Origin of the sequence: Frigoribacterium sp. Leaf164 (assembly GCF_001423665.1) — a bacterium.
Taxonomy (GTDB): domain Bacteria; phylum Actinomycetota; class Actinomycetes; order Actinomycetales; family Microbacteriaceae; genus Frigoribacterium; species Frigoribacterium endophyticum.
Window position 1 is genome coordinate 973657 of sequence record NZ_LMOX01000003.1, and the last position, 55599, is coordinate 1029255.

Consider the following 55599-nt stretch of genomic DNA (forward strand, 5'->3'; position numbering starts at 1 on the left):
GAGGTCGATGTCGGGCATCCGGACGTAGCCCTCGGCGTCGGCCAGGGGGTGGTCGGGGAGGTACGTGACGCGGCCGGCCTCGCTGCCGTAGCGGTCGGCACGGACGAAGACGCCGGAGGTGCCGGCGCCCTCCTGCACCTCGACGTAGCGGGCCTGGAAGGCGGTGTCGTCCATCGACTTGACGGTGTTGACGTTGGCGATGTTGTCGGAGACGGCGTCGAGCCACTTGCGGTGGACGGTGAGGCCGGTGCTCGCGATGCCGATCGCGTCGAAGGCGGGCATCAGTTGGTCCGGAACGCGGCGCGGACGGCCGTCAGCTCGGAGTTCATCGCCTGCGTGGCGAACTGGTACCGGAGCACCGTGTCGACGTTCGAGAGCGTCTCGGTGTCGAGGTTGACGTTGTTGCCGTCGAGCCGCGTCGGCTCGAGCGACCGGCTCGTGGTCGCGCCGACGGCCCCGCTGCCCTGCGAGACGGAACGGCCGAGGGCCTCCTCGAACGCCACCCGCTTGGCCTGGTAGCCGGGGGTGTTCACGTTCGCGATGTTGGCGGCGATGGTCTTCTGGCGCAGCGAGAGGCCGTCGAGGGCGCTCTGCAGGGCGGCCTGGGTCACGGATTCGAGGGGCATGCACGTTCCAGGGGTCTCGTGTCTCCGTGTCAGGGAGACGAGGGGCCGATCCGTGGCCGGGGTGTCGAGCGATCCGTGCTCAGGGCGCTCTATCGGCGGTGCACGGGGGTGCGTAAGCTCACGCCCCCGGAGTGGGGGCTCCGCGTCGACGCACCACGTCCTCGCACGCGAACCACGCCGCGGCGTGGTTCGTCTGCGAGGACGTGGTTCTCCTCGACGGTCGGGAGGCGAGCAGCGCGGGAGGCGCGGGTCGGGTCAGGCGCGGAGGTAGCGGTGCTCGGGCCGGCCGGCCGACCCGTAGCGGAGCTGCATGGCGAGGTGGCCGTCGGCGGCGAGCGAGGCCAGGTACCGCTGGGCGGTCGCCCGGCTGACCCCGACCTGGTCGGCGACCTCGGCGGCGCTGAGCTCGGCGGCGGACGCGACCACCGCCTCCAGCACGGCCTGCTCCGTCGCCGAGCGCGACCGCGACGACGCCCGCGCGTCGCCGGAGTGCAGGATGCGCTGCGCGCGCTCGACCGCCTCCTGGTCGACGCCGCCGCGCTCGCCGGCGCCCCGGCCAGCCGCGCCGCCGCCCTGCTCGGGCCCGTGGTCGTCGAGCACGTGCTCGAAGCGCCGGTAGGCCCGCAGCCGCTCGTCGAGCAGCTCGGCCGCGAAGGGCTTGATCAGGTAGGCGAGCGCCCCGCGGCGGAGGGCGGTGCGCACCGTCGTCGGGTCGGAGGCGGCGCTGAGCACGAAGGCGTCGACGTCGAGCTCGCGCAGCAGGTCGAGGCCGCTGCCGTCGGGCAGGTAGAGGTCGAGCAGCACGAGGTCGACCGGCTGCTCGGCCAGCGCCCGGCGGGCGGCCGCGACCGTGCCGACCGGGGGCAGGGCCCGGAAGCCGTCCTGCGCGTCGACCCTCGCGCGGTGCACGTCGGCGACCCAGAAGTCGTCGTCGACGACGAGCACGGTCAGCGGGGAGGCGGGCGTGGCGGTCACGAGGTGCTCCTGGAGGGGTCGGGGCGGCCGGGGGCGGAGGCGGGGGCGGGCGGCACCGCGCCGGCGGGCTGCACCGCCCCGACGAGCCGGGCGCAGAACACGGCGCCGTGGCCGTCGCCGCCGGGCGAGCCGAGCCAGACGTCGCCGCCGCGGCGACGGGCGGTGTCGCGCGACAGGGGCAGCCCGAAGCCGAGGCCGTGCACGGGGTCGTGCCCCGCGCCTCCCTCGGGTCCACCGTCGTCGGCCTCAGAGCGGCCGGGCACCTCGCGGCGGCGCTCGAAGAGCCGCTCGGGCCGAGCGACCCCGTCGCCCGAGTCCATCACCGAGAGGTGAAGGTCGGGGCCGTCGTCGAGCAGCTCGACCTCCACCCAGGCCGGCGTCGTGCGGCCCGCGACGGCGGCGCGCACCGCGTTGTCGATCAGGTTGCCGAGCACCGTCGTCACGTCTCCCGCCTCGACCACCTGCCCCGCGACGAGCGTCTCGGGGCCGAGCTGCAGCAGCACGCCGCGCTCCGCCGCCTCGACGCCCTTGGCGCCGACGAAGGCCTGGAGGTACGGCTCGGCGAGCCGGTCGGCGTGCTTCACCGGGTAGCGCAGCGGCCCGTGCTCGAGCACGTCGGCGAGGTAGCCCTTCGCCTGCTCCACCCGCCCGATCTCGAGCAGGCCGGCGACGGCGTGCAGCCGGTTCGCGAACTCGTGGCGCTGCGCGCGCAGCGCCGTCGTCATCGCGCCCACCGCGTCGAGCCGCCGGGTCAGCGCCTCGACGGCCGTGCGGTCGCGCAGCACGGCGACGCGGCCCAGGTCGACGCCCTCGCGGGCCACCGGACGCACGTCGACGATGAGCACCCGGGGGCCGACGACCAGCGTCGTGCCCGCGGGCCCGGCCGGCCCCGCCGACGGCGACCCCGAGGAGGCGCGGGCCGGGTCGAGCAGGTCGGCCAGCTCCCCCGGCAGCTCCAGCTCCGCGAGCGCGCGCCCCACGACGTCGTCGCCCGCCGAGCCGAGCGCCAGCAGCTGCGCCGCCTGCTCGTTGCAGACGCTGACGCGGCCCTCCCGGTCGACCGCGAGCACCCCCTCCCCCACGCCGCCGAGCACGGCCTGCTGGTTCTGCACCAGGGTCGCGAGGTCGTCGGGCTGGAGGCCCAGCGTCAGGCGGTCGAGGCGGCGGCGGATGAGCACCGACGCGACCACGCCGAGCAGGAGCGCGAGGGCCGCGACGCCGACCACCGGCAGGGAGTCGCGCGCGACGGTGTCGTACACGCGGGCGGGGGCGTAGCCGACGCTGACCTCGCCGACGACGACCGGGCGCTCACCGGAGGCCGCGTCGGGGGCGAAGACCGGCACCTTCGCGCGGGCGGAGTCGCCGAGCGTGCCGCGCTCCCACGACACCGTCTCCTCGCCGCGGAGCGCCGCGTCGGGGCTCGTGCTGACGCGCTCGCCGATGCGGTCGGGCTCGGGGTGGGCGAGGCGGACGCCGCGGTCGTCGGTGACGACGACGAAGAGGGCGCCGGTGCGCTGCTGCACCGACGAGGCCGTGAGCTGCAGCGGGCCCTCGGCGAGCGCCTCCTCGTCCAGGGCGGTGCCGTCGACGCTGAGGGCGGCGACCTCGCGGCGCACGTCGCCGTCGGCCGCGACACTCTGCGCGACGGCGAGGGCGGTCGACTCGGCCTCGTGGGCCAGGCGCTGCACGGCGACGCCGACGAACACGGCGGTGGTGAGCAGCACGACGGCGGTGACGACGGCCAGCTGCAGCAGCAGCACCTCGGTCGCGAACCGGCGCCGCGGCCGCGGCGGTCGGGCGCGGGCGCTCCGGGGTGAGCTGTCGTCGGTCACGAGCGTCAGCGTAACCGGGGCCGGGGAGGCGCGTGAGCAGAACGAGCAGAACGCCGACAACGTGCGGAACGGCTCCAACGCGCAGAAGCGCGACGCGCCTCCGACCTGGCCGCTAGCGTGCCCGGACGCGCCGCGCACCCGACCGGCCTGCCCCCTCGGGGGCGGTGACGAGGGGCCGGCCCACCGACACGCTCACGGACGAAGGAGTCCCGATGCTCGTACTGCTCGGCTATCTGATGATCCTCACCTTCATGGTGCTGATCATGACGAAGCGGCTCTCGCCGATGCTCGCGCTGATCATGGTCCCGACGATCTTCGGCCTCTTCGCCGGCGCGGGGCTCGGCATCGGCGACATGGTGATCGAGGCGGTCGGCGACCTCGCCCCGACCGCGGCCCTGCTGATGTTCGCGATCATGTACTTCGGGCTGATGATCGACGTCGGCCTGTTCGACCCGCTGGTGCGGCTCATCCTCCGCGCGACCGGCAACGACCCCGCGAAGGTCGTGCTCGGCACCGCCCTGCTGGCCGGCGCCGTCTCGCTCGACGGCGACGGCTCGACCACCTTCATCGTGACGACGGCGGCCATGCTGCCGATCTACCTGCGGCTCGGGATGAGCCCGGTGGTGCTGACCTGCGTCGCCGGCCTGATCAACGGCACGCTGAACATCGTGCCCTGGGGCGGGCCGACCGTCCGCGCCGCGGCGGCGCTCAACGTCTCGCCGTCGGAGATCTTCGTGCCCCTGGTGCCGTCGCTCGTCGCCGGCCTCGTCATCGCGTTCGCCTTCGCCTGGCTGCTCGGGCTGCGTGAGCGGAAGCGCCTCGGCGGAAGCGTCTCGCTCGACACCGCGGCCGTCGCCGTGCCCCTCTCGAAGGCGATGGCGAACGCCGGGGCCGGCGTCGCCGAGGGCCGCGGCGTGTCGATGTTCACCAGCCCGACCGTGGCCCTCGGGCTGCGCGGCGGCCGCGCCGACGGGTCACGGGCCGACGCCCCCGGCGAGCGCGCCGTCGACAACCCCGGCACGGGTCTGTCGGAGAACGGCACCCCCGGCGTCGGCACGATGGCCGACACCATGCTCGACCCGACCCGCGACACGCTGCGCCCGGGGCTGATCTGGTTCAACCTCGTGCTGACGGTCGCCGTGATGGTGCTGCTCGTGCTCGACCTCTTCCCGCTCGCCTACGTCTTCATGGTCGGCTCCGCGATCGCGCTGCTCGTCAACTTCCCGAAGGTGAAGCAGCAGACGGCCGAGATCGTCGCCCACGCGCCGAGCATCGTCGGAGTCGTCTCGATGGTCTTCGCCGCGGCCGTGCTGATCGGCGTGCTGAACGGCACCGGCATGGTCAGCGCCATGGCCGACTGGCTCGTCGACGTCATCCCCGACGCGATGGGGCCGTACCTCGCCGTCATCACGGGACTGCTGAGCCTGCCGCTCACCTTCTTCATGAGCAACGACGCCTTCTACTTCGGCATCCTCCCCGTGCTCGCCGAGAGCGCCTCCGCGTTCGGCATCGAGCCCGTCGAGATGGCCCGCGCGTCGGTGATCGGCCAGCCGGTGCACCTGCAGAGCCCGCTCGTGCCGGCCATCCTGCTGCTCGTCAGCCTCGCGAACGTCAACCTCGGAGACCACCACAAGAAGGTGCTCTGGCGGGCGGCCGTGGTGTCGGTCGTGATGCTCGTCGTCGCGGTCGTCGTCGGCGTCATCCCCTGGGGCTGACGCGCCGGCACCCGACACGAGTGGTCACGGACTGCTGCTCCCCGCGACGAGAGGGGCAGTTCGTGACCATTCGGCCGTGTCGAGGAGCATCATTCCTCCGCCCAGATGTCGTGCTGGCGGTGGATGAAACCTGCCATGCCTGGGACAGTGAAGGCGACGCGCCCTCGCTCGGGCGCGTAGATGATGCCCTTCTCGATCAATTTGGCACGAGCCGGTGTGAGCGACGACGGGCGGCTGCCCAACCTGCCCGCGATCTCTGACGTGGCTGATCCGGACTCTCCGTCGAGGGCCATCCCCCGGAGATAGTTCCTCTCCGCTGGCGTCGCACGGTCCCATCGGGCAGGGAAGAATCCCACGTCGAGGGAGTAGGTGCCCTCGGTCACGGCGTTCTCAGCGGCCTCGACGGAGATGACGCGCCCCTCGCCCGCCTCCCACGCTGCCTTGCCGAAGGTCTGGATGAAGTACGGGTAACCCCCTGACGCCGACAGGAGCACCTGCACGGCGCCCTCGGAGTAGCTGGCTCCCAAGCGAGTAGCGGGGACCTCGAGAGCTGCGCGGGCCGCGACGACGTCGAGTGCACCGATGTGGCGATAATCGAAGAGGCGTTCCGCGTACGAACGGGCCTCACTCAGGCTCGAGGGCAGCGAGGGCAGGCCGGCCCCCACGACGTAGAAGGGCCACGATTCTTGCCCGGCCTTGTGCTGCACGGCGAGGAGCGCCGACAGCAGCTCACTGTCGAGGTCCTGCATCTCATCGATGAAGACTCCGAAGACGCCACCTTGCTCACGAAGAGCAGGAGCGAGGTCCTCCATCAGCTCCTCGAAGTCGATGTCGATGTTCCCCGAGTCGGCGCGGCCCTTGAAGGGCTCCACTCCCAGCTCGAGCGCCGCGCCACCGAAGGAGACCGAGAAGGACGTGACAGAGCGGAGGGCGTCGACGACCCGCTGGGTCCTCGATGCCGTACCGGCGAACCTCCTCGCCGCCATGCCCAGGGACCGGACGAGCTTCTGGCGGGCAGCCAGGTGCCCCGCCTTGGTCGCACGACCCTCGACGGGCACGATGAACCAGCCGTGGGCATCGGCGTGACGAGCGAACGCGTTGAGGAGGACGGTCTTGCCGACACCTCGCAGTCCGTGGAGGACCATGCCTCGACCCGGGGCGCCAGCATGCGATCTAGCGACCAGCAAGTCGAAGGCGTCGATCTCGGCTCCTCGGCCCTCGAGAGCCGGTGGCGTCAGCCCGGAGCCAGGATTGTAGGGATTGAGGTCACGAAGCACATTGCAGACCATACAGCTCTATCGCAGATTGGCGATAGAGCTGTATGGAAGACGATCGATCGTGAGGCGTCAGCCCGTCGCGTCGAGGTAGACCGGGCGCTCGGGCTGGTGCGAGGCCTCGACGGTGCGCACGACCTCGAGGTGCCGCAGCACGACGAGGCGCGCGTCGTCGACCTGGGCCAGGGCGTCGCGCTGGGCCGCGGCGACGACGGCCGCGCGGTCGGCGAGCTCCGCCGGCAGCGGCCCGAGGCCCGTCGGCGGCGTCCACGAGAGGAGGCGCGGGGCCGAGTCGTCGAGGCCCGCCCCGCCGGTCGCGTCGACGGTCAGCGCGAGGGCCTCGAGCTCGTCGAGGGCGGCGGCCCACCCGGCGTGCGCGAGCACGTCGGTGTCGGCGACGGCCGCCGGCGCCTCAGCGGGGAGAGCGGTGGCGTCAGGCGACACCGAGCGCTCCGCCGAGCGACGACGAGGAGGCGATGGTGGCGCCGTAGCCGGAGGTGGCGCTGCCGAACGCGGCGACCCCCGCCGGCTGCGGCAGGCCAGCCCCGGGCACCGCGGCGCCCGGCGAGGCGGGAGCCGGCAGCGGGACGCCCGCCGCGCCTCCGGCCTGCAGCGACGCCGCGGCGTCGTGCCAGGCCTGGCGGAGCGGGTCGAGCAGGCCGACGACCTCGCGGGTCAGCTCGACGTCGTGGTGCACGTTCGCGTTGACGAGCGCGGTCGAGGTGTAGCCGTAGAGCGCGAGCAGCCCCTCGCCGCCGTCCCAGACGTCGACCTTGAGCGACGACGACAGCTCGGCGACGATCGCCTGCGCGTGCAGCAGCTGCTCGGCGGCGGTGCCCCAGTCGGCGACGAGCTGCGCCGCCTCGGCGCGGCCGAGGTCGAGCATGAGGCGGTCGTAGAGCATCGTGACGAGCTGCACGGGCGTCGCCGAGAGCACCGCCTCGGCGTTGTACTGGGCGCGCTGGCGCTGCGCGACGGCGGTGGGCCGGGGGGCGGCGGCGAAGGCCGCGAAGGAGGAGGCGTCCATGGTCACTTCGTCTGGGCGGTGAGGGAGGCGACCTGGCTGCTGAGCCAGGTCGACTGCGAGTTGAGGTTGCTGAGCGTGACCTCGAGGTTCGAGTACACCGTCTGCAGGGTCGCGCGGCGGGTGGCGAGCCGGAGGTCCCAGTCGGCGATGCGGCCGCCGAGGTCCTTGACGACCGACTGCTGGCCGGTGATCACGGTCGTGAGCGTGCCCGAGGCCTTGTCGGAGGCGCTGCTCGCGGCCTTCGCGATGCGGTCGGCCAGGGTGCTCAGCATCGACTGGGTGCCGACGGGGTCGGCGGCGAGCGCCGCGGCGAACTTGTCGGCGTCGTACGAGAACGAGCCGTCCTTCTGGATCACGACGCCGATCGTCGAGGGCGACTTGCCGCCGATCGGCTGCGAGGCCGCCGACTGGAGCGCCTGCTGAACGGCCCGCACCGACGACTCGCCGGTGTAGGCCCCGCCCTTGACGGTCGTGTTGCCGGTCGCGCCCGTCGTCGACGTGGTGGCCTGGCCGGCGGTGATCGCGCCGAGCACGGCCGTGAGGCTCGAGACGAGCCCCGAGGCGACCTTGCCGGCGGCGGTCGCGTCGCGTCCGATCATGATCGTGACCGGGGCGGTGGCCCCGACGGCGGCGGCGGTCACGTCGACGGAGACGCCGGGCAGCAGATCCGTGAACGTGTTGGAGGCGCTGGTCACCACCTGCTCGGCGGCGGTGCCCGCGTAGAGGGTCAGCGAGGCGTCGCGCGCCGTCTTGACGACGGCGGCGCCGGGCTCGGCGAGGAGGTCGGGGGCGGTGCCGGCCGTCGTCTCGGCCGCGGTGCCGCGGTGCACGGCGAAGTCGCCGGTCGCGCCCGAGGTGGCCGAGGTGAGCTGCAGCCGATAGACGGCGGCGCCGGACGCGTCCTTGCCGACGGGCACCTTCACGGCCTTGACGCCGGCGGCGGAGTCGTTGACGGCCTTCACGACGTCGTCGAGGGACGAGGAGGCGGCGGTCACCTCGGTCTGCGTCCCGGCGCTCGAGGTGAAGGTCAGGGTCGCCGGGCTCGTGGGCCAGGCGGTCATCGCGGCCGTGACCGCGGTCTTCGCCTGCGCCGTGGCGCCGACGGTGAACTCGATGCTGCCCGAGGCGGCGCCGGCCGCGGCCTTCGCGGTGACGGCGGTCGAGCTGCTCGTGGCGGTGAAGAGGTCGATCGAGCCGGGCTTCGCGGCGGTCGTGGCCGTGGTCGCGAGGGCGGCGACCTGGGCGTTCAGCGTCTGCATCGACGTGACGAACGAGTTGGCCGCGGTGACCTTGTTCTTCAGGAGCGTCTGGGGCGTCGCCTCGATCGACATCAGCGAGTTGATCAGCGACGTGGTGTCGAGGCCGCTCGCGAGGCCGTCGATGCCGAGGTTCGCCATGGTGGTGCCTCTCGCGGTGGGGATCGGGCGGGTGGGGCGGGGTGGAGAGCGTCGGGTGCGTGATCGGCGCGCTCGGGGGGAGAGGATCAGCTGCTCCCCCGTCGCGCACCGGTCACGCACCCGACCAGGGTGGTGCTCGGCGCCCGCTGGGATCAGGCGTCGGGCCGGTCGCCGACGAGTCGGTGACCGTGTCGCCCGCCGACTAGCGGAGGAGCGACAGGACGCCCTGGGTGCTCTGGTTCGCCTGCGCGAGCATCGCGGTGCCGGCCTGGCTCAGGATGTTCGAGCGGGTGTACTTGACCATCTCCTGCGCCATGTCGGTGTCGCGGATGCGCGACTCGGCCGCCGTCAGGTTCTCCTTCGCCACGTTCGTCACGTTGATGGCGTGCTCGAAGCGGTTCTGCACGGCACCGAGCTCCGAGCGAGCGGTCGAGACCGTCTTGATCTGCTCGTCGATCAGCTTGATCGACGCCTGGGCCTCGGAAGCAGTGCCGAACTTCAGGCCGCCCGTAACGGCTGCGGTGCCTTCGGTGCCACCCTTGACGTCGGTGCTGGCGTCGGTGGTGGTGGAGACGACCCCGCCGTTGTTCGCCGTGACGACGATCCCGGTCTCGTTGCCGTTGTCGTTCTTCGTGACGGTGGCCGAGAACTTCGAGCCGAACGCGGCGTCCCCGTTCAGGGCTGCCGCGAACTCGGTGACGCTCTTGTACGGGCCCGTGAGGGCAGCGGTCTTGATCGTCGTCGTCTCGCCCGCCTTGGTGGTGGCGGAGAAGGTCTGCACGCCGGAGACCTTCGAGATGTCGGCGATGTCGAAGCTGCTGCCCGTGGTTCCGGTGTCGGCTGTGGTCAGCTTGTCGGCGATCGAGGCGACGTTGGCCTTGGACAGGTTGACCGTGATCTGGCTGTCCTTGTCACCGTTGGCACCGACCTGGAACGTCATGTTGCCGTCCTTGGAGGTTCCGGCGGTGCCGTTGAGCAGGCTGGTCCCGTTGAAGTTCGTGGAGCTCGCGATGCGGCCCAGTTCCTTCTGCAGCGCCGAGACCTCGGTGCTGATCGCGGTGCGCGAGTCGGCGTTGTTCGAGTCGTTGCCGGCCTGCACCGCGAGGTCGCGCATGCGCTGCAGGATCGAGTGGGTCTCGGTGAGGCCACCCTCAGCGGTCTGGACGACGGAGATGCCGTCCTGGGCGTTGCGTGCGGCGACGGTCAGTCCGCCGACCTGCGAGCGCAGGCCCTCGGAGATCGCGAGGCCGGCCGCGTCGTCAGCGGCACGGTTGATGCGGAGGCCCGACGAGAGCTTCTCGAGGCTCTTCGACAGGTCGTTCTGCGTGGCGTTCAGGTTGCGGTACGTGTTGTTCGCAGCGATGTTGGTGTTGATCTGCATGCCCATGGTGTTTCCTCTTCCGTGACTGGGTGGTGTTCGTCAGCCCGTCCGTGGGCTGACACCGGCTACTGTCGGCCGGCTGCCGGTGGTCGTTAGCGACCTCCGGAAGTTTTCTGGGGCCCGCCTAGACGGCGGCGCTGAAGCCGTCCGCGGCGGGCTCGCGCATGGCGCGGGCGATGCCGACGGCGGCGTTGGTGGCGACGCGCGACAGGTAGGCGCTGCGGCGCGCCGGCGCGGTCTTCGAGACCGGCACGAACTCGGCCGCCTCGTCGTCGGCGTAGTGCGCCGCCAGGGCGTCGCGCAGCAGGCGGACGGCCTCGGTGCGCTGCTGCGAGACGGCGCTGTGGGTGATGCCGAGCTCGTCGGCGATCTCGGTGACCGTGCGGTCGCCGAAGTAGACGCCCTCGACGATGAGGCGCATGCGCTCGGGCAGCGCCTCGACGGCGGCGCGCACGTACCGGCTGCGCTCAGCGGCGAGCAGCTGCTCGCCGGGCAGGGGCACGTCGGCGGCGAGGTGGTCGGCGACGGTGTCGTCGAGGCTCGAGACGGTCCGCGCCGCGTCGGTGAGGGCCGCGGTCGCGGTCTGGCGGTCGACCCCGAGGGCACCGGCGATCTCGTCGACCGAGGGGGCGCGCCCCAGCGACGCGCTCAGCGCCTCCTGCACGGCCAGGGTCTCCTTGATGCGCTTGCGGGTGCCCCGGCTCGCCCAGTCGCCCGAGCGCATGTCGTCGGCGAACGCGCCGACGACGCGGGTGCGGGCGTAGGCGCCGAACGGGATGCCGAGCGTGGGGTCGAAGGCCTCGGCGGCCTGGACCAGGGCGACGGCGCCGACGCTGGCGAGGTCGTCGCGCGAGAGGTGCGTGGCCCGTGAGCAGACCTCGGAGACGAGGTAGCCGACGAGGGGCAGGTTCTCGACGACGAGGGCGTCGCGGGTGGCGCGGTCGGTGCGGTTCATTCACTTGCTCCCAGCAAGAGGGGCCTGCGGGGGCAGGCACGTCCGAGGTGTTCCAGGGCGCGACGAACAGCCCTCTGATCAGGGCTGTCTCGATCCGTCACGCTGCCGGCCCCGTGAGGGGCGCGGCGGTGGTGGTACGAGGTGGGGCGGGCGGTGCTGCAGGCCCCGGATCGAGTCCGTGGCCCGGCGTGTCGATGTGGCCCGCCGTGCACCAGCAACGCTATCGACGCGCGGGGGGCGGGTGGGGGCCGCGCTGTCCCCAGAGCGGGGGCGCGCCTGTCACGTCTCCGGGGGGGCCTCGCCGGAGGTGCCCCCCGGGCTGGGGTGGAACGCCCCTTCCGCCGACCCCCGCCGACCCTGTAGGGCCGACCGCACGACATCGTCCGGCCGGGCGCCTAACGCCCCGCCGGGGTGCGCCGATAGTCCCCGCTGAAGAGGACGTCACCGCTCCTCGACCACACCCGACCACAGGAGACCGACATGGGAGCGAACGAGCTGTCCGCTCTGCTCTGGCGAGAGCGCGAGCTCCTCGAGCTGCTCACCTTCAAGCTCGAGGAGGAGCAGCTGCTGCTCACCGCGGGCCGCACCCGCTGGGTCGACCACGCCACGCGCGAGGTCGAGCAGGTGCTCGACCGGCTCCGCGAGGCGGGGCTCGCCCGCAGCGTCGAGGTCTCGAGCGTCGCCCAGGAGTGGGGCACCGACGAGGAGGCGCCCCTGCGCGACATCATCGCCGCGGCTCCCGCAGGCCCCTGGGGCGAGATCTTCACGGCCCACCTCCGCTCCATGACCGACCTCACCGCGCGCATCGCGCAGCTGCGGGACGAGAACGAGCGCTTCCTCCGCGCCGCCGCCCGGGCCACGCAGGAGACCCTCGCCACGGCGGCCGACGCCGCCGCCGGCAGCATCTACGACGCGAGCGGCTCCGTCGGGGCCGGCGCCCCCGGTCGCCGCGGCGGTCCGGCCAGCGCGACCACCGCCTCCGGCGGGCACCTCTTCGACGGGAGGCTGTGACCGTGGCCAGCACCTTCGGCGGGCTCAGCACCGCCTACACCGGCCTCGTCGCCGCCCGCACCGGGCTCGACGTCACCGGCCAGAACATCGCCAACGTCAACACCGAGGGCTACACCCGCCAGCGCGTGGGGCAGTCATCGGTGGAGGCCCCGGCCCGCGTGGGGCTCTACAGCTCGGGCGTCGTCGCCGGCCAGGGCATCTCGGTCGACGCGATCGCCCGCCTCGGCGACCAGGTGGTCGACGGCCAGGTGCGCGGCACCGCCGCCGCCGCCGGCTACCAGTCGGTGCGCGCCTCCGCCCTGTCGACCCTCGAGGAGTCGCTCGGGGAGCCCAGCAAGACGGGCATCGCCGCTCAGCTCGGCCAGTTCTGGAACGCCTGGAGCGACCTCGGCAACCACCCCGGCGAGACCGGCCCCGCGGCCGTGCTGCTCGGGCAGGCGACCACCCTGGCCGGCAGCATCGCCAGCGGCTGGAAGGCCGTCGACGACCAGTGGACCGCTGTGCGCGGCCAGGCCGACTCGCTCGCCGGGCAGATCAACAGCGCCGCGACCCAGGTCGCCGACCTCAACGACCGGATCCGTACCGCGACCCAGCAGGGCGTCAGCGCGAACGAGATGATCGACGCCCGCTCGCGCCTCACCGAGAAGATCGCGTCGCTCGCCGGCGGCACCGTCCGCGACGCGGGCGACGGCACGGTCGACGTGCTCCTCGGCGGCAACGCGCTCGTCAGCGGCACGACCGCCCGCAGCATCGTCGTCACCGGGGAGCACTCGATGACGACGGCCGTGGGCGGCGCAGCCGTGGGCCTCGCCTGGAGCCACCGCCCCGACGACGCGATCGCCCTCGACGGCGGCAGCCTCGCCGGCGCCGTCTCGCTGCTCGCCCCGGCCACCGGCGACGGCCGCGGCGGGGCGATCGCCCAGGCCGCGGCGTCGTACGACGCCCTCGCCAGCCAGCTCGCGACCCAGGTCAACGCCGTGCACGCCACGGGCGTCACGGCCGACGGCTCGCCCGGCGGCGCCTTCTTCGGCCAGACCGCGGGCGTCTCCGCGGCGCGCGGCCTCACCGTGCTGCCGACCAGCGCCGCGACCATCGCCTCGCGCTCGGCCACCGGCGGCGCGCTCGACGGCTCGATCGCCCAGGCGGTCTCGCAGGTCGGCGTGGGCACCGGCTCGCCCGACCGCACCTGGTCGACGATCGTCGCCGGCGTCGGCGCCGCGTCGCAGACCGAGTCGGCACAGTCCACGCTGACCGACCTCGCCGCGACGTCGGCGAAGTCGCGCCAGCTCAGCGGCGCCGGCGTCAGCCTCGACGAGGAGAACGTGAACCTGCTCAGCTACCAGCACGCCTACCAGGGAGCCGCCCGAGTGATGACCGCCATCGACGAGATGCTCGACACGCTGATCAACGGCATGGGCCGGGTCGGGAGGTAGGGGCGATGCTGACCCGTGTGACGAACCAGATGACCGCGCTGCGGTCGCAGGAGCACCTGCAGGCCGGGGCCACCCGCCTCGCCCAGATGCAGGACAGGGCGTCGAGCCTCAAGGCGATCTCCGTGCCCTCCGACGACCCCACCGGCACCGCCGAGGCCCTGCGCGTCAAGGCCCTCCAGTCGGCCGCCGCCCAGCACAGCCGCAACGTCGACGACGGCTCCGGCTGGCTGAACACCGCCGACAGCGCCCTCACCGCCGCCGACTCCGTGCTCGCCAAGGTGCGGCAGCTGACCGTGCAGGGCGCCAACGAGGGGGCGCTCTCCCAGGACGCCCGGAACGCCATCGCGACCGAGATCAGCGGCCTCCGTGCCGACCTGCTCGCCGACGCCAACGCCAGCTACGCCGGCCGCAGCGTCTTCGCCGGCACCTCCGACGCGGGGGTCGCGTTCCGGCCCGACGCCACCTTCACCGGCGTCGCGGGCGCCGCGGTCACCCGCCGCGTCGGCCCCGAGACCACCGTCCGGGTCGACGCCGACGGCGCCGCCGCGTTCGGCTCCGGCGACGACTCGGTCTTCGCCCTCCTCGACCGCATCGCCACCGACCTCCGGGCCGGCACCACCGGCATCGCCGGCCACCTCACCGCCATCGACACCCGCGTCAGCGCGCTGCGCGGCGTCCAGTCGGACATCGGCGCCCGCCATTCCCAGCTGCTGAGAGCGCAGGACACACTCATGGACACCTCCGTCACGCTGGAGGCCCAGCGCTCCGGCCTCGAGGACCTCGACCTGGGGCGGGCCGTGCTCGACCTCAAGCTCCAGGACAACTCGTACCAGGCGGCCCTCGCGGTCACGGCCAAGGTGCTGCAGACGTCGCTGATGGACTTCCTCCGATGAGCGCCGTGACGACGACGGTGACCTTCACCGCGCCTCCCTTCGGGCTCGAGCCGGCCGTCGACTTCGTGCTCGACGAGATCGACGGGGCCGACGGGCTCTACGCCCTCCGCGCCGTCGACCCCGCGACGAGCGAGGTCGACGCCTCCGTGCGCCTGTTCGTGCTCGACGCGGCCGTGCACCTGCCCGACTACTCGCCGGTGCTGACCGACGAGCAGACGACCGCCCTCGACCTCCGCTCGGCCGACGAGGCCCTGCTGCTCGTCGTCGCGACGCCGGCCGAGACGGGCATGACCGTCAACCTGCTCGCCCCGGTCGTCGTCAACGGCCGCACGGGGTCGGGCACCCAGCTCATCCTCGAGGGCCAGGACTGGCCGCTGCGCGCGGAGCTCGCCGCACGCTGACGACGCCGCCGCCCGTGGGCGGGCCGTCGGCGGATGTCCGCCGGCTGTCCGCCGGCTGTCCGCGGGCGGAGGCGACGATCCCTCGCTCGTCACGGTCGTGCAACGATGCGCCCCACGTGTCGTCTCCGTCGTGTCTGATGGAGCGATGGAGGCGCGGAGCACGACGACGAGGCGCCCCCGGCCCCGACGCCTCGCGCTCGGCGCCGCGGGGCTGGCGATCGTCGTCGCCGCGGGCCTGGCCGCCTGCACGGGCGGCGACTCCGGGCCGGGCTCGGCCGACGCCTCCCGCTCGGCCTCCGGCATCGCCTCGGCCCCCGTCACGACCGACCGCGGGCCCGCACCGGCCGCGCGTGCCACGACCACCGGCGCGGTGCGCGTCGCGCCGGGCGCCGAGCCCACCGACGTCGTCACGGGCCTCGACTCCCCCTGGTCGGTCGTCCGGCTCGACAGCGGCTCGTCGTTCGTCAGCCTGCGCGACACCGGCCGCGTGGTCGAGCTGACCGCCGACGGCGACGTGCGCGACGTCGCCGAGATCGACGGGGTCGTGCACCAGGGCGAGGGCGGCCTGCTCGGCCTCGCGGTGCTCGCGGGCTCGCCGTCGTACCTCTACGCCTACGCGACCACCGACTCCGACAACCGCGTGCTGCGGGCCCCGATCACCGGCACGGCGGGCTCCTACGGGCTCGGCCCGGTCGAGGAGGTGCTCACGGGCGTGCCGAAGGCGTCGAACCACGACGGCGGCCGCCTGGCCTTCGGGCCCGACGGCATGCTGTACGTCACGACCGGCGACGCGAACCGCGGCGACGAGGCCCGCGACCCCGACTCGCTCGCGGGCAAGATCCTGCGCCTGTCGCCCACCGGCGACGTGCCCACCGACAACCCGATGCCCGGGTCGCCCGTCTACACGCTCGGCCACCGCAACCCGCAGGGCATCGCCTGGGACGGCTGGGGCTCGATGTGGGCCGCCGAGTTCGGGCAGGACCGCTGGGACGAGCTCAACGCCGTCAGCCCCGGCGGCGACTACGGCTGGCCCGACGTCGAGGGCACGTCGCCGTCGTCCGACACGCTCGCGCCCGTGCTGCAGTGGGGCACCGACGACGCGAGCCCGAGCGGCCTGACCGCGGTCGGCTCGACCCTCTTCCTCGCCGGGCTCGGCGGCGAGCGCCTGTTCGAGATCCAGGTGCCCGAGGCGGGCGTGGCCACCGCGACCGAGCGGTTCGCCGGCGACGACTCGCTCGGGCGCGTGCGCGACGTGCTGCCGGGGCCCGACGGCACGCTCTGGCTGGTCACGAACAACACCGACGGCCGCGGCGACCCGCGCGGCGGCGACGACCGGATCGTCAGCGTGCCGCTCTCCGCGCTCGACTGAGCCGGGCGGGCGGTCTCGGACGGAGTCGCGTGTCGCGTGCGCGGCGGACGGCCAGTTCCGCGCACCGGCGGTTACCCTCGTACTCGATGAGCCAGCACGACCCCTCCCTCGGATCAGCCTCCGGCAGCGCCCGCCCCGGCAGCGCCTCGGAGGGCCGCGCGCGCCCGAGCAGCTCCGCCGCCGGATTCGACCCGGTCAGCCTGCGCACGGCCGTCGACGTCGGCGCCGCCGAGGCCCGGCTCGCCGCCCTCGGGCAGAGCCGCAGCACCTCCGCCCTCGGCGAGCGGGCCGACCTGCTGCGCACGCTGGGCCGCCTCGACGAGGCCCTCGCGATCGCGGAGGAGGCCTTCCGCCTCGCCCACTTCACCGGCGACCGTGCCGACTCGACCGCGGCGCGCATCCGCCGCGCCCACATCTTCCGCGAGCAGGGCAAGCTCGAGCGGGCCCTGAACGACCTGCACACCAGCCGCATCACCGCCTCGACGGAGGAGTGGCGCGACCTCGAGACCGCCGCCGCCGAGCTCGAGGGCTACACGCTGTTCGACCTGGGCCGTCACGACGAGGCGCAGGAGGCCCTGCAGCAGGCCGTCGTCGCCTTCGAGGCCACCGGCGCCCCGCGTGACCGCGTCGAGGCCCTCCGCCGCGCGATCGAGGGCGTCCTCCGGGCGTACCTGTCGGGCACGGGGCCGATCGAGCCGGTCAGCGCTCCCACACCCGCCGACGTCCCGGCCACGAGCGCGCCCGCCGAGGCGGCTCCCGCGCCGGCCCCCGCGCCGGACGCGGAGGCCCGCCCCGGCGACACGAACCCCGTCGACCTCTCCCGCCCCTCCGACGCCCTGGTGCCGACCACGGCGCCCGCCGACGACGAGCGCCCCGCCGCCGTGGCCCCGGGCTCGGCCCCGGCCGGCTCCTGGCGCCCCAGCCAGCCGGCCCCGGCGGGCGACCCGCAGCCGGAGCTGCCGCCGCGCGCCGACGCCGGCCTGTGGAGCAAGATCTCCGGCCTCGCCGCGAACGCCTCGGCGCACCGCGAGCGCACGGAGCGGGCCGAGCGCGCCGCCCGCGGCGACGGGCGGGCCGACGGCCCGCACGACGACGAGCCGCGTCGCGGAACCACCGGCGTGACCGGCGTGGTCGACGGGCTGCCCCGTGACGACCAGCCGACGACGTGGCCCTTCCCTCGCCGCTGACCCGCGCCTCCTGACCCTCCCGTGGCCGACCTCGACCGGGTGCGGCGCTGGGCCGACGCGCTCATCGCCCTGCACCTCGACCCCGCGGTGTGGAGCTTCGCCTTCGACGCAGCCAAGACGCGGGCCGGGCTCTGCAACTACACGGCGAAGCGCATCTCGGTCTCGCGGCACCTCGCCGGCCGGTACGAGGACGACGAGATCCACCAGGTGCTGCTGCACGAGGTCGCGCACGCGATCGCCGGGGCGCGGGCGGGCCACGGGCCCCGCTGGCGGGCCACCGCCGCCGAGCTCGGCTACGTCGGCGGGCGGCTGCACGACGGCGCCGTCGCCACCGAGCTGGCGCCCTGGGTGGGGGTCTGCCCCGCGGGCCACGAGCACCACCGCTACCGCCGGCCGACGAAGGTGCTGACCTGCGGCCGGTGCGCCCGGAGCTACGACCCCGCCCACGTGATCACCTGGACGAAGCGCGAGGTCTGAGCCGCGGCGGCGACACCGCCTAGGGTGGTCAGGTGACTGGTCAGTGGCTGCGTTCCGACACGGGCACCCCGTGGTTCTTCGACTCGGGGGCGCTCAGCCTCGACTTCGCGTACCTCGGCGGGTTCCGGGCCGGCTCGCGGCTGGGCCCCGAGTCGGGGTTCGCGCTGCCGGCCGACGGGTCGGTGCCGTGGGACGGCCTGCTGCTGCCCGCCGACCTCGACGACTGGGTCGCCGAGCGCTGGCCCGGCGTGGGGGCCGCCGCCTCCGACCGCGAGCTCGCCGACGCGCGCGCCCTGCGCGACGCCGTCGCCCGCCTGGCCGTCGCCGCCACCGACGCGACGTCGCCCGACCCCGACGACGTCGACACGCTCAACCTCTTCGCGGCCACCCCCGACGTGCCGCCGACCCTCGCGGGCGGCCGGCGCCAGGCGGGGGCGGGGCGGCTGCGGCTGGGTCAGGCCCTGGCCTCCGTCGCGCGCGACGCCGTCCGCCTCCTCGACGAGGTGGGGTTCGGCGGCGGTGACGACTCGCGCCTCCGGCGCTGCTCGAACCCCGAGTGCGGCCTCGTCTACCGCGACGAGTCGCGGGGGCGCAGCCGGCGGTGGTGCTCGATGCAGCGCTGCGGCAACCGCGCCAAGGTCCGGGCGCACCGGGCCCGTCTCGCCGCGGGCTGACGCCGCCGGGAGACAGCAGTGCGGCGGGTCACCGTCCTCCCGGGCGGGCCGTCGCCGACCCGCCGAGGAGGGCGGCGACCCGCCGCACCCGTCAGACCGTCTACTCGACGACCTGCACGTCCTTCCAGAACGCGACGTAGCCCGAGTAGTCCTGGCCCACGCGCTCGAACGACGTGGGGATCGGGGTCGGGTAGCTCCACGCGCGGTCCTGCAGCAGGGTGTCGCCCGACTTCACGCTGAAGTACTGGGTGTCGCCCTTCCACGGGCAGTGGTACTGCGTCGGGCTCTCGGTGAGCAGCTCGGCGTCCACGCTCGCGGGCGGGAAGTACCAGTTGCCCTCGATCGAGATCAGGTCGTCCTTCGGGGCCTCGGCCACCACGGTGCCGTCGCTCAGCACTGCCTTCATCGTTCCTCCTCTGGGGTCCGTCCGGGCCCGGCCGGCTCGGCCCGGCCCGTCGAGGTGAACGCTACGCCCGCGCGCGCTCTTCCCCGACGACGCGCAGCGGCTGCTCAGGGGCCCGGGCGGCCGCGACGGCGTCGGCCCGGCCGGCGCCGGCCAGCTCGGCCGCGGAGACGGAGGCGCTGAGCAGGTGGGCGGACGCCCGCCGCAGCGAGACGGCCGCGGCGCAGACGAGCGCGGCCTCGGGCGACGAGAAGTCGACCCCGGCCGCGGCGAGCGCGTCGACGACGGCCCCGGCGGCCAGCTGGTCCTCCCCGGCGGGGCGGAACCCGTCGTCGTCGACCGACCCGGCCGCCACCACGGCCACGACCGCGCGGTCGCCCCGGCGGGACTGCCGGTCGAGCACGTGCCGGGCGACGTCGTCGGCGGCGGAGGCGGCGGTCACCGACAGCAGGTCGGCCCCGTCGTCGACGAGCTCCGCCACGCGGTCGAGCACCTCAGCCCGCGCGAGGAGGCCGTGCCCGTCGAGCACGTCGACGACGACCACGACGTGGGCGCCCGCCACGACGCGGGCCGCGCCCGGGACGCCGTGGTCGAACCGGACCTGGTACTTCTGCTGCTGGGGCTCGCTCACCCGTCGAGGCTACGTCGGGGGCGCGAGCGGGTCGCGGGTGTTGCGGCGCGTTACGAGGGCGGCTGCGGGGCGGCGGGGGCGGGGCGGCTGCGGTCGCGGGGGTGGAGCGGCTGCGGGGCGGCGGGGGTGGAGCGGCTGCGGTCGCGGGGCGGGGCTCGCCCAGCACCGGGGGTGCACACTCGACCCATGCACGTGCAGCTCAAGATCCGCCTCGCCTGCCCCGTCGACGCCGCCGCCGACGCGCTGCGCGACCCCGCCGTCATGGTCGCGGTGACGAAGCCCCTCGTCGTCTACCGCTCGGAGGAGCCGGGCGGGTTCCCGCACCGCTGGGACGAGGAGGCGCACCCGGTCTCCGCGCGCATCCTCGGCCTGGCCTCGCTGGGGCACACGCACGTCGACCTCGACTGGCACGAGCGCGACGGGGCCTGGATCCAGCGCGACACCGGGCGCGGCACCTCGGGCCAGTTCGCCTCGATGCGCATCGACCACCGCATGGCGGTCTCCCCGCTCGGTGACGGCGAGACGCTGCTGCGCGACCGCCTCGTCTTCCACGCCGGGCCGGTCGGCGTGCTGCTCTGGCCCGGACTGTGGGCCGTGTGGCAGTGGCGGGCGCTGCGCATGAAGCAGCTGGCGCCGACCTGGCGCACGCCGAGCGCGCACCCGCGCCACGCGGGCTGAGCACCGGGCGCGCGCCGGGTGCGCGCCGGGCGCGCTCAACGCCGCGCGGGTGCCGTCCGGGCCGAGCGTCAGCCCTTCGGCTCGTCGTCGACGACGACCGACACCGTGTACTCGCCGTCGTCCTGCCCCTCGGTCGAGATGGTCGAGACCGAGTCGTAGAGCACGTCGTAGCCAGGAGTGTTGACGTCGCAGTGCACCTCGTCGCCGTCGACCACGGGCACGGCCTCGTCGCCGCAGTCGACGTCGGGCCGCGTGCCGACCTCCTGCTCGAGGGCGTCGGCGACCGCCGTGGCGAACGCGTCCGCCGACACCGTGGGCGACACGGAGGCCGAGGCGCTGCAGCCGACGACCCCCAGGGCGAGGGCGGCCGCGACGAGGGCGGTGCTGGTGACGGTGCGGACTGTGCTCATGGTTCCCCCTGTGCGGGGGCACGCCGGTCGTCCCCCGGCGTCGAGCTTGCCACGGACGATGGGAGGCGCGTTCCCGGTCGACGAGGAGGGCCCGGGTCTAGCGTCGAGCCGGTGACCGACCCGACCCGCGACTCCTCCGTGCCCTCCGCCTCCTCCGTGCCCTCCGCCTCCCCGGAGCTCGCCTCCCCCGTCTCGACCGTCGACTCGGGGCTCGACCTCGCGGCCTGGCGGCGGACCATCCACGGGCTCTACCGGCAGGTGCGCGAGGCCACCGACCTCGCGGCGGCCCACGACCTGTGGCGACGCACCCGCGACGAGCTGTTCGCGACGAACCCGGTGACCCCCCTGCTGCCCGAGGACCGCCCCGTCTTCACCGGCCTGCCGACGGCGCCGTACGACCCGGCCTGGCGGTTCGAGGTGCCGATCACGCCCGCCGAGCCGCACCGCATGACCGTGACGACCGGCACCGACGGCGACGTGCCCTTCGACCGCGTGGGCCTGGTCGACGTGCCCGGGGTCGGCAGCCTCGACGTCTGGCGCCTGCGCTCGTACGGCGGCGGCCTCTTCGTGCCCGTCGGCGACGCCCTGGCCGGGAAGCCCGGCGGCACCTACGGCGGCGGCCGCTACCTCGTCGACACCGTCAAGGGCGCCGACCTCGGCCCCGGCTCGGAGCCCGGCTCGATCGTGCTCGACTTCAACTTCGCCTACAACCCGAGCTGTGCGTACGACCCGGCCTGGGCCTGCCCGCTCGCGCAGCCGGGCAACCGCGTCGCCGTCGAGATCCCGGTGGGCGAGCGGTACCACGGGGCGCACTGACGTCGGCGCGCAGCGCTGGGGTCACGCCCGCACGCCCGCACGCCCAGCCGGCTGGACGTGGTCCGTCCAGCCGCCCCGGTCGGCCCACCGACCTGTCGGCTAGCGTGGCCGCCGTGACCTCGACGACGCCGCCCGCCTCCTCCGGCCCCGCTGGCCCCTCGTCGCCGCAGGCCGTGACCCAGGCCCTGCTCGACCTGGGCCGCGACCCGCAGCACCCGTTCACCGTCGCCGTCGAGGGCGAGCGCATCGTCGCCCGGTGGGTCTGGAAGGACGCGCACGACGCCGGCGGCAGCGCACGCAGCAGCTACGCGCTCCGCATCACGCTCCTGCCCGAGACGCACGAGTACAAGCGCTCAGAGATCAACACCGAGCGCAGCACCGGCACCGCCACCGGGACTGCCACCTTCACCTCGGCGAAGGTCGTCGGGCCGGTCACGCGGACCCTCGAAGCCCACGGCTGGCAGCGCCGGAAGACGGCGCTCGGCAAGGCCATCCGCAGCCTGTTCTCCTGAGCCCCTCGGTGCCCCTGCCGTCCACCGGCGCTCGGGGCGGAACGACGACCGTCGCGCTTTGCCGACACAGCCGCTAGACTGGGGGCACTTGTGGATCGATCCGTTCGGTCCCCTGCGTCGTAGCACGCCCCTCCCCGCCTCCCGACCTGGCACACACCCAGGCATCCAGCAGGCGCGCGAAGCTCACTCTGCGGCGAAACGATCGTGCACACCTGCACCGTCGCCACACCTCGAGCCCGGCTACGACAGCCGCTCTCCGGCTCTGCACCGCCCTGCCGTCCGCGCCCCGCGCAGACGTCGCGGCCGTCCGCAGCCCGGCCCGGCTCGACACCCTGCCCCTGAAAGGCACGCATGTCCACCACGCTCCCCGTCACCGACGCCACCGACGTCGCCGACGCCCCCACCGCCTCCTTCGCCTCGCTCGGCGTCCCGGCCCCGATCGTCGCCGCCCTCGCGAAGGACGGCAAGGAGAACGCCTTCCCGATCCAGATCGACACGCTGCCCGACACCCTCGGCGGCCGTGACGTGCTCGGCCGCGGCAAGACCGGCTCGGGCAAGACCCTCGCCTTCTCCATCCCGATGGCGGCGCGCCTCGGCGGCGCGCTGGCCGGCGGCGCCCGTCGCGCCGGTCGCCCCCTGGGCCTCGTGCTCGCCCCGACCCGTGAGCTCGCCACCCAGATCGACGCCGTGCTGGCGCCGCTCGCCGCGGCCTACGGCATGCGCACCACCACGATCTTCGGCGGCGTCTCGCAGAACCGCCAGGTGCAGGCCCTCAAGGCCGGCGTCGACATCGTCATCGCCTGCCCCGGCCGCCTCGAGGACCTCATGAAGCAGGGCTTCATCAAGCTCGACGCCGTCGAGGTCACCGTGCTCGACGAAGCCGACCACATGGCCGACCTCGGCTTCCTGCCCGGCGTCACCCGCATCATGAAGGCCACCCCGAACGACGGCCAGCGCCTGCTCTTCAGCGCGACCCTCGACAACGGCGTCGACAAGCTGGTCAAGCAGTTCCTCCACAACGAGGTGCTGCACTCGGTCGACGAGGCCAACTCGCCCGTCGCCAAGATGACCCACCACGTCTTCGAGACCGAGTCGCTCGACACCAAGAAGGCGCTCGTCGAGAAGCTCGCCTCGGGCAAGGGCCGCCGCATCCTCTTCATGCGCACCAAGCACCACGCGAAGAAGCTCGCCAAGCAGCTCACCGACTCGGGCATCCCCGCCGTCGACCTGCACGGCAACCTCTCGCAGCCGCAGCGCGACCGCAACCTCGCCGCCTTCCAGGACGGCTCGGCCCGCGTGCTCGTCGCCACCGACGTCGCCGCCCGCGGCGTGCACGTCGACGACATCGAGCTCGTGATCCACGTCGACCCGCCGACCGAGCACAAGGCGTACCTGCACCGCTCGGGCCGCACCGCCCGCGCCGGCGCCGAGGGCGACGTCGTCACCCTCGTCATCCCCAGCCAGAAGCGCGACGTCGCCCAGCTGATGAAGAAGGCCGACATCCGCCCGACCATCACGTCGGTCACCCCGTCGTCGCCCGAGGTCGCCGCGCTCGTCGGCGAGGTCGCCGCGTACGTGAAGCCGGCTCCCCGTGCCGCCGTGCAGCAGCAGGGCGGCGGTGGCGGCGGTCGCTCGCAGGGCGCCAACGCCCAGCGCAAGCGCGCCGCCCGCCAGGACAGCCAGGGCAACCCGATCGCCCGCGCCGACCGCTCGGGTCGCCCCGCGGCGGCCGGTGCCGGTGCCGGCGGCGGACGGTCCGGAGGCGCGGGTCGCGGCTCCGAGGCCGGTCGCGGCGGTGCCGGTGCGGGTCGCTCCGGCGGCTCGCGTCAGGGCTCCGGCCAGGGCTCGCGCGACGGCGGCTCGCGCCGCGACGCCGCGCCCCGGGGCGGCGCCTCGACCTTCTACTCGACCGAGTCGGGCCGCGGCGCCGTGACGCCCGTGCGCGAGGACTCGCGCGACGAGGCTCGCGGCACCCGCCAGACCGGGCGCCGTGCGCAGAGCGACGGCGGCCAGAGCCGCACCAACGCGGTGCGCAACGACCAGGCCGACTTCGCCGCCTCGCAGGGCCAGCGCTCCGGCGGCGGCGGCGCCGGCGGCGGCTCGCGCCGTGCGTCCTCCGACGGCGGTCGCCCCGGCGGCCTCAAGGTCGGCGGCCTCGTCGGCGGCAAGCCGCGCAGCGGCGGCGGCCAGCGCGGCGGTCGCTGAGCCACCAGCTCTCCCCGCTGACCCCGAGACACCCCGTTCTCGCATCTCGCTGACGCACCCGCACCACCTCGGCCCCGCTCCGGGCGCGCACCCTTCCCGGGTGCCGCGCCCGGGGCGGGGCTTCGTCGTCGCCGCTCCGCGCGCGGCGGCTGACGAACCACGTTCTCGCCCTCGAACTACGCCGCGGCCTGGTTCGGGTGCGAAGACCTGGTTCATCACCGCGAAGCGCACGGTGGGCACGCCACGCGCGATCGCTGACGAACCAGTTTCTCGCCCTCGAACCACGCCGCGGCCTGGTTCGGGTGCGAAGACCTGGTTCATGACCGCCTGCCGGCGAGGGGCATGACGCCCGCATCGGAGAGGGTGAGCGCCAGCTGGCGTGGGTCGTTGGCGGTCGACCAGTCCCAGCGGGCGAAGCCCGAGACCTCGGGCAACGCGCGGATGCGGTCCTCGCGCTTCTTCTCGTCGATCTTGACCTGATCGAGGTCGCGCCCTGAGCGCCGGGCCAGCTCGAGGTACTTCGTCGCCCCGTCGAACTCGCCGACGACCCCGAGACCCGGCCACCAGAAGTCGACCCGGCCGATGAACCCCCGCCTGTCCCAGAACTCCTTCTGCAGTTGAGGGAGCGGCACCCCGATCTCGACCATGACGACCCGGCTCAGTGACTCGCCCGGCGACTCGGACGAACCGTCTGCCAGGTCGAGGGCGAGAAGGGCCCTGCGCCGTCCGACCCGAGGCGCGCCCTCCACGGCGGCCCGGAGCGCGGCGTCGTCGAAGGCACCCTGACGCAGGCCGTGGTCGAGCACGACCACGGAGGAGCGGAGGTCGTCGAGACGTGCGGTGTCCGTGGCGGCCCGGAGAGGCCTCACGACCCGCAGCCCGTCGACCGAGCCGACCTCCTCGTCTGCGAGCGGGGCGCCGTGGCGGACGACCAGCGAGGTCGTCTGGGTCGTCCGACGTGCACGGTGGATGACGTGCGTGCGCGACGGCATGGGCGCGAGCAGGGGGAACCCGTGCACGGCGAGCGCAGATCGATGCGACACGACGAGGTCTGCGCTCGACCGCGCGACGGTCGCGCGCACGACGACGGCGTGCCGCTGCTCGGGCGACGCACGGGACCACGCCGTGGCGGCGACGTACGTGCCCGGTGCGACCCGCACCAGCTCTCCCCGCTCCGCGGCTCTCCGGAGCGCCCGATCGTCGCGGCCCGCGGAGACGATCGACGAGCGGTGGATGAGCGTGCCGACGAGCGGCTCGGGCGGGATGGTGGCCGGTGAGGGCCGCAGGAGCGGAGGAGCGGGAGTCATGCCGACGAGAGTGCCGTCGCGATCGCACGGTCTGGGCCGGAAGCGAGACCGCCTGTGGACACCCGACCCGCGACTCCCCCTCTGGAGGGCGACGACGATCGCGACGCACCCCCCGACGGAGCACCACGTTCTCGCAGCCGAACCAGGCCGCGGAGCGGAGACCGAGGCACCACGTTCTCGCAGCCGAACCAGGCCGCGGCGTGGTTCTCCTGCGAAGAAGTGGTGCCTGACGGGTCGCGGGCCGGGCGCGCGGCGGGCGCTAGTGCAGGGCGCCGACGGAGGCGAGCGCCGAGCGGAGCAGCGCGCCGCGGCCGCCCTCCATCTCGTCGGCGACCTCGGGGCTCGCGGCCTGGTGCGGCGTCAGCCAGGTGAGCTCGAGCGCGTCCTGGCGCGGCTCGCAGGTGCCCGTGACGGGCACGACGTAGGCGAGCGACACCGCGTGCTGGCGGGCGTCGGTGTAGACCGACGAGCCCGGCAGCGGGAAGTACTCGGCGACCTGGAACGGCACCGGCGACGGCGGCAGCTGCGGGAACGCCATCGGCCCGAGGTCCTTCTCGAGGTGGCGGAACAGCGCGGTGCGCAGGCTCTCGCCGTACATCACGCGGCCCGACACGAGCATGCGCGACATCTCGCCCTCGGGCGACGCACGCAGCAGCACGCCGACCTCGGTGACGATGCCCATGCCGTCGACCCGCACCGGCACGGCCTCGACGTAGAGGATGGGCAGCCGCTGGCGGATCGAGTGCAGCTCCTCCTCGGACAGCCAGCCGGGATTGGGGTCGGGGGTCTGCACGGAGCTCATGGCCCATGTCTACAGGCAGCGCGCGGCGCCCGGGCGACGAAACGCTAGGGGCGAACACGCCGACGACCGCCGGGCGCCGGGCGGGCACGCCCCGAGGCGAGCGCGCCCGCCCGGCGCGGAGCGAGCCCACGCGGCGAGGCGGGACAGGGCGAGGCACGACGAGCGGAGCACGAGGAGGCGCGCCCCGCGACGCCCCGCTGGCTAGGCTCGGCCCATGGTCACCATCGATGCCGCCCTCGTCCGCTGGTCCACCGACGAGGCCGAGCGTGCCGGCCGCCCGCTGCTCGTGCTGCTGCACGGCGTCGGGTCGCACGAGGGCGACCTGATCGGGCTGGCTCCGTACCTGCCCCGCGACCTGGCGATCGCCTCCCTCCGGGCTCCGCTGCCGCACGGCGACGGGCACTCCTGGTACCCGCTCGCGCTGCCCGGCTCGCCCGAGCCCGGCCCGGTCGACGAGGCCGCGGAGGCGGTGCTCGCGTGGGTCGACTCGCTCGGCGACGCGCACCCGTCGGTGGCCCTGCTCGGCTTCTCGCAGGGCGGTTCGCTGACGCTGCAGCTGCTGCGCCACGCCCCCGAGCGCTTCGCCTGGGCGGCGGTGCTCGCGGGCTTCGTCGTGCCCGACGACTCGGAGGCCACGTCGCGTCGCGACGCCGAGCTCGCGCGGGTCCGCCCCGACGTCTTCTGGGGCCGCGGCGACGTCGACGCGGTCATCCCGCTCGACGCCGTGCAGCGCACCGCCGACTGGCTCGCCGCGCACGCCGACGTCGAGGAGACCGTCTACCCCGGCCTCGCCCACGGCATCAGCCAGGAGGAGCTCGACGACCTCAACGCGTTCATCTCGCGCGTGACCAACCCGCTGGCCGGCCTCGATCCCGACACTCTCGACAGCGACAGCGACAGCGACGTCGGGGCAGCCGACCGCGACGCACCCGACCGTGCGGCCGCACCCGCACCCGCGGCCCCCACGGCCACCGCGCCGGCGACGACCCCCGACGCCCCTGACGCCCCCGCGGCCACCGACACCGACGCCGACGCCCTCGCGGTCGACGCCGGCCGGCGCATCGGCACCGTCGACGACCCCGCCGTCCGCTAGGCGGGAGCGCCCCGTGGTCACGATCTCCGTCACCGGCACAGCGACGCACCGGCACCGGGCCGAGCGCGGCACCGTGCGCCTCGGCCTCGCGAGGGAGGGCACCGACCGCGAGCAGGTGCTCCGCGACAGCGTCGCCCTGCACGACCGGGTGACCGCCGAGGCCACCGTGCACCGCCGCCAGGGCGCCGCGACCTGGTGGAGCGCCGACGACGTGACCGTGGGCCCCGTGCCCGGTGCCTGGCAGGAGGACGGCACCCGCGCCTCCACCGGGCTGGTCCGCTCGCGGTCGACGGTCGCCGTGCGGTTCTCCGACGTCGCCGTGCTCGCCCGCTGGGTCGCGGGGATCGCCGCCCTCGAGGGGGTCGCCGTCGAGGGCGTCGAGTGGTCGCTGAGCCACGACCGGCGGCCTGAGGTCGACCGGGCGGCACGGGTCGCCGCGGTCGCCGACGCCGTCGTGCGCGCGGTCGACTACGCCGACGCCCTCGGGCTCGGCACGCCGACCCTGCGGTCGCTCTGGGAGCCGGGGCTGCGCCCGGGTGCCGGAGGCGCGGGCGCGGCGGGCGGACCCGACCTGTTCGCGCGCGCCGCGGCGCCGTCCTCGGCCGACGACGGCTCGCTGGCGTTCGCGCTCGTGCCCGCCGACGTCGAGGTGCACGCCGAGGTCAGCGCGGACTTCGTCGCGGAGGGCTGAGGCCCCCGCCCGCTACACGCTCCGCCAGCTGTCGTCCTGCAGGTGCGACCCCGCCTGCGGGCCCATCTGCAGCATGCCGCCGTCGACGGCCCAGGAGGCGCCCGTCACGTACCCGGCGGCGGGCGACGCCAGGAAGGTGCTCACCGACGCGATCTCCCACGCGTCGCCGGGGCGCCCGAGCGGGATGCCCGGCCGGTCGACCCCCGTCGGGTCGACGTCGGTCTGGCCGGTCATCGGCGTCGCGATCTCGCCCGGGGCGACGGCGTTGACCGTGATCCCGTCCCGACCGAGCTCGAGGGCCATCGTCTCGAGCAGCCCGCCGAGGCCGTGCTTCGCGGCGTCGTAGGCCGCCGACCCGACCCGCGGCTGGTGCTCGTGCACGCTCGTCACGCCGATCAGGCGGCCGCCCCGGCCCGCGGCGACCATGCGGCGCGCGGCCCGCTGCAGGCAGACGAAGGCGCCGTCGAGGTCGGCGGAGACGACCCGTCGCCACTCGGCCAGGGACATGTCGACGACGAGCTCGGAGGCGCCGGTGCCGGCGTTGGACACGAAGACGTCGAGGCCGCCGAGCCGGTCGGCCAGCTCGTCGACCACGTCGCCGCAGCGCTCGAGGTCGGTCGTGTCGAGCTGTGCGACGTGGGCGGTGCGCCCGCGCGAGCGGACCTCCTCGGCCGTGGCCTCGGCCCCGGCCTCGTCGTCGAGCCAGGTGACGCCGACGTCGAGCCCGGCGACGGCGAGGGCGACGGCGGTCGCCCGGCCGATGCCCGAGTCGGATCCGGTGACGATGGCGTGCTGAGGGGTGAAGGGGGGCACGGGGGTCCTCTCGACGTCGGTGGCGGTGAGGTGCCGGCGGGAGGCAGCCCCTCCCGCCGGCTCCTGCGACGCTAGGCCGGAGTCGCGGGTCGGGTCGGGCCTTGACAGCCGCCTCCCCGAGGTGGCAGCGCGGGCACCGAGCGGCTGGCGTGGCCCCGGGGCCTGCACCGCGCCTCCCCGGGCGGCCGCGGCGGTGCGCGCCGCCCGCGCTGCGCCTCCTACCGGGCCGGCAGCTGCTTGCTCCAGACTCCCTCGTGCTCGAGCGGGACGAAGCCGACGGCCTCGTTCACGTCGAGCATCGGGCGGTTCTCCTCCGCGTTGAAGGTGATGACGGCGGGGTGCCCCGGGCGCTCGGCGGTGAGCAGGTCGGTGGTCGCGACCTTGAGCAGCCAGCCGAGCCGGTGCCCGCGGTGCTCGCGCAGCACCAGGGTGTCCTGCTGGAAGGCGGGCGACGCGAGGTCGGCCGGGGCCGCCAGCTGGCTGAAGCCGACCAGGTGCCCCGACGGCACGTGCTCGACGACGGCCGTGAAGCGGGTGCGGGGGCCGGCGAGCGCGAGCTCCTCCTCGTCGCGGAAGCGCTCGGCCGTCCAGACGTCCTCGGGCTCGGGCACGCCGCCCGCGGGGGCGTCGGTGCTCATGCGCGTCTCGAGCAGGGCCAGATCGACGAGCCAGCGCTCGGGCGAGCGCCCGACCCACGAGTGCAGCCGGTAGTCGTCACCGGCGGAGGCGCGGGCCCGGTCTCGGATCTCGCCCAGCGCCTCCTCGTCCGGCGGCAGCGCGAGGCGGCTGCAGCGCATCACCTGGCCGAGCTGCCACCCGCGGCCGCGCAGGAACCGCACCTCGACGTTCGTCGCGGGCACCGAGCCGGCGCCGGTCGGCGGGGTCAGCCGGGGCTCGCCGTCGCCCCGCGACCGCACGTAGGCGATCAGCTGGGTGCGCCCCTCGGCGGCGGCGAGCGCCTCGAGGTGGTCGGCGAGCACGGTGCCGAAGCCGCGACGGCCGACCTCGGGCAGCACGCAGACGTCGAGCCACGCGGTGCCGGCGGCGTCGCCGGAGCGCCGCGTCTCGTAGTCGCCGACCGCGACGACGACGCCGTTCTCGCGGAGGACGAACCGGCGGCGGTCGGACCACGTCGTGTCGAGGTAGCCGGTGAGCAGCTCGGCGGGGCTCCACGACAGCTCGTCGCTGCCGACGGCGGCGCGCCGGACGGCGTTCTCGACCTCGACCGACTCGACGAAGTCGGCGGCGTCGGGCGCGTCGATGCTCGCCGGGACGACGACCTGCTCGACGACGGCGCCGGTGTGGGGGTGCGTGGTGCGGACGGTCGCCGCGGGGGTGCCGGCGCTGCCGGCGCTGCCGGTGGGGGTGTCGACGGGGATGCTGGCGGGGGTGCCGACGGCGCGGGGCCCGGTCGGCTCGGGGGTGCTGGTGCTGGGGGTCATGTCGGCCCTCGGCCGCAGGGGCGTGCGGCGGTGCGCGCCGCCCGGTGGGCAGCCGACCAGACTAACGCGTCCGGTGCGCGGAGTCGAGGGGGTGGTCGTGGGCGTGGTCGTGGCCGGCGGGTCCGCGTCCTCCTGGGCCACCGCCTCCCCGTGGCCGGCGGGTCCGCGCCCTCCTGGGCCACCGCCTCCCCGGGTGCGGCGGGTCCGCGTCCTCCTGGGCGGGCCCGCGCCCACCCGCCGGGGAGGACAGCGACCCGCCGCAGGGGTAGACCGGAGCGATGACCGACCACTCCGAGCTCCTCGCCCGCCACGACCTCGAGCGCTTCGTCGACGCCCAGGAGGCGGACGGCACCTTCGACCGCGCCCTCCGCGAGCTGCGGAACGGGAACAAGCGCACCCACTGGATGTGGTTCGTCTTCCCGCAGGCGGCCGGCCTGGGCACGAGCGAGACGTCGCGCCGCTACGCGATCGGCTCGATCGGGGAGGCCCGTGCCTACCTGGCGCACCCGCTGCTCGGCCCGCGCCTGCTCGACAGCGTCGACGCCCTGCTCGACCTGCCCGGCGACGACGCCGTCGCGGTGCTCGGCGACGTCGACGCGACGAAGCTCCGCTCGTCGCTCACCCTCTTCGCCCAGGCGGACCCGTCCGAGCGACGCTTCTCCGACGCGCTCGCGAAGTTCTTCGACGGGCAGCTCGACCCGGCCACGCTCGAGCACCTCTGAGCGCGGGCTCTCCGCCCGCCGCTGCCGCACGCGCGGCACGCGGCACGCGGCACGCCCAGCCGGCGCCGCTAGCCTCGCAGCATGAGCGTCTACATCGCCGGCTGCGGAGACCTGGGCACCGAGGCAGGGCTGCGGTTCGCCGCCGCCGGGCACCGGGTGGTGGGCCTGCGGCGCCGCGCCGAGCTCGTGCCCGCGCCCCTCGAGGGCCGTGCCGTCGACCTGCGCACGGAGACCCCCGTCATCGACGACGACGCCACGGTGGTCGTGGTCGCCCTGGCCGCGGGCAGCCGCGACCCGGACGAGTACCGGGCGACGTACGTCGACGGGCTGCGCCGGGTGCTCGACGCGATCGAGGCCTCGGCGGCCGACCCGCGACTCCTCGTGGTGTCGTCGACCGCCGTCTACGACGTCGACGACGGCAGCGTGGTGACCGAGGAGACCCCCGCGACGGGCGCGAGCCCGACGGCGGCGGTGCTGGTGGAGGCGGAGGCGCTGCTCCGGGAGCGCGCACCGCACGCGACCCTGCTGCGGCTCTCGGGCATCTACGGCCCCGGCCGGGAGCGCCTGATCGAGCAGGTGCGCGGGGGCGACGCGACCCTCGCCGAGCAGCCGGGAACGTCGCCGCACACGAACCGCGTGCACCGTGACGACGCCGCGGCCGCCATCGTCCACCTGGCCGGGCTCGCCATGATCGGGCCGGTCTACCTCGTCACCGACGACGAGCCGGTGCGGCTCGACGACGTGCTGACCTTCCTCGCCGCGGAGCTGGCCGTCGAGGCCCCCGCACCCGCGCCTCCCCGGGGTCGTCAGGCCGGCGGCGACAAGCGCCTGTCGAACGCGCTGCTGCGCGCGACCGGGTTCTCGTTCACCTACCCGACCTACCGCGAGGGCTACCGCGCTGTGCTGGCGGGCGAGGGCACCCGGCACGACTGACGGGCGGGCCGCCGGGCGGTCACGAGACGCGGCCGGCGGACCCGCCGACGAGGGCGCGGTGACCGCTCGGCAGCGCGGTCACCAGCGGGGGTGCACCTGGTCGCGGAAGTACTGGTCGTAGATGCGGACGACCTCGGAGTCGAGGCCCTCCTCCAGCTCGACGTCGCCGGCGGCCGCGTTGGCCCGGGCCTGCTCGACGTTGCGGGCGCCGGGGATGACCGTGCTGACGCCGGGCTGGTCGACGATCCAGGCGAGGGCCGCCTGCGGCACCGTGACGCCCTCGGGCACCGACTCGGCGAACTCGCGCGCCGCGGCGACGCCCTGCTCGAAGTCGACGCCGCTGAAGGTCTCGCCCTGGTCGAAGGCCTCGCCGTGGCGGTTGAAGCTGCGGTGGTCGTTCGCGGCGAAGGTCGTCTCGGTCGTGTACTTGCCCGAGAGCAGGCCGCTGGCCAGGGGCACGCGGGCGATGATGCCGACCCCGGCGCGCTGGGCGGCGGGGAGCACCTCGTCGAGGGGCTTGAGCCGGAAGGCGTTGAGGATGATCTGGACGGTCGAGACGCCGGGGCGGGCGATGGCGGTCAGGGCCTGCGCGGTCTCTTCGACGCTGACGCCGTAGGCCGCGATCGCGCCGTTCGCCACGAGCTCGTCGAGGGCGTCGTAGACGGCGTCGTCGGAGTAGACGGCCGTCGGCGGGCAGTGCAGCTGGACGAGGTCGAGCGTGTCGACGCCGAGGTTGCGCCGCGAGCGGTCCGTCCACGCGATGAAGTTCTCGCGCACGTAGTTCGAGGGCACCTGGTCGGCGCGGCGGCCCATCTTCGTGGCCACGGTCAGCGGCACGTCGCGGTTCGCGGCGCGGAACGTGCCGATGATCTGCTCGCTGCGGCCGTCGCCGTAGACGTCGGCGGTGTCGAAGAAGGTGACGCCGGACTCGACGGAGGCGTCGAGCACCTCGAGAGCGTCGCTCTCGGAGACGTCGCCCCAGTCGGCACCGAGCTGCCAGGTGCCGAGGCCGATGACGGAGACTTCGCGGCCGGTGCGGCCCAGGGTGCGACTGTGCATGGGGACGAGCGTAGGCGTCGCCGCCGACATCGGCCCGCCGGGCCGGTCGGGAGCGACCGCCGGGCCCTCCGGTCGGTCGTGCTCAGCGCCTCGTCGTCGCGCGCCCGTCCGCCGCCCGGCGCACGGCCGCCCGCACGATCGCCCAGGCGACGGCGACCAGCACGAAGGCGGCGAAGAGCAGCACGACCCCCACGCCGACGCTGCCCTTGGCGAGCGAGACCAGGCCGACCACCGCGGCGATCGCCGACAGGAAGCCGAGCACCCGGGCCGTCGCCGCCTGGGCGCGACGCGCGAGGCGCGACCGCGTGGGGCCCGCCACCTCAGCCGAGACGACGCGCGGCGTCGCCCGCTGCCGTGAGGGCGGAGGCGAGCTCCCGCTCCGACCTCTCGCGCGCCTCCGCCGGCATCGCGAGCAGCTCGCTGAGCGTGAGGTCGGTCGTGATGACCTCGACCGCCATGCCGAGCGCCCCGCCGAGCACCTGCTGCAGCACGGGCACGGCGTGGTCCCAGCCGGCGGTCGGCGTGCCCGCGTCGTAGGCACCGCCGCGGCTCGTGACGACGACGGCCGGGCGGCCCGCCATCGGCTGCCGGTCGTCGCCGTCGAGCGGCGCTGTGACCGAGGGCAGGTGGACGTTGTCGATCCAGGCCTTGAGCGTCGACGGCACCGTGTAGTTGTAGAGGGGAGCACCGACGAGCACCACGTCGCTGGCCACCAGCTCGGCGATGAGCTCCTGCTGCAGGGCCTCCGCGGCCGGGTCGGGCGACGCGCCCGCCGGGCGCAGGCGCGGCGGCCAGTGCAGCGCGGCGTCGGCGAGGTGCGGCAGCGGGTCGGCGTGCAGGTCGCGGCGGGTGACGGTGTGGTCGTCGCCGAGCGACCGCCACGCGGCGGCGAACGCCGCCGTGATCGCCCGCGAGCGCGAGGCCCCCAGGTCGGCGGACGAGTCGAGGTGCAGCAGGTTCGGCATGCGACCACCGTAGCCGCGGCCGCCCGGCCGGTTGTCGGGGGTGCAGGGCAGGATGGCCTGCACGATGACCGACGTGCTCGAGAAGTTCTCCCCCGCGACCCGCGAGTGGTTCCGCGGTGCCTTCCCGGCGCCCACGCTCGCCCAGGTCGGGGCCTGGGAGGCCATCAGCGCCGGCGACGACGCCCTCGTGATCGCGCCGACCGGGTCGGGCAAGACCCTCGCGTCGTTCCTCTGGTCGATCGACACGCTCGCCAGCGGGCCCGCCCCCGAGGCGCGCGAGCACCGCACGCGGGTGCTCTACATCTCGCCCCTCAAGGCCCTCGGCGTCGACGTCGAGCGAAACCTCCGCTCGCCCCTCGTCGGCATCACTCAGACCGCACGACGCCTCGGCATCGAGGCACCCGAGCTGACCGTGGGCGTGCGGTCGGGCGACACCTCGTCGGGCGACCGCCGCCTCCTGCAGCGCACCCCGCCCGACATCCTCATCACGACCCCCGAGTCGCTGTACCTGATGCTCACCTCCGCGGCCCGCGAGAACCTCAAGGGCGTGCACACCGTCATCGTCGACGAGGTGCACGCGGTCGCCGCCACCAAGCGCGGCGCCCACCTCGCGCTCTCGCTCGAGCGCCTCGACGGGCTGCTCGACAGGCCCGCCCAGCGCATCGGTCTCTCGGCGACGGTCCGCCCGCCGGAGGAGGTGGCGCGCTTCCTCTCCGGCCGCAAGCCCGTGACGATCGTGAACCCCCGGTCGGAGAAGACCTTCGACCTCAAGGTGGTCGTGCCGGTCGACGACATGACCGAGCTCGGCACGGCCGCGCCGCTCGAGGGCTCCGCCGCCGGGTCGGCCCCGCAGGGCTCGATCTGGCCGCACGTCGAGGAGGGCATCGTCGACCTGATCCTCGACCACCGGTCGACGATCGTCTTCTCGAACTCCCGCCGGCTGGCCGAGCGCCTCACGGCCCGCCTCAACGACATCTACCTCGAGCGCACGGGCGGTGACGAGGCCGTCGCCGAGTCGAGGTCGACCACGGTCGGCCGCGAGCTGGTCGCCGTGGGCGCGGCCGCCGGGGCGGTCGGCGACGAGCCCGACCTGGCCGTCGACCCCTTCGCGCCGGCCGCACCGGCCGCCCCGAGGCGGAACCCCGCGGTCGGAGGCGGCGCTCCCGCCCAGCTGATCGGCGGCAGCGGGCAGACCCAGGGCTCCGAGCCGCTGCTCGCCCGCGCGCACCACGGCAGCGTATCGAAAGACCAGCGCGCCATCATCGAGGACGACCTGAAGAGCGGGCGCCTGCGCTGCGTCGTCGCCACCAGCTCGCTCGAGCTCGGCATCGACATGGGCGCCGTCGACCTCGTCATCCAGGTCGAGTCGCCGCCGTCGGTCGCCAGCGGCCTGCAGCGCATCGGCCGGGCCGGGCACCAGGTCGGCGAAACCTCGCGGGGCGTGATGTTCCCGAAGCACCGCGCCGACCTCATCCACTCCGCGGTCGCGGCCGAGCGCATGGTCGCCGGCCTGATCGAGGAGCTCCGGGTGCCGACGAACCCGCTCGACGTGCTCGCCCAGCAGACCGTCGCCGCGGTCGCGCTCGACGAGATCGACGCCGACGAGTGGTTCGACACGGTGCGCCGCAGCGCCCCCTTCGCGACCCTGCCCCGGTCGGCCTACGACGCGACCCTCGACCTGCTCAGCGGCAAGTACCCCTCCGACGAGTTCGCCGAGCTGCGGCCCCGCATCGTCTGGGACCGCGTGCACGGCACGCTGACCGGCCGACCCGGTGCTCAGCGGCTCGCCGTGACGAGCGGCGGCACCATCCCCGACCGCGGCCTCTTCGGGGTCTTCATGGTGGGCGAGAAGGCCGCCCGCGTCGGCGAGCTCGACGAGGAGATGGTCTACGAGTCGCGCGTCGGCGACGTCTTCGCGCTCGGCGCGACGAGCTGGCGCATCGAGGACATCACGCACGACCGCGTGCTCGTCTCCCCCGCCTACGGCCAGCCCGGCCGCGTCCCGTTCTGGAAGGGCGACGGCATCGGCCGCCCCGCCGAGCTCGGCCGCGCGATCGGCGGGTACCTCCGCGAGCTCGCGGGCTCGTCGGCCGACGACGCCGCGGCGCGGGTCGCGGCCGGCGGCCTCGACGGGCGGGCCGCCAAGAACCTCATCGCCTTCATCGCCGAGCAGCGCGAGGTCGCGGGCCACGTGCCCACCGACACGACCCTCGTCGTCGAGCGCTTCCGCGACGAGCTCGGCGACTGGCGCCTCATCCTCCACTCCCCCTACGGCATGCAGGTCCACGCACCCTGGGCCCTCGCGGTGTCGGCCCGCATCCGCGACCAGCTCGGCGTCGACGGCGGTGCGATGGCGGCCGACGACGGGATCGTCGTGCGCATCCCCGACACCGACGCCGAGCCTCCCGGGGCCGAGCTCTTCCGCTTCGAGCCCGACGAGCTCGACGACATCGTCACCGAGGAGGTCGGCGGCTCGGCGCTCTTCTCCTCGCGCTTCCGTGAGTGCGCGGCCCGTGCCCTGCTCCTGCCCCGGTACAACCCCGGCCGTCGGTCGCCCCTCTGGCAGCAGCGCCAGCGGGCCTCGCAGCTGCTCGACGTCGCGCGCAAGTACCCGCAGTTCCCGATCGTGCTGGAGGCGGTGCGCGAGGTCCTGCAAGACGTCTACGACCTGCCCGCCCTGATGAGCCTCACCCGCGAGCTCGAGACCCGCGCCGTGCGCGTCGTCGAGACCGAGACCGAGGTGCCGTCGCCCTTCGCGCGCTCGCTCCTCTTCGGCTACGTCGCGGCGTTCATGTACGAGGGCGACTCGCCCCTCGCCGAGCGCCGGGCGGCCGCGCTCTCGCTCGACTCCACCCTCCTGCAGGAGCTCCTCGGCCGCGCCGAGCTCCGCGAGCTGCTCGACGCCGACGTCATCGACCAGCACGAGCTCGAGCTGCAGCGGCTCGCGCCCGACCGTCGCGCCCGCGACGTCGAGGGCGTCGTCGACCTGCTCCGCCTGCTCGGGCCCCTCACCACCGCCGAGATCGTCGAGCGCAGCTGGCTGGCCGAGACCGCGGGGTCGGCGGCGGCGGAGCCCGACGACGAGGCTCGCGGCAAGCTCGAGGCCGCGCTGACCGACCTCGCGCGGTCGAACCGCGTGCTGCGGTTCACGCACGCCGGCGTCGAGCGCTGGGCCGGCATCGAGGACGCCTCGCGCCTCCGCGACGCCCTGGGGGTGGCCCTGCCCATCGGCGTGCCGACCGCGTTCGTCGAGCCCGTCGACGACCCGCTCGGCGACCTCGTCGGCCGGTTCGCCCGCACCCACGCTCCGTTCACGCCGCTCGCCGTCGCCGAGCGGCTCGGCCTCGGCACCGCCGTCGTGCTCGAGACCCTGCGCCGGCTCGGCGTGCAGCGACGCGTCGTCGAGGGCGAGTTCCGGCCGAAGCACCAGGGCAGCGAGTGGTGCGACGCCGAGGTGCTGCGCCGCCTGCGCAGCCGCTCGCTCGCGGCGCTCCGCCACGAGGTCGAGCCCGTCGCTCCCGACACGCTCGGGCGCTTCCTGCCCGCCTGGCAGCACGTCGCCACGGGCACCGCGGGCAGCGGCCTGCGGGGGCTCGACGGCGTGGTCCAGGTCATCGACCAGCTCAGCGGGGTGGCGTTGCCGGCCTCCGCGTGGGAGTCGCTCATCCTGCCCGCCCGCGTCACGGACTACTCCAGCGGCATGCTCGACGAGCTGACCGCGACGGGCGAGGTCATCTGGTCGGGCTCCGGCAGCCTGGCCGGCAACGACGGCTGGGTCAGCCTGCACCTCGCCGACGGCGCCCAGGTCACCCTGCCCGAGCCGCTCGGTACCGACACCGACGAGCTGCAGCGCGAGGTGCTCGCCGCGCTGGCCGGCGGCGGTGCCTACTTCTTCCGCCAGCTCTCCGACGCCGTGGGCAGCACCGACGACGACGCCCTGGTCACCGCCATCTGGGATCTCGTCTGGGCCGGGCAGATCACGAACGACACCTTCGCCCCGCTCCGCACCCAGGTCGGCGGCAAGGCGCCCCGGCCGCGCACGCCGACCCGCTCGCGCTCGTCGTACCGGAGCCGCGGGCGCGTCACGATGCCCCGGCAGGCGGGGCCACCGACGGTCGGCGGGCGCTGGTCGCTGCTGCCGCTCGCCGAGCCCGACGCGACGGTGCGCGCCGCCGCGATGGCCGAGATCCTGCTCGAGCGGCACGGCGTGGTCACGCGCGGCGCGGTCGCCAACGAGGGCGTGCGCGGCGGGTTCTCGACGGTCTACAAGGTGCTGAGCGGCTTCGAGGAGTCAGGCCGGGCACGGCGCGGCTACTTCGTCGAGGGGCTCGGCGCGGCGCAGTTCGCCACCGGCCCGACCGTCGACCGGCTGCGCTCGTTCGTGCGCGACGAGACCGACCGCCGCGACGACGACGCCCTCGCCGCCGCGGGGCGCGGGCGCGAGATCCCCGTCGTCACGCTCGCGGCGACCGACCCCGCGAACCCGTACGGCGCCGCGCTGCCCTGGCCGGGGCAGGCGCCCGAGGGCGTGCTCGACCCGACCCCCGGCGGCCGGGCGGGGTCGTCCGGCGGTGCGGCCACGGCCGGTGGCGGCACGGCCGACGCCATGACGAGCTCGGCGACCGCGACGGGCGGTGCCGGTGCCGGCGGCGCGACCACCGCCTCCGCAGTGTCGGCCCCCGCCGGCAAGAAGAAGGCCGGCCACCGGCCCGGTCGCAAGGCCGGGTCGCTCGTCGTGCTGGTCGACGGCCGTCTCACGATCTACGTCGAGCGCGGGGGCAAGACGATCCTCACCTTCGGGGAGCCCGACGACCGGGAGCTGGCCCTCGCGGCGGGCTCGCTCGCCTCGGTCGTGCGGTCACGGCTCGGCAAGCTCGCGGTCGAGCGCGTCGACGGCGAGTTCGTGCTCGGCACCCCGTTCGGCGACGCCCTGCGCGACGCGGGGTTCGCCCCGACGCCCAGCGGCGTCCGGCTCAGGTCGTAGAGGGCACCGATGCCCGAGGGAGACACCGTCTACCGCGCCGCGAAGAACCTCGACGCGGTGCTGCACGGCCAGACGCTCACGGCGAGCGACTTCCGGGTGCCCGCGTTCGCCACGGTCGACCTCAGCGGCGAGGTCGTCGACGACGTGATCAGCCGCGGCAAGCACCTCCTGCACCACATCGGCGGCCTGACCCTGCACACGCACCTCAAGATGGAGGGCTCCTGGCACATCTACCGCCGGGGCACCCGCTGGCGTCGCCCCGCGCACCAGGCGCGCGTCGTGCTCGAGACCGACGAGTGGGTGACCGTCGGGTTCGACCTCGGCGTCGTCGAGCTCGTCGAGCGCGACCCGGAGGACAGCGTCACGGCCTACCTCGGCCCCGACCTGCTCGGCCCCGACTGGGACGCCGGGCGGGCCCTCGCGAACCTCGAGGCCGACCCGGCCCGCGAGGTGGGCCTCGCGCTGCTCGACCAGCGGGTGCTCGCCGGCGTCGGCAACGTGTACCGGGCCGAGATCTGCTTCCTCCGCGGGGTGCTGCCCACCCGGCCCGTGGGCGAGGTGGCGAACCGCGCGAAGATGATCGACCTGGCCCACCGCCTCATCGTCGCCAACAAGGACAGGGTCGAGCGCACCACGACCGGGACGCTCCGCGGCACGACCGACTGGGTCTACGGCCGGGCCGGGAAGCCCTGCCTCCGCTGCGGCACGAAGATCCTCCGCGGCGAGCTCGGCGAGTCCGAGCTCGAGCTGCGCGACACCTACTGGTGCCCGCGCTGCCAGACCTGAGCTGACGCCGTCGTGTCGAACGAGCGGGCGGGCCCGCCGACCTGTGGCTCCGCGGCACCGCCGACCCGCCGACCTGTGGCTCCGCGGCACCGCCGACCCGCTACTCCCCGGCCTTCGTGACGAACCGTGACGCTCACGCGGGTCACGCCGAGGAGGCGACCGTACAGTCGGCAGCACCCGGTCCGCACCCGACGCGGACCCGCCAGGAGGTCGTCATGACGTCATCGTCCATCGCCGAGCAGGTCAGCACCTTCAACGAGGGCTTCACCGCGCAGATCGGCCCCGAGCTCTCGGCCGTCTTCGACGCCGAGCAGCAGGCCCTCACCGCCGCCGGCCGCCCGGACGACGCCGTCGGCGTCGGCGACCAGCTGGTCGACGCGACGCTGCTCACGCCCGAGGGCGCCGAGGTGTCGCTCGCGACCGTCGTCGGCGAGGGCCCCGCGGTGCTCGTCTTCTACCGCGGCGCCTGGTGCCCGTACTGCAACCTCACGCTCAAGACCTACCAGGAGCAGCTGCTGCCGACCCTCCGCGACCGCGGCGTCGGCCTCGTCGCGATCAGCCCGCAGACGCCCGAGGGCTCCGAGCTCGCGACGAGCAACGGCAGCCTCGACTTCCCCGTGCTCTCCGACCCGGGCAACGTGCTCAGCCGCGCCCTGGGCATCGTCACCGAGCCGACCGCCGAGGCCCGTGCCGCCCACACGCAGCTGGGCTTCGACGTCGCCGACAGCAACGCCGACGCGACGGGCGACATCCCCTTCCCCACGGTGCTCGTGGTCGACGGCGACGGCCGCGTCGTGTTCGCCGACGTGCACGTCGACTACACGACCCGCACCGAGGTCGACGAGGTCGTCGCCGCGCTCGACCTGCTGCCGTAGCGCGGGGGCGCCCCCGTCATCGCGGTGCCCCGTCCTGGGTCCTGCCTCCGCTCGGAGGCCCTGGACGGGGCACCTCGATGCCGGGTGGAGCTCAGGAGGCGCGCGGCGGCTCCCGGCGGAGCACCAGCTCCAGCCCGTCCACCTCGTCGACCTGCTCGCCCACCAGCACGAAGCCGTGCGACCGCGCCAGGGCCAGCGAGGGCGCGTTGTCGGGGCTGACGCTCGCGCGCACCGACCGCACGGCGGGAGCGGCGTCGCAGAACGCGAGCACCGCCTCCAGCACCTGTGCCCCGACGCCCCGGCCGCGCAGCTCGGGCAGCACCGTGTACGACACCTCGACCTCCCCGTCGGCGTCGGGTCGGCCGTGGAAGCCGGTGTGGCCGACGACCTGCCCGTCACGGGTGGCGACCCAGGCGACCCAGGGCTCGTCGCGCTCGTCGGCGAGGATCTGCTCGAGGCGGATCGCCCAGAGCCAGCCGTCGTCGAGGAAGGCCGTCGGCAGCTCGACGCCGATCGCCAGCGACGCGAGGGCCAGGTCGCCCGCGACGAGCGCGTCGACCGCACGCAGGCCGAGGGGCCCCACGGCGACGGCGTGCTGCCGTGCTGCCGGGGGCCCCTCGGGTGTCGTCATGCGGTCAGCCTAGGGCGGGCCCGCTACTGCTCTCCGCGCCCCACCCGCGAGTGGCGACGGCCGTAGGCGAAGTACACGACCACGCCGATCACGAGCCACACCGCGAAGCGCGCCCAGGTGAGCGTCGTGAGGTTGAGCATGAGCCACACGCAGAGCGCGGCCGAGAGGATCGGCAGCACCGGCGACCACGGCACGCGGAAGGCGCGCGGCAGGTCGGGGCGCTGGCGGCGCAGCACGATCACGCCGATGCTCACCAGCACGAAGGCCGAGAGGGTGCCGATGTTGATCATCTCCTCGAGCACGCCGACGTCGGTGAGACCGGCGATCAGCGCGACGACGACGCCGGCCAGCACCTGCACGCGCACGGGCGTGCCGCGCTTGGCCGAGGTCTTGGCCAGGCCGCGGGGCAGCAGGCCGTCGCGGCTCATCGAGAAGACGATCCGGGCGAGGCCGAGCAGCAGCACCATGATGACGGTGGTGAGGCCGATCAGGGCGCCGACCGCGATGACCTTGGCGGCCCAGTCGACACCGACCAGCTCGAACGCCGTCGCGAGGTTCGGGGTCTCGCTGGCGGCGAGGTCGCGGTACGACACCATGCCGGTCAGCACGATCGCGACGAGCACGTAGAGCAGCGTCACGATGCCGAGGCCGAGGAAGATGCCGCGGGGCAGGGTCTTCTGCGGGTCCTTGACCTCCTCGGCGCTCGTCGCGACGATGTCGAACCCGATGAAGGCGAAGAAGACGAGCGAGGCGCCGGCCAGCAGGCCGAACACGCCGTACTGCGCGGGGGCCGCGCCGCTGAGGAAGGAGAACAGCGACTGCGTCCACGCGTCGGTGCTGCCCTCGCCCGTGCGGGGCTGCGAGGCGGGCACGAACGGCGTGTAGTTCGAGGCCTTGACGAAGAAGAACCCGACGACGATCACGAACAGCACGATGCCGACCTTGATCACCGTGAAGACGCCGCCGACGCGCGAGCTGAGCTGCGTGCCGAGCACGAGCAGCACCGTGAAGACGGCGACGATGAGGAAGGGGCCCCAGCTGAGGTCGACCGGCCCGAGGGCGATCGTGTCGGGCAGCGGCACGCCGAACTGCTCGAACACCGTGCTGAGGTAGATGCCCCAGTACTTGGCGAGCACGGCGGCGCCGGTGAGCGTCTCGAGGATGAGGTCCCACCCGATGATCCAGGCGAGGAACTCGCCCATGGTCGCGTAGGTGAAGGTGTACGCGCTGCCCGCGACGGGGATGGTGGAGGCGAACTCGGCGTAGCACATGATCGCCAGGCCGCAGGTGACGGCGGCGAGGATGAACGAGATGATGACGCCCGGCCCGGCGAAGTTCGCGGCGGCGTTCGCGCCGACCGAGAAGATGCCGGCGCCGACGGCGACGGCGATGCCCATCAGGGTCAGGTCGGTGACGCCGAGCGAGCGCTTGAGCTTGCTCTCGCCCTCGAGCGAGTCCTGGATCGAGGCCTCGACCGACTTCGTGCGCCAGAGGCTGCGCGACCCGGGGCCGTGGGTGGGTGCGGTCATGTCGTCTCCTCGCTCGACCTGCGCCGCCCCGGCCGGAGCGACCCGCCATGCTACCCAGCAGACGGGCCCCGTGACGACGGGGCGGTCGGGCTGGGTCGGCTCCGTGGTGCGGGCTGCACCGCGCCTCCTACGATGGCCGGGTGGACGACGACGAACGCGGGGCCTGGCAGCCGACCCCACCGCCGCGCCCCGACGTCGCGTGGGAGTCGCGGGTCGGCCAGGGCGGCGGGCCCGGCCCCGCAGACGCCCGCGCCCGCACCGTCGGCCCCGAGCCGCACGCCGGCGCCGATGCCGCCGTCGCCGCAGACACCACCAGCACGTCCCCTCCCCCGCCCCCGTCGCGCCTCGCCGCCGGCGCGGCGTCCGTCGCCGCCGCCGCCCGCGCCGGCTGGGCCCGCCAGGGACGCGGCCGCCGCCTCGCCCTGGCCGGCGTCGCCCTCGTCGCCGCGACCGTGCTCGTGACGACGGGCGGCGTGCTCGCCCGCCCGAGCTGGGCGCCCCTCGCCGCTCCCGGGGCCGCCGTCGACGAGCTGCGCGGCCCGCCCACCGACGGCCTCTGGCGCACTGACCTCGGCGCCGCCTTCGACCTCGACCTCTCCGACCAGTGCACCTCGCTCGAGGTGGTCGCCGACATCGGTGCCGACGACGTCGTGGTCGGCACGCGCTCCCAGGGCTACGGCGACGGCTCGCCCTGCGGCGGCACCGGCGGCCGCCTGGTGCGGCTCGACACCCGCACCGGCGAGCTGCGCTGGGGGCTCAACCTCGGCGCCGAGCTCGGGCTGGCCGTCACGGGCGCCCGCGTCGCGGTCGCCGCCGACGGCGAGACGGCCCTCGTCTCGGCCGACGGCGTCTGGGGGCGCACCTCCGGCACGGTGGCCCGCGTCGACACGACCGACGGCCACGTCGTCGAGCGGCTCGACGACACGGCCGCCGGGCTGGCCCCCGGCACCCTGCTCGAGGCGCTCCAGGTCGAGGGCGACGCCGTGCTCACGTCGGCCACCGACCTCGACCGCTACGACCCGGGCGGGGGCCTCGAGCTCGGCCCGGGCGACGCCGACCGGCTCACGCTCTTCGCCGCCGACGACCTGTCGCGCCCGGTCTGGTCGGGGCTCGGCGTGAGCGCCACGCAGGCCTGGCTGCTCGGCGGCACGCTGGTGGCGCAGCTCGTCGACCCCGCGGCCTTCGCCGTCGACGCGGAGGAGGCGGTGGCCGACGCCGTGTGGTCGACCGTCGACGTGGGCACGGGCCAGGCGCAGCCGCTGCCCGGCGAGGCGCGCGACCTCGGCAGCGTGGAGGCCTGGGGCGACCGGCTGGTGCTCGGGCGGCAGGTCTCGTCGGCGGGCGACTCGGTCGTCTCGCTGGTCGACCCCGTCGAGGGCCCGGTCTGGTCGCGCGACCTGCCGCCCGGCACCTGGACCCGGCTCAGCGCCGGCTGCCTCGTCGTCTCGGACGACTCGGGCACCGTGACCTGCGTCGACCCCGACACCGGCCGCGCGCGGTGGAGCCGCGAGCTCGGGACGGACGACGCGGGCTCGCCCGGCAGCTCCGGCCTGACGGTGAACGGCTGGGTGCTGCCCGGGTCGGGCACGCCCGAGGAGTCGGTGGTCGTCTCGACGGCACCCGGCCAGATCGAGGAGTCGTCGGAGGGCGAGACCGACCCCGTGTGGATCGTCGACCCGGCCACGGGCGAGACCCGCCTCGACCTGACGCTGCCCTCGGCGTCGGTGGTGGTCGCGGCCTCGCGGACGACCGGCTACGCCCTGCGCAGCTGGTGGAGCTCCGACTCCCCGCCCGCGGTCACGGCCTTCGACCTCGCCGACGGCCGGACCCTCTGGACGCACGAGATCGGCACGACCGGCTCGCTGTCGCCGTTCTGGCGCCGCACCCTCGTGACCGTCGACGACGGCGTCGCCCGGGGCCTGGCCGACGACGTGCGCCTGCCCGACTGACCCCGCCGGCGCGAGCGCTCAGCGCACCAGCATCGGGAAGACGAACACCGCGAACAGGAAGAACGCGGCCGTCACGGCGAAGAGCACGTACGTGCCGCGGCCCACGGCGGCCTGCCCCTGGGCCTCGCGGCGGCGCATCACGCGGCGGCGGTAGACGACCTGGAGCACGATCAGGACGACCGCGGCGACGGCCAGGATCGTGACGACGAGGGCTTCGATGGGACTGCTCCGTTCGGGGGCGGCGGGCTGCCAGCCTACCGGCCGCGGCCCGGGCGACCGGCGGGCTCGTACGATGGCGCTGCATGAGGAGGCGCGGTGCGCGACCCCGAGGACGGAGGGCCAGGTGACCGAGGCTCCGTGGCGCCCGCCCCGCCCGCCCCGCGGCGACGACCCCTGGTCGGCCGGCGCCGACGACGCCCGCCGCACCGAGCCGCTCGCCTCCGCCGACCCGGCCCCCGACGACGCCCGCCCGACCGGCGGCGCCCGCCCCGCCGACCGCGACGCGACCCGACGGCGGTGGCCGCGCCTCCTGCGGGGCCCGCACCGCGCCTCCCGGGGCCGTCGCCTGCTGCTCGCGGCCGGCGCGACCCTCCTCGCGACGACGCTCGTCGTCACGGCCGGGGTCGTCACGCAGCCGCGCTACCCCGTCGGGCGGCCGCTCGGCGGCGTCGTCGTCGACGAGCTGCGCCGGCTGCCGTCGCCCGAGGGCTGGGTGCTGACGCCCGACCGACTGGGCGTCGAGGGGGTCGACACGGCCTGCCTCGACTACACCGTCATCGGCCGGGTCGGCGGCGGGTCGCCCGACCTGCTCGTCGCCACGAGCACGCAGCTGACCACCGTGCTCGGCGTCTGCGACGACCGCGACGGCCTCGGGGAGCGCGTCGCACGGCTCGACCCCGGCACGGGCACCGTGCGCTGGTCGCTAGACTCGGACGCGGTGGGAGGCGGCGGCGGGGCCCTGCAGGTCTGGCCCAGCACCCGGCGCGGCGACCTGCTGCTCAGCACCGGCGCGTTCGGGGGCTTCGGCGTCTCGGAGTCCGGCTTCGCCCGCGTCGACCTCGACACCGGGGAGCTGCTCGAGGTGCAGGCGACCGACGCCGGGCTGCGCCGCGTCGTCGACGCGAACGACGACTGGGTGCTCGTCCGCACCGACCCCGACCGGAGGGGCGACCGGGGCACGTCGTTCGTCGACGGCGACTCGCGCAGCCGGCTCGAGCTCTTCGCGCGCGGCGACCTCAAGGTGCCGACCTGGTCGAGGTCGACCTCCGACCAGGAGGACGTCGTGCTGCTCGACGACGCCGTGCTCGTCTTCGCCCGCGGCGCAGCCGTGCGGGTGGACGCCGCGAGCGGCGAGACGAGCGCGTGGGGCGACCGCTGGCGCACCCCCGTGACGCCCGTGCGGCGGGGCGAGCTGCTCGCCGTCGACTCCCCCGGCTCGGACGGGCGCGTCGACACGGCCGAGCTCGTGGTCTACGACCTCGACGGCACCGAGCGCTGGCGCCGCCGGCACGACGCCGACCGGACGCCGGTGCTCTCGGGCGGCTGCGTCGTCTTCTCGGGGCGGGACGCGCTGTCGTGCGTCGACCGCCTGACCGGCGACGAGCGCTGGAGCGTGCCGCGCGACGACGACGACCGGGGCGTGCCGATCGTGCTCGAGCCCCCGGTCGGCCAGAGCGGGCGCGACGCCTTCGTGCGGACGTTCGTCCGGGCGCCGTCCGGCGACGACGACGGAGACCGGGTCGTGGCGATGATCGACGACGCCACGGGCGAGCAGCTGCTCGAGGCGGCCGTGCCGAACGAGTCGACCATGGAGCGCGCGTCGGAGTCGGTCGGCTACGCCTTCTCGCTGCTGCGCTACGCGAACACCGGCGACCTCGTGGGCCGCTCGGTGACCGCGTTCGACCTCAGCGACGGCCGGCGGCTCTGGCGCGCGGAGCCCGACGAGCTCGGCGTCGACGACCTGCAGTTCTGGGGCGGGGTGCTGGTGGGCATCGGCCGCGACGGCACCGTCCGCCGCTTCGGCGACCCCGTCCGCCTGGTCGGCTGACCGGGCGGACGGGGGGAGGCGCGGGTCAGCCCGCCGAGGCCGCCCCGGCAGCCAGGATGTACGCCATGGCGTACGACCGCGAGTTGCCGTTGTCGATCGCCGTGTCGGGCAGGGCCTCGAGGGTGGTCAGCGCCGAGGCGGCCGCGTCGGGCCCGGCCAGCGCCGAGTACATCAGGACGTAGTCGCCGAGGGCGCCGGCGAAGCCGTCGGGGGCCGCCTCCGCGACCAGCGCGTCGACCTTCTCCGCGCCTCCCGCGGGCTCCGACCCCAGGTAGCCGATCGAGGTCGGCGACAGGGGGATCAGCTGGATGCCGGCGATGGCCGAGGGCTCGGCCGAGAACCAGGTGGCGTAGTCGCGCTTGCCGCCCCAGTTGAGCGAGACGACCTCGTGGTCGAAGCCCTCGAAGACCGGGTCGGAGAGGTCGGGCGCGACGTAGTAGGCCAGGGCCGACTGCGTCTCGGCGCTGAGCATCCACGACGCCTCGTCGCCCAGGGCGGCGTCGCCGCTCGCGGCGGCCCAGAGGGCGAGGCCCGAGTAGGCCGTGACGGCCTCGGACGACGACTCCTGGTTGTTGCCGTCGGCGAAGGGCGAGTAGCCGCTCGCCCAGCTGTGCGACCAGTAGGGGTCGAACGCGCGGCGGTCGGGGAACGAGCCGTTCTGCGCGCCGGAGGCGATGTCGGCGGCGAGCAGGTCCATCACGGGCTGCCAGCGCTCGGCGAGCTCGGGGTCGTCGGCGGCCATGACGCCGGCCGCGTAGAGGAAGTAGCCGTAGTGGAAGTAGTGGTCGTTGAACTCCTCGGAGCCGAACGACACGGCCTTGCCGACGACGCCCTTCACCGCGGGGTCGTACACGAAGCACTCCTGGTCGCGGGTCTCGCAGCCGGCCGGGTCGGTCCACAGGTCGAGCTCGTCGACGATGGCCTCCTTGAGCGTGGCCGCCGACTCGTCGTCGCCGAGCTGCACGGCGAGCTGCCAGAGCATCGAGGCCCGGTAGAGCGACTTGCCTCCGAAGTAGGTGTCGGCCGCGAAGGTGGGCAGGGCCGCGACGTCCTTCGTCAGCTGCTCGCCGACGGCGGTCTTCTGCTCGTCGGTCAGGCTGTCGAGGTCGAGGCTCGCGGCGGGCGCCGTGGTCGGCGCGTCGAAGGTCAGCGAGCTGCCGACCGCCAGGGGCACGGTGCCGTAGACGGTCTCGTAGCGGAGGCCGGTGTCGGTGCCGCCGGAGACCTTCGCGGTCTGCCCCTGGTGGGGCGCCGCGACGACGAGCGTGTCGCCGCCCGCGGCCGTGGCGTAGGCGAGCTCGGTGGTCGTGACCGCGTCGTCGCCCTCGCCGGAGGACGACCACGACGTCGCGACGCCGGTCAGCGGCGAGGCGGCCGCGTCGAGAACGGTCGAGACCTGCTCGGACGACGCGCCGGCGGGGATGGCGACGAGCACGACGCTGCCGCCCTCGTCGAGGTCGACGCTGGTGCCGTCGAGGGTGCCGCCGTCGACGACGACGCCCCAGGTGGAGTCGCCGACCTCGATCGTGCCGCGGCCGTCGCCGGCGGCCGTCACGGCGGCGCCGAGGGTGTCGGTCTGGGCCGAGGCCGCCGTGTACGACACGGTCGGCGAGCCCTGCGCGACCACGGTGTGGCCGAGCACGGCGTCGCCGTCGCGGTGCTCGACCGTGACGGAGACCTCGTCGTACGCGCTGACGACGGACTCGGTCGCGCCGAGGTCGAGCGTCACGTCCGGCAGGGCCGGCCCGACGATCGCCGTGGGCGAGGTGACCGGCTGCGGCATGCCCGCGGCGATGCCGTCGTCGGTCAGCTGGAACGAGATCGGGTACGGGAAGACCGGCATGGGGGCGTCGCCGAAGACGAGGCCGGAGAACCACTTGTTCGTCGGCGGCACGAGGCCGTCGGCGAGGCGCATCGTGGGCACGTCGCCGACCGACTCCTGCGGCAGGGCCTCCACCAGCGGGTCGACCTGCGACGCGGGGAACACGCCGCCCGTCGGGGGCGTGGAGTCGTCGGGCGTGGCCGTGCCGCCGTCGGGCGACGCGCTGCCGCTGGTGCAGCCGGCGAGCACGAGGGCTCCGGCGGCGGCGAGGGCGACGCCCGAGAGGAGGCGGGAGGCGGCGGGGCGGGGAGTGCGTGCGCTGATGGTCAGATGCCGATCTGTCGGAGGAAGCCCTGCACGGCGTCGGTCGGGCCCGCGAGGACGCCGTCGTCGCGGAGGTGGAGCTTGGCGGTGACGGGCGTGCCGGGGCTGACGAGCCCGCCGAAGGAGCCCTGGACGAGCTCGTCGCTGGCGACCTGGAGGGTCGTCTCGGCGCTGCCGTCCTGGGTCTCGACGGTCACCTCGGAGACGGTGCCGACCACCGAGGTCTGGTTCGGCAGCTGGAGGTCGACGACGGCACCGGGCACGATGCGCTCGTAGTCCCGGGGCGTCAGCACGAAGTCGGCGCGGACGAACAGGGTGTCGGACTTGTCGATGGTGGCGAGCGAGGCGCCGGCCTGCACGAAGCTGCCCTCCTTGAGGGTGACGTCGGCGACCGTGCCGTCGACGGCGGCCTTGAGGGTGAGCAGGCCGTCGGCCGCGACCGAGTAGGTGGCCGTGTCGTACGTGACGAGGCCCTTGTCGATGTCCTGCAGCAGCGAGAGGCTCTGCACCTCGAAGAGGGTGTCGCCCTCCTTCACGGTGTCGCCGTTCTCGACGTACGACTGCGTGATGGTGCCGCTGTAGTCGGAGCCCACGGAGTACTCCTGGGCCGCGATCTCGGCGCTGGTGCTGATGGCCTGCTGCTGGCGCTGCGTGAAGATCATCGTCGAGCCGGCGACGAGCACCAGCACGACCAGGATCCCGGCGGTGAGCTTGAGTCGGTTCATCCAGGTCATGAGGTGACCTCCTGCTTCTGCTTCTCGGCGGTCGAGCCGTCGGTGTCGTCGGTGCGGCGGGCGGCCGCGCGGCGGCCGCGTCGGGTGGCGAGCGCCTGGGCGCCGACGAGCATCGCGTGGCGCTCGTCGTCGCGGGCGGCCTGCTCGGGGTCGTCGCTGGGGGTCATGTCGGCGAGGTGGCGCAGCTCGCGCAGCTCCTGCAGCTCCTCCGCGGAGCGGGGGGCGGGCCGCGACACCTGGGTGCGGGTCGGGGCGGCGGAGGGCGTCTCGTCGTGGAGCACGAGGGCCTCGGGCTCGGGCAGCTCGCCGCGCTTCGCCGCACGGGCGTAGCGCTTGATGGCCCGGGCCTCGCGGCTGGCGGCCACCATGAAGGCGGTGAGGATGCCGGTGTTGAGCAGGTTCCACACCGTGGCCAGGGTCAGCACGCCGTTGTCGACGTCGCGCACGATGGCGACGAGGCTCGTCAGCGACAGGAAGACCCAGAACAGCACCTGCGGGATGATGAAGTTGAAGGGCGACGAGACCTTGCCGGCCCGCCCCGTCACGCTCCACGCCTCGTCCTTGCCGCTCAGCACGTTCCAGAGGGCCTTGACGTAGATCGGGAACGACACCGACGCGAGCATCAGCACCTCCCAGCGGAACGACCCGAGCGTGTAGAACGCGAGCACGATCTGCATGAGGTAGAAGCCGGCGTAGAAGAGGAACCACTGCAGCACCGAGATGTGCAGGTTCATCGGGCGGAGGTCGAAGAAGATCTCCATCGGCGGCACGAGGAGCAGCAGCAGGGGCGCGATGCCGGTGAGGTAGTTCGTCGCGGTGACGAAGTACTGGAGGCGCTGGTCCATCGTGAGGCGGCGGCGCGGGCTGAGCGGGAAGTGGCGGAAGAGGATCTCGAAGCCGCCGGTCGCCCAGCGGAGCTGCTGCTTGCTGTAGGCCTCGATGGTCTCGGGGGCGTCGCCCACGGCGAGCGTCAGCGGGATGTAGATCGAGCGCCAGCCGGCCTCGTGCAGGTGCAGGCTCGTCCAGACGTCCTCCGACTTGGAGTCGGTGTCGATGCCGCCGACCTCGTCGATGGCCTCGCGGCGGAAGATGACGTTCGTGCCGACGCAGAACGCGGCGTTGAAGCGGTTGCGGCCCGGCTGGATGAACTTGTAGAAGACCGTCTGCATGTAGCCCGCGCCGCGGCTGACGAGGCTCGTCAGGTTGCCGTAGGTCTGCGGGGTCTGGACGAAGGCGACCTTCTCGTCGACGAAGAACGGCACCGTCTCGAGCAGGAACCCCTCCTTCGGCACGAAGTCGGCGTCGAAGATGGCGAAGTAGTCGCCCTTGGCGATGGCCAGCGCGTGGTTGACGTTGCCGGCCTTGGCGCCGTTGCTGCTCAGGCGGCGGATGTAGCGGGCGCCGAGGGCGGCGGCGAGGTCGCGGACCTCGTCGCTGCGGCCGTCGTCGAGGACCCACGTGCGGTGGGCGCCCCGGAGCGCCAGCGCGGCCTTGACCGTCGTGGCGATCTTGGAGAGCTCTTCGCCGTAGACGGTGATGAAGACGTCGACCGTGACCTCGCGGCCGTCGACGACCATCGGCCAGAGGTGCGGGGTGCCCTCGAGGCCGCGTCGCTCGATCTCGGCCTCGTCGAACAGCGTGTCCTGCGTGGCGTGGAAGTCGAAGTCGCGGGGGTCCTGACCGCCCGAGAGGATCGTCCACATGGCCAGCAGCGCCTGCACGACGAGGATCGCCTCGGCGACGATGATCATCGAGTAGGGCAGCAGGTCGCCGCGGTTGCTCGGGTTCAGCAGGAACTGCGCGTAGAGCAGGATGCCCAGGGTCGCGACCAGCACCAGCAGCACCATGACGGGGCTGTGGCTGCGCGTGCCCTCCGCCCGGGAGCGGACGGCCTCACGCTGCGCCGACACGGGTCGGCGGGTGCGGGCGGCGGGCTCGACGACGTCGGGTGTCAGGTGCCGCACGACGGCTCGGGAGGCTGTGTCGTGCGTGTCGTCGGGCCCGCCGCCGTGGCGGGGGCTCTCGTCGGTCGTGCCGGGGGTGCGCGGGACGTCGCGCATGGTTCGGGACATGCGTGTGCTTCTCCAGGTTCGGGCTGGGGAGACCGGGCGACTGGAGCGGGGTGAGCGCGCCGGACGTCCGGTGAAGGGCGTCGGCGACTCCGGCGACGAGGGGCGACGGCCCCGGGGCGGGGGCACGTCGGACGGCCGGTCGTGCTGGTCGTCCGTGGGGGCACCAGGGGGTGTCGACCGGAGGGGTGGTCCGGCCGCAGGGTGGCCCGGTCGTCGTGTGGGCCTTTCGGGGGACCGCACGTCGACTTCGATGAACAGTACAGGGGCGTTCGGAGCACACTAGCCCCCCGGACGGGGGGCATGTCCCCCGTCCGGGTGCCGACTGCCCCGGGTTGCCGGGCCTGACGCCCGCTCCGCTCGCCCGGATTGTCACCCGTCCGGGTGACGACGTCACCCCCTTCGGTGTCCCCCGGGCGCACCGGCGCCTCGCCGCGCGGACGGGCGTCGGCGCGACGGGTGCCTCAGGCGCCCGGGCCGGCGAGGCCGAACAGGGCGACCACCTCGTCGAGGTCGCGGCCCCGGACGAGGTCGAGCGGCCCGACGTCGCTGGCGTCCGCCAGCTGCGCGACGGCCGCGCCCGACGAGCCGTCGACGGCACGGGGCCTGCCCGCGACCGTCAGATCCACCGGCTCGGCCCCGGCGCGCACCGGCGCGTCAGGCAGCGGCTCGAGGCCGTCGGCGGCGCGCCGGTCGCCGGCGAGGGCCGCCAGCACCCAGCGTTCCGCGAGGCCGACCGGGCGCAGCGACGCGAGGGGCGACCGGTGCCCCCGGCCGAAGACGACCGTCATGGTGTCGCGGAGCTCGACCTGCCAGGCGACGCCGCCGACGTCGAACCGGCAGAGCTCGTCGGAGTGGAGGTCGACGACGGCCCCGAGGCGCTCCAGCGCCCGCACGGACGTCGGGCCCAGGAGGCGCGCGGTCGTCGAGGCCTCGCGCTCCCGACGCTCGCGCTCGAGCACCGCCCGGGCGATCGGGGCGTACTCGGCCTCGAGCGCATCCCGGTCGAGCGGTGCGCCCTCGGCGAGGCGCGCGTGCAGCCACGCCGGGTCGAGCTGGCCGAGGTAGCGGAAGCGCACCTGGACGACCCCGGAGGGGTCCGGCGCGGTGAGGGGCCCGTCGGGGACGAGCAGGGCGACGCCGTGGTCGACCGACCACACCGCGACGACCGTGCCGTCGACGACGGCCACCCATGACCAGCCCCGCTCGCGCACGTCGGGGCTGCTGCGCTCGACGACGTCGCTCACGAGCGACCCGGCCGGGACCCGCAGCTCGCGGCGGTGCGTCCTGGCGTCGTCGCCCATCGACACGCTCTCCCGGTCGACGACGACGACGAGCTCCGCGGGCACGTCGCTCGACGCCGCGCCGACGAGCCGAGACCAGATCCCCATGACCGTGACGCTACCGGGAGGTCGGTCCGGCCGCGCCCGGGGGGGGCCTCCTGCCCGCGGGGGACGAGGCCCGGCGTGCGGCCGCCGTGTCGACGGCCGTGACGACTAGAGCGCGCCCGCCCAGCCGGCGAGGAACTCCGCGCCCGCCTCGTCGTGGATCAGCCCGGAGGCGCTCGTCAGCACGGCGTACGGCTTCTCGGGGACGCCGTCGGCCGGCCGGACGTCGACGTGCGCGACGGAGTGGCCGTGCTCGTGCAGCCAGTCGGCCATCGCGTAGTCGCTCCGCGAGTCGCCGACCGTGCGCCAGGCGAGCGGCGCGGGGCCGTCGAGGGCCAGCAGCTCGAGGGCCCGCTCCGCGCCCAGGTCCTTGCCGAGCCGCACGGACTCGATGTCGGTCGAGATGATCGTGGGGTCGACCCGCCACTGGACGGCGCCCGCGGCGTCGGGCCGCACGTCGTCGAGACGGCGCACCCCGGCGCCGCGGCGGGTCAGCGCCTCCATCGCCCTCTCGTCGAACTCACGCTGGCGGGCCAGGTAGGTGGCCGACTCGACGCTCGTCAGCTGCTCGATCGAGACCATCGCGCGCTTCGTGCGGTCGAAGAAGACGAGGTCGGCGTAGTCGCTCGCGACGAGCGCCTCCATCTCGTCGGCGAAGTCCGCGGGCATCGCGAGGCTCGCGTCGACCTGCACCTCGCTCATGCCCGTCGGTCCGTGCTCGGGCCCGATCGAGAACCACGACGCGCCCTTCTCGCAGACCGCGTGCACGCGGGCCCCCGCGGGCAGGCCGGCGGCGATCAGCTCGCCGACGACCTCGTCGCGGATGAAGGCGTCGGAGCGGCCCGTGTTGAACACGACGGGCGTGCCCGCCGCGGCGAGCGCGACGAGGTCGCGCGTGATCTCGGGCAGCGCGATGCTGCGGGTGACGGGGCTGGCGATCGGCCCGTCGACGTCGAGGAGGAGACCGAGGGCGGGCTGCGGGGCGGCGTTCACCCGGTCATCTTCGCAGGCGCGGAGACCCGAGGAGTCGCGGGTCGGGTGACCGGGGTCAGGGAGCCGGGGTCAGCTCCGCCACCTGGGGCAGGAACTCGGCGAGCGCCGCACCCACGATGATGACCGACACGACGACGCTCACGACGCTCAGGACGAGGTAGACGACCATCGGCGCCACGCCCCGCCCGGTGCGGCGCTTCACCACGACGGCACGGCCGATGACGTAGACGACGCTGAGGAACGCCCACGGCCACGCGAAGGGACGGTCGACGCCGCGGCGCTTCAGCGCGCGCCAGTCGAAGAAGGCCAGCACGACGGTCAGGGCGTAGAGGCCCCAGCTGACGAGCTGGGCCAGGAGCATGCCGGGCGACGAGGGGGCCGCGGTGCTGCCGGCCTCGGCGAGGCGGAGGCTCTCGTCGAGGTAGGACGAGATGTCGACGAAGGCGAGGGTCAGGAGGCTGAGCAGCGGCGTGACGGCGATCGCCCACATGTACGGCGTCGACGGGTCGGCGTCGGTGCGCTGCGGGGCCGGCGGCCCGTACGAGTTCGGCTGGCCCGCCCACGGCTGCTGGCCGTACGCGGGCTGCTGACCGAGGCCCTGGCGGGGGTCGTCGCTGCCGGGCTGGCCCGGGTAGGAGGGGAAGGTCATCGTCGGTCCGTCCGGTCGGGGCGCAGGGTCGCTCCACTGTAGCGACGAGGCGACCCCCGCCTCCTCGGCCACGCGACGGAGACGAGACCCCTCCCGGAGTGGGAGGATGGTCGCTCCGGACCTGAGGAGGACTCCCGTGGCGTTGCTCCCCGAGCCTGTCATCGCGGCGCTCGACGCGTTCGCGGCCCCCGACCGCCGCGACGACCTGCGGTCGCTCGCCGTCGGCGACACCGACCCGTCGCCCGACCGCCTCGCGGCGCTCACCGAGTCGACCGACTGGGTCGACATGGCCGCCGCCCACAGCGTCGCCCCCTCCCTCGGCGACCCCGAGGGCCTCCGCCGCCTGTTGACCGCCATGGGGGCGGAGGGCCGCTGCGCCGTCCTCTCCTCCGCCGGCTCGGAGGACGACCGCGACCTCGGCGGCGCCCTCGACAGCGTGCTGCACCAGTCCGGCGGCGCCCTGGTGGTCTGCCGACCGGGGCCCCTCGCCTTCCTGATCACCGCCTCCGGCGAGCACTGGCTGCTCAGCGACCGCGAGGTGCCCCAGCTCACCGGCCCGATCCCCGTCGTCAAGCCGTAGCCGTCATCTATCCGGGGCGTCGACACGACACCCGGCGCGGACAGGCCGCCGCCACGGGTGCAGTGTCGGAGCATGGCTGATGACGACGACCGGCAGACGACCTGGGACGACTTCCACGACGACGTGACGA

At 74.7% G+C, this 55599-nt stretch carries 53 protein-coding genes (2 of these 53 cut by a window edge); 24 read left to right on the plus strand and 29 right to left on the minus strand.

The features are described from left to right. The 4 genes from ASF82_RS12505 to ASF82_RS12520 form a co-directional block, all read right to left on the minus strand. Positions 1-282, minus strand: partial view of a flagellar basal body rod protein FlgC gene (locus ASF82_RS12505; protein WP_056057516.1) — the 5' portion only. Its footprint begins 114 nt before the window's first position; the window shows 282 of its 396 coding nt (coding positions 1-282); the start codon lies at positions 280-282; the stop codon falls past the left edge of the window. Beyond that, positions 282-626, minus strand: a complete 345-nt coding sequence (gene flgB / locus ASF82_RS12510; protein ID WP_056057519.1) for a flagellar basal body rod protein FlgB — start codon at positions 624-626, stop codon at positions 282-284. The genes ASF82_RS12505 and flgB overlap by 1 nt, the downstream gene beginning before the upstream one ends. Before the next feature lie 255 nt (positions 627-881). Continuing rightward, on the minus strand, positions 882-1601 hold the full coding sequence (locus ASF82_RS12515; protein WP_235491280.1) for a response regulator: 720 nt from the start codon (positions 1599-1601) through the stop codon (positions 882-884). After that, positions 1598-3433 carry a sensor histidine kinase gene (locus ASF82_RS12520; protein ID WP_056057522.1) on the minus strand — a complete coding sequence of 612 codons (1836 nt, stop codon included), beginning with the start codon at positions 3431-3433 and terminating at the stop codon, positions 1598-1600. The genes ASF82_RS12515 and ASF82_RS12520 overlap by 4 nt, the downstream gene beginning before the upstream one ends. A 212-nt stretch (positions 3434-3645) precedes the next feature. Here ASF82_RS12520 and ASF82_RS12525 point away from each other — a divergent pair, with 212 nt between their 5' ends. Further along, positions 3646-5148 carry a CitMHS family transporter gene (locus ASF82_RS12525; RefSeq protein ID WP_056057525.1) on the plus strand — a complete coding sequence of 501 codons (1503 nt, stop codon included), beginning with the start codon at positions 3646-3648 and terminating at the stop codon, positions 5146-5148. Between the two features lie 89 nt (positions 5149-5237). Here ASF82_RS12525 and ASF82_RS12530 read toward each other — a convergent pair whose 3' ends face one another. From ASF82_RS12530 to ASF82_RS12555, 6 genes are all read right to left on the minus strand, one after another. Further along, entirely contained in the window at positions 5238-6425 is a 1188-nt protein-coding gene (locus tag ASF82_RS12530) for an ATP-binding protein (RefSeq protein ID WP_235491281.1), read from the minus strand. A 69-nt stretch (positions 6426-6494) separates the two neighbouring features. Next, the gene (locus tag ASF82_RS12535; RefSeq protein ID WP_056057532.1) at positions 6495-6866 is read right to left on the minus strand and encodes a hypothetical protein; all 372 of its coding nucleotides are present in this window, start codon (positions 6864-6866) and stop codon (positions 6495-6497) included. Then, positions 6856-7449, minus strand: a complete 594-nt coding sequence (gene fliS / locus ASF82_RS12540; RefSeq protein WP_082514615.1) for a flagellar export chaperone FliS — start codon at positions 7447-7449, stop codon at positions 6856-6858. The genes ASF82_RS12535 and fliS overlap by 11 nt, the downstream gene beginning before the upstream one ends. 2 nt (positions 7450-7451) lie before the next feature. Continuing rightward, positions 7452-8846: a flagellar filament capping protein FliD gene (fliD, locus tag ASF82_RS12545; protein ID WP_056057535.1), complete on the minus strand. Its 1395-nt coding sequence runs from the start codon at positions 8844-8846 to the stop codon at positions 7452-7454. Between the two features lie 202 nt (positions 8847-9048). Further along, on the minus strand, positions 9049-10233 hold the full coding sequence (locus ASF82_RS12550; RefSeq protein ID WP_056057536.1) for a flagellin: 1185 nt from the start codon (positions 10231-10233) through the stop codon (positions 9049-9051). Between the two features lie 118 nt (positions 10234-10351). After that, a complete protein-coding gene (locus ASF82_RS12555; protein WP_056057539.1) occupies positions 10352-11182 on the minus strand; it encodes a sigma-70 family RNA polymerase sigma factor in 831 nt (276 codons plus the stop codon). Between the two features lie 480 nt (positions 11183-11662). Between ASF82_RS12555 and ASF82_RS12560 the strand changes: the two genes are divergently transcribed. The 8 genes from ASF82_RS12560 (at position 11663) to ASF82_RS12595 (ending at position 18627) form a co-directional block, all read left to right on the plus strand. Continuing rightward, complete coding sequence (locus tag ASF82_RS12560) at positions 11663-12193, plus strand: flagellar protein FlgN (RefSeq protein WP_056057542.1); 531 nt, start codon at positions 11663-11665, stop codon at positions 12191-12193. 2 nt (positions 12194-12195) lie between these two features. Next, on the plus strand, positions 12196-13626 hold the full coding sequence (flgK, locus tag ASF82_RS12565) for a flagellar hook-associated protein FlgK (protein ID WP_056059135.1): 1431 nt from the start codon (positions 12196-12198) through the stop codon (positions 13624-13626). 5 nt (positions 13627-13631) lie between these two features. Further along, the gene (locus ASF82_RS12570) at positions 13632-14519 is read left to right on the plus strand and encodes a flagellin (protein ID WP_056057544.1); all 888 of its coding nucleotides are present in this window, start codon (positions 13632-13634) and stop codon (positions 14517-14519) included. Continuing rightward, positions 14516-14920, plus strand: coding sequence for a flagellar assembly protein FliW (locus ASF82_RS12575; protein ID WP_056057547.1), 405 nt, complete (start codon positions 14516-14518; stop codon positions 14918-14920). Before ASF82_RS12570 ends, ASF82_RS12575 begins: the two co-directional genes overlap by 4 nt. A 130-nt stretch (positions 14921-15050) precedes the next feature. Next, positions 15051-16289, plus strand: a complete 1239-nt coding sequence (locus tag ASF82_RS12580) for a sorbosone dehydrogenase family protein (RefSeq protein WP_235491282.1) — start codon at positions 15051-15053, stop codon at positions 16287-16289. 86 nt (positions 16290-16375) lie between these two features. Further along, entirely contained in the window at positions 16376-17476 is a 1101-nt protein-coding gene (locus ASF82_RS12585; RefSeq protein WP_056057553.1) for a tetratricopeptide repeat protein, read from the plus strand. Between the two features lie 21 nt (positions 17477-17497). Next, positions 17498-17953 (plus strand): SprT-like domain-containing protein, encoded by a 456-nt coding sequence (locus ASF82_RS12590; RefSeq protein ID WP_056057556.1) that lies wholly within the window; start codon positions 17498-17500, stop codon positions 17951-17953. Between the two features lie 32 nt (positions 17954-17985). Next, positions 17986-18627: a CGNR zinc finger domain-containing protein gene (locus ASF82_RS12595; RefSeq protein ID WP_235491283.1), complete on the plus strand. Its 642-nt coding sequence runs from the start codon at positions 17986-17988 to the stop codon at positions 18625-18627. Between the two features lie 100 nt (positions 18628-18727). Here ASF82_RS12595 and ASF82_RS12600 read toward each other — a convergent pair whose 3' ends face one another. Next, the gene (locus tag ASF82_RS12600; protein WP_056057558.1) at positions 18728-19033 is read right to left on the minus strand and encodes a DUF427 domain-containing protein; all 306 of its coding nucleotides are present in this window, start codon (positions 19031-19033) and stop codon (positions 18728-18730) included. 61 nt (positions 19034-19094) lie between these two features. Then, positions 19095-19661 (minus strand): hypothetical protein, encoded by a 567-nt coding sequence (locus ASF82_RS12605; RefSeq protein WP_056057563.1) that lies wholly within the window; start codon positions 19659-19661, stop codon positions 19095-19097. 186 nt (positions 19662-19847) lie between these two features. On the opposite strand from ASF82_RS12605, the gene ASF82_RS12610 reads away from it, so the two are divergent. Further along, positions 19848-20339: a hypothetical protein gene (locus tag ASF82_RS12610; RefSeq protein WP_056057566.1), complete on the plus strand. Its 492-nt coding sequence runs from the start codon at positions 19848-19850 to the stop codon at positions 20337-20339. Between the two features lie 68 nt (positions 20340-20407). Here the strand turns inward: ASF82_RS12610 and ASF82_RS15615 are convergent, their stop codons facing one another. Beyond that, positions 20408-20749, minus strand: coding sequence for a DUF4333 domain-containing protein (locus ASF82_RS15615; RefSeq protein WP_056057570.1), 342 nt, complete (start codon positions 20747-20749; stop codon positions 20408-20410). 156 nt (positions 20750-20905) lie between these two features. Between ASF82_RS15615 and ASF82_RS12620 the strand changes: the two genes are divergently transcribed. The 3 genes from ASF82_RS12620 (at position 20906) to ASF82_RS12630 (ending at position 24282) form a co-directional block, all read left to right on the plus strand. Beyond that, the gene (locus ASF82_RS12620; RefSeq protein ID WP_056059140.1) at positions 20906-21565 is read left to right on the plus strand and encodes a DUF1684 domain-containing protein; all 660 of its coding nucleotides are present in this window, start codon (positions 20906-20908) and stop codon (positions 21563-21565) included. 113 nt (positions 21566-21678) lie between these two features. After that, positions 21679-22077 carry a hypothetical protein gene (locus ASF82_RS12625; RefSeq protein WP_156370133.1) on the plus strand — a complete coding sequence of 133 codons (399 nt, stop codon included), beginning with the start codon at positions 21679-21681 and terminating at the stop codon, positions 22075-22077. Between the two features lie 351 nt (positions 22078-22428). Beyond that, the gene (locus ASF82_RS12630; RefSeq protein WP_082514617.1) at positions 22429-24282 is read left to right on the plus strand and encodes a DEAD/DEAH box helicase; all 1854 of its coding nucleotides are present in this window, start codon (positions 22429-22431) and stop codon (positions 24280-24282) included. A gap of 317 nt (positions 24283-24599) precedes the next feature. On the opposite strand, the gene ASF82_RS12635 is transcribed toward ASF82_RS12630, so the two are convergent. Both ASF82_RS12635 and ASF82_RS12640 read right to left on the minus strand, forming a co-directional pair. Beyond that, positions 24600-25589 carry a type IV toxin-antitoxin system AbiEi family antitoxin domain-containing protein gene (locus ASF82_RS12635; protein ID WP_056057576.1) on the minus strand — a complete coding sequence of 330 codons (990 nt, stop codon included), beginning with the start codon at positions 25587-25589 and terminating at the stop codon, positions 24600-24602. A 259-nt stretch (positions 25590-25848) separates the two neighbouring features. Continuing rightward, entirely contained in the window at positions 25849-26391 is a 543-nt protein-coding gene (locus tag ASF82_RS12640; RefSeq protein WP_056057579.1) for an NUDIX hydrolase family protein, read from the minus strand. Positions 26392-26605: 214 nt separating this feature from the next. Here ASF82_RS12640 and ASF82_RS12645 point away from each other — a divergent pair, with 214 nt between their 5' ends. Then, complete coding sequence (locus ASF82_RS12645) at positions 26606-27484, plus strand: alpha/beta hydrolase (protein WP_156370135.1); 879 nt, start codon at positions 26606-26608, stop codon at positions 27482-27484. Between the two features lie 13 nt (positions 27485-27497). Then, the gene (locus ASF82_RS12650; RefSeq protein WP_056057582.1) at positions 27498-28175 is read left to right on the plus strand and encodes an SIMPL domain-containing protein; all 678 of its coding nucleotides are present in this window, start codon (positions 27498-27500) and stop codon (positions 28173-28175) included. Positions 28176-28187: 12 nt separating this feature from the next. Here the strand turns inward: ASF82_RS12650 and ASF82_RS12655 are convergent, their stop codons facing one another. Both ASF82_RS12655 and ASF82_RS12660 read right to left on the minus strand, forming a co-directional pair. Continuing rightward, a complete protein-coding gene (locus ASF82_RS12655; protein WP_056057584.1) occupies positions 28188-28988 on the minus strand; it encodes an SDR family oxidoreductase in 801 nt (266 codons plus the stop codon). 218 nt (positions 28989-29206) lie between these two features. Next, positions 29207-30430 (minus strand): GNAT family N-acetyltransferase, encoded by a 1224-nt coding sequence (locus tag ASF82_RS12660; protein ID WP_056057587.1) that lies wholly within the window; start codon positions 30428-30430, stop codon positions 29207-29209. 278 nt (positions 30431-30708) lie between these two features. Between ASF82_RS12660 and ASF82_RS12665 the strand changes: the two genes are divergently transcribed. Both ASF82_RS12665 and ASF82_RS12670 read left to right on the plus strand, forming a co-directional pair. After that, the gene (locus ASF82_RS12665; protein WP_056057591.1) at positions 30709-31152 is read left to right on the plus strand and encodes a DUF1810 domain-containing protein; all 444 of its coding nucleotides are present in this window, start codon (positions 30709-30711) and stop codon (positions 31150-31152) included. Positions 31153-31233: 81 nt separating this feature from the next. After that, positions 31234-32085: an NAD-dependent epimerase/dehydratase family protein gene (locus tag ASF82_RS12670; protein WP_056057593.1), complete on the plus strand. Its 852-nt coding sequence runs from the start codon at positions 31234-31236 to the stop codon at positions 32083-32085. A gap of 78 nt (positions 32086-32163) precedes the next feature. Here ASF82_RS12670 and ASF82_RS12675 read toward each other — a convergent pair whose 3' ends face one another. From ASF82_RS12675 to ASF82_RS12685, 3 genes are all read right to left on the minus strand, one after another. Next, the gene (locus tag ASF82_RS12675) at positions 32164-33144 is read right to left on the minus strand and encodes an aldo/keto reductase (protein WP_056057595.1); all 981 of its coding nucleotides are present in this window, start codon (positions 33142-33144) and stop codon (positions 32164-32166) included. Between the two features lie 82 nt (positions 33145-33226). Continuing rightward, positions 33227-33463 (minus strand): hypothetical protein, encoded by a 237-nt coding sequence (locus ASF82_RS12680; protein ID WP_056057598.1) that lies wholly within the window; start codon positions 33461-33463, stop codon positions 33227-33229. A 1-nt stretch (position 33464) separates the two neighbouring features. Beyond that, positions 33465-34109: an FMN-dependent NADH-azoreductase gene (locus ASF82_RS12685; protein ID WP_056059143.1), complete on the minus strand. Its 645-nt coding sequence runs from the start codon at positions 34107-34109 to the stop codon at positions 33465-33467. A gap of 64 nt (positions 34110-34173) precedes the next feature. Between ASF82_RS12685 and ASF82_RS12690 the strand changes: the two genes are divergently transcribed. The 3 genes from ASF82_RS12690 (at position 34174) to ASF82_RS12700 (ending at position 40754) form a co-directional block, all read left to right on the plus strand. After that, positions 34174-39093 (plus strand): DEAD/DEAH box helicase, encoded by a 4920-nt coding sequence (locus ASF82_RS12690; RefSeq protein WP_056057601.1) that lies wholly within the window; start codon positions 34174-34176, stop codon positions 39091-39093. 9 nt (positions 39094-39102) lie between these two features. Further along, the gene (locus ASF82_RS12695; RefSeq protein ID WP_056057604.1) at positions 39103-39879 is read left to right on the plus strand and encodes a DNA-formamidopyrimidine glycosylase family protein; all 777 of its coding nucleotides are present in this window, start codon (positions 39103-39105) and stop codon (positions 39877-39879) included. Between the two features lie 215 nt (positions 39880-40094). Next, positions 40095-40754, plus strand: a complete 660-nt coding sequence (locus ASF82_RS12700) for a peroxiredoxin-like family protein (protein WP_056057606.1) — start codon at positions 40095-40097, stop codon at positions 40752-40754. Between the two features lie 91 nt (positions 40755-40845). Here the strand turns inward: ASF82_RS12700 and ASF82_RS12705 are convergent, their stop codons facing one another. Together ASF82_RS12705 and ASF82_RS12710 are read right to left on the minus strand one after the other, a co-directional pair. After that, complete coding sequence (locus ASF82_RS12705; RefSeq protein WP_082514618.1) at positions 40846-41385, minus strand: GNAT family N-acetyltransferase; 540 nt, start codon at positions 41383-41385, stop codon at positions 40846-40848. A gap of 23 nt (positions 41386-41408) precedes the next feature. Continuing rightward, on the minus strand, positions 41409-42914 hold the full coding sequence (locus ASF82_RS12710; protein WP_056057609.1) for an APC family permease: 1506 nt from the start codon (positions 42912-42914) through the stop codon (positions 41409-41411). A gap of 140 nt (positions 42915-43054) precedes the next feature. Here ASF82_RS12710 and ASF82_RS12715 point away from each other — a divergent pair, with 140 nt between their 5' ends. After that, positions 43055-44863 (plus strand): PQQ-binding-like beta-propeller repeat protein, encoded by a 1809-nt coding sequence (locus tag ASF82_RS12715; protein ID WP_056057612.1) that lies wholly within the window; start codon positions 43055-43057, stop codon positions 44861-44863. A gap of 18 nt (positions 44864-44881) precedes the next feature. Here ASF82_RS12715 and ASF82_RS15620 read toward each other — a convergent pair whose 3' ends face one another. Next, entirely contained in the window at positions 44882-45031 is a 150-nt protein-coding gene (locus tag ASF82_RS15620) for a hypothetical protein (RefSeq protein ID WP_156370137.1), read from the minus strand. A 175-nt stretch (positions 45032-45206) separates the two neighbouring features. On the opposite strand from ASF82_RS15620, the gene ASF82_RS12725 reads away from it, so the two are divergent. After that, complete coding sequence (locus tag ASF82_RS12725) at positions 45207-46910, plus strand: PQQ-binding-like beta-propeller repeat protein (RefSeq protein WP_056057618.1); 1704 nt, start codon at positions 45207-45209, stop codon at positions 46908-46910. 25 nt (positions 46911-46935) lie between these two features. On the opposite strand, the gene ASF82_RS12730 is transcribed toward ASF82_RS12725, so the two are convergent. The 6 genes from ASF82_RS12730 to ASF82_RS12755 form a co-directional block, all read right to left on the minus strand. Further along, entirely contained in the window at positions 46936-48981 is a 2046-nt protein-coding gene (locus ASF82_RS12730) for a glycosyl hydrolase (RefSeq protein ID WP_056057621.1), read from the minus strand. Between the two features lie 77 nt (positions 48982-49058). Continuing rightward, positions 49059-49790: an HlyD family secretion protein gene (locus tag ASF82_RS12735; RefSeq protein WP_056057626.1), complete on the minus strand. Its 732-nt coding sequence runs from the start codon at positions 49788-49790 to the stop codon at positions 49059-49061. Beyond that, positions 49787-51862 (minus strand): glycosyltransferase family 2 protein, encoded by a 2076-nt coding sequence (locus tag ASF82_RS12740; RefSeq protein WP_235491284.1) that lies wholly within the window; start codon positions 51860-51862, stop codon positions 49787-49789. Before ASF82_RS12740 ends, ASF82_RS12735 begins: the two co-directional genes overlap by 4 nt. A gap of 461 nt (positions 51863-52323) precedes the next feature. Further along, positions 52324-53250 carry a hypothetical protein gene (locus tag ASF82_RS12745; RefSeq protein ID WP_056057631.1) on the minus strand — a complete coding sequence of 309 codons (927 nt, stop codon included), beginning with the start codon at positions 53248-53250 and terminating at the stop codon, positions 52324-52326. Positions 53251-53355: 105 nt separating this feature from the next. Then, entirely contained in the window at positions 53356-54240 is an 885-nt protein-coding gene (locus tag ASF82_RS12750; RefSeq protein ID WP_056057633.1) for a hypothetical protein, read from the minus strand. A gap of 55 nt (positions 54241-54295) precedes the next feature. Next, the gene (locus ASF82_RS12755; RefSeq protein ID WP_056057638.1) at positions 54296-54889 is read right to left on the minus strand and encodes a hypothetical protein; all 594 of its coding nucleotides are present in this window, start codon (positions 54887-54889) and stop codon (positions 54296-54298) included. Positions 54890-55025: 136 nt separating this feature from the next. On the opposite strand from ASF82_RS12755, the gene ASF82_RS12760 reads away from it, so the two are divergent. Continuing rightward, positions 55026-55469 (plus strand): hypothetical protein, encoded by a 444-nt coding sequence (locus ASF82_RS12760; RefSeq protein WP_056057641.1) that lies wholly within the window; start codon positions 55026-55028, stop codon positions 55467-55469. Positions 55470-55541: 72 nt separating this feature from the next. Next, on the plus strand, positions 55542-55599 hold the beginning of the coding sequence (locus ASF82_RS12765; RefSeq protein ID WP_056057644.1) for a DUF3140 domain-containing protein. The gene runs 281 nt beyond the window's last position; 58 of the gene's 339 nt are visible here — the first part of the coding sequence; the start codon lies at positions 55542-55544; its stop codon lies beyond the right edge, outside the window.

What these genes read in the sequence shown, in the direction of transcription:
- ASF82_RS12670 (WP_056057593.1), top strand. Translation starts at nt 31,234, where the DNA reads ATGAGCGTCTACATCGCCGGCTGCGGAGACCTGGGCACCGAGGCAGGG.
- ASF82_RS12735 (WP_056057626.1), bottom strand. Translation starts at nt 49,790, where the DNA reads ATGACCTGGATGAACCGACTCAAGCTCACCGCCGGGATCCTGGTCGTG.
- fliS (WP_082514615.1), bottom strand. Translation starts at nt 7,449, where the DNA reads ATGGACGCCTCCTCCTTCGCGGCCTTCGCCGCCGCCCCCCGGCCCACC.
- ASF82_RS12665 (WP_056057591.1), top strand. Translation starts at nt 30,709, where the DNA reads ATGACCGACCACTCCGAGCTCCTCGCCCGCCACGACCTCGAGCGCTTC.
- ASF82_RS12745 (WP_056057631.1), bottom strand. Translation starts at nt 53,250, where the DNA reads ATGGGGATCTGGTCTCGGCTCGTCGGCGCGGCGTCGAGCGACGTGCCC.
- ASF82_RS12640 (WP_056057579.1), bottom strand. Translation starts at nt 26,391, where the DNA reads ATGAGCTCCGTGCAGACCCCCGACCCCAATCCCGGCTGGCTGTCCGAG.
- ASF82_RS12570 (WP_056057544.1), top strand. Translation starts at nt 13,632, where the DNA reads ATGCTGACCCGTGTGACGAACCAGATGACCGCGCTGCGGTCGCAGGAG.
- ASF82_RS12550 (WP_056057536.1), bottom strand. Translation starts at nt 10,233, where the DNA reads ATGGGCATGCAGATCAACACCAACATCGCTGCGAACAACACGTACCGC.
- ASF82_RS12525 (WP_056057525.1), top strand. Translation starts at nt 3,646, where the DNA reads ATGCTCGTACTGCTCGGCTATCTGATGATCCTCACCTTCATGGTGCTG.
- ASF82_RS12600 (WP_056057558.1), bottom strand. Translation starts at nt 19,033, where the DNA reads ATGAAGGCAGTGCTGAGCGACGGCACCGTGGTGGCCGAGGCCCCGAAG.
- ASF82_RS12555 (WP_056057539.1), bottom strand. Translation starts at nt 11,182, where the DNA reads ATGAACCGCACCGACCGCGCCACCCGCGACGCCCTCGTCGTCGAGAAC.
- ASF82_RS12685 (WP_056059143.1), bottom strand. Translation starts at nt 34,109, where the DNA reads ATGCCGAACCTGCTGCACCTCGACTCGTCCGCCGACCTGGGGGCCTCG.
- ASF82_RS12660 (WP_056057587.1), bottom strand. Translation starts at nt 30,430, where the DNA reads ATGACCCCCAGCACCAGCACCCCCGAGCCGACCGGGCCCCGCGCCGTC.
- ASF82_RS15615 (WP_056057570.1), bottom strand. Translation starts at nt 20,749, where the DNA reads ATGAGCACAGTCCGCACCGTCACCAGCACCGCCCTCGTCGCGGCCGCC.
- ASF82_RS12575 (WP_056057547.1), top strand. Translation starts at nt 14,516, where the DNA reads ATGAGCGCCGTGACGACGACGGTGACCTTCACCGCGCCTCCCTTCGGG.
- ASF82_RS12755 (WP_056057638.1), bottom strand. Translation starts at nt 54,889, where the DNA reads ATGACCTTCCCCTCCTACCCGGGCCAGCCCGGCAGCGACGACCCCCGC.
- ASF82_RS12740 (WP_235491284.1), bottom strand. Translation starts at nt 51,862, where the DNA reads ATGTCCCGAACCATGCGCGACGTCCCGCGCACCCCCGGCACGACCGAC.
- ASF82_RS12705 (WP_082514618.1), bottom strand. Translation starts at nt 41,385, where the DNA reads ATGACGACACCCGAGGGGCCCCCGGCAGCACGGCAGCACGCCGTCGCC.
- flgB (WP_056057519.1), bottom strand. Translation starts at nt 626, where the DNA reads ATGCCCCTCGAATCCGTGACCCAGGCCGCCCTGCAGAGCGCCCTCGAC.
- ASF82_RS12645 (WP_156370135.1), top strand. Translation starts at nt 26,606, where the DNA reads ATGGTCACCATCGATGCCGCCCTCGTCCGCTGGTCCACCGACGAGGCC.
- ASF82_RS12610 (WP_056057566.1), top strand. Translation starts at nt 19,848, where the DNA reads ATGCACGTGCAGCTCAAGATCCGCCTCGCCTGCCCCGTCGACGCCGCC.
- ASF82_RS12695 (WP_056057604.1), top strand. Translation starts at nt 39,103, where the DNA reads ATGCCCGAGGGAGACACCGTCTACCGCGCCGCGAAGAACCTCGACGCG.
- ASF82_RS12560 (WP_056057542.1), top strand. Translation starts at nt 11,663, where the DNA reads ATGGGAGCGAACGAGCTGTCCGCTCTGCTCTGGCGAGAGCGCGAGCTC.
- ASF82_RS12710 (WP_056057609.1), bottom strand. Translation starts at nt 42,914, where the DNA reads ATGACCGCACCCACCCACGGCCCCGGGTCGCGCAGCCTCTGGCGCACG.
- fliD (WP_056057535.1), bottom strand. Translation starts at nt 8,846, where the DNA reads ATGGCGAACCTCGGCATCGACGGCCTCGCGAGCGGCCTCGACACCACG.
- ASF82_RS12700 (WP_056057606.1), top strand. Translation starts at nt 40,095, where the DNA reads ATGACGTCATCGTCCATCGCCGAGCAGGTCAGCACCTTCAACGAGGGC.
- ASF82_RS12635 (WP_056057576.1), bottom strand. Translation starts at nt 25,589, where the DNA reads ATGACTCCCGCTCCTCCGCTCCTGCGGCCCTCACCGGCCACCATCCCG.
- ASF82_RS12690 (WP_056057601.1), top strand. Translation starts at nt 34,174, where the DNA reads ATGACCGACGTGCTCGAGAAGTTCTCCCCCGCGACCCGCGAGTGGTTC.
- ASF82_RS12675 (WP_056057595.1), bottom strand. Translation starts at nt 33,144, where the DNA reads ATGCACAGTCGCACCCTGGGCCGCACCGGCCGCGAAGTCTCCGTCATC.
- ASF82_RS12630 (WP_082514617.1), top strand. Translation starts at nt 22,429, where the DNA reads ATGTCCACCACGCTCCCCGTCACCGACGCCACCGACGTCGCCGACGCC.
- ASF82_RS12585 (WP_056057553.1), top strand. Translation starts at nt 16,376, where the DNA reads ATGAGCCAGCACGACCCCTCCCTCGGATCAGCCTCCGGCAGCGCCCGC.